This is a genomic window from Bacillus sp. B2-WWTP-C-10-Post-4 (genome assembly GCF_009183805.1).
GTDB classification, from domain to species: Bacteria; Bacillota; Bacilli; order Bacillales; family Bacillaceae_G; genus Bacillus_A; species Bacillus_A cereus.
The window spans coordinates 1-47,162 of record NZ_WEII01000036.1 but is presented as its reverse complement, the minus strand read 5'-3'; the positions used below and the strand labels follow the sequence as shown (position 1 = coordinate 47,162).

The window sequence follows — 47,162 nt, the reverse complement described above, 5'->3', positions numbered from 1 at the left end:
AATTATTACAGCCGTGAACCCTCATATCGGTTATGAAGCAGCAGCTCGCGTTGCGAAAGAAGCAATTGCAACAGGCCAATCCGTTCGAGAACTTTGTGTGAAAAATGGTGTATTGTCACAAGAAGACTTAGAGTTAATTCTAGATCCATTCGAAATGACACACCCAGGGATTGCAGGAGCAACTCTTTTAAAGAAAAATTAAAAGAAGAGGGGGACAATCCCCTCTTTTTTGTTTACAATATAGAAATGCTATATATGAATAGAGGTAGGGATGTTATGAGCAAGTTTACAGTAGCTTCTAATGGTGCATTAGAAACAACATTAAGAGGAGCAGAAGTATTATCAACACCACTTTTAAATAAAGGGGTAGCTTTCACACAAAATGAAAGAGAAGAGTTAGGTTTAAAAGGGTTATTACCGCCAGCGGTTTTAACGTTAGAAGAACAGGCACGCCGAGCATACGAACAATTTAGTTCTCAGCCGGATGATTTATTAAAGAATGTATACTTAACTGCGTTACATGATCGAAATGAAGTATTATTTTATCGTATATTAACAGATCATTTACGTGAAATGTTACCGATTGTATATACACCAACTGTCGGTGTAGCAATTCAAAGATATAGTCATGAATATCGTAAACCACGTGGTGTTTATTTATCAATTAACGATCCATCAGGTATTGAAGAAGCATTCACGAATATCGATGCAACAGCTGAGAACATTGATTTAGTCGTTGTAACAGATGGAGAAGGCATATTAGGAATTGGTGACTGGGGCGTTGGTGGTATTAACATCGCAATCGGAAAATTAGCTGTTTACACTGCTGCAGTTGGAATCGATCCTAGTCGTGTATTACCGGTAATTTTAGATGTAGGTACAAACCGTGAGGAGTTATTAAACAATCCATTTTATATTGGAAATCGTCACCCTCGTATAACAGGTGAAGCTTACGATGAATTTATTGATACGTTTGTACAAGCGGTAAACAAACAATTCCCGAAAGCACTTTTACATTGGGAAGACTTTAGCTCTCGTAACGCACGAAAAATTTTAGATAAATATCGTCATGATGTTTGTACGTTTAATGATGATATTCAAGGTACAGGTGCAGTTTCACTTGCGGCAGTATTATCGGCAGTGAAAGCTTCTGGTGTACCGCTAAGTGAACACCGCGTTGTTGTATTTGGTGCTGGTACGGCTGGAATCGGTATCGCAGATCAAGTTAGAGATGCGATGGTCCGCGTAGGCGTATCTGAAGAAGAATCATATAAGCGTTTCTGGTGTATTGATCGTAACGGGTTAGTTACAGATAATATGGAAGATCTTCTTGATTTCCAAATTCCGTACGCAAGAAAAGAAGCAGAAGTAAGTGAGTGGAAAGAAAATGATGTGATCGGACTTGCTGAAGTTGTGAAACATGTAAAACCGACAATTTTAATTGGTACATCTACTGTTGCAGGTGCATTTAAAGAAGAGATTATTAAAGAAATGGCTTCTCACGTAGAAAGACCAATTATTTTACCAATGTCGAATCCGACGCCACTTGCTGAAGCAAAACCAGCAGATTTAATCGAGTGGACAGAAGGAAGAGCGTTAGTTGCAACAGGAAGTCCATTTGAACCAGTTACATATAACGGTGTAACGTATGTGATTGGACAATCAAATAATGCACTTATTTTCCCAGGTCTTGGTCTTGGAACAATTGTAGTACGAGCAAGTGTCATGACGGATGGAATGTTCGCAGCAGCTGCTGAGGCAGTTGCAAGTATGGTAGATACAAGTCAGCCAGGAGCACCTATTTTACCAGAGGTCGAAGAATTACGTAATATCTCAGAAATGGTTGCAATTGAAGTAGCTAAAGTTGCAGTTGCAGAAGGTGTTGCAAGAGTGAACTTAAGTGATAACGATATCAAGATGGCAGTGAAAGAAGCAATGTGGAAGCCAGAGTATCGCCAAATAAAAGCGGTAGAAAAGGTTAGAATATAGAAAAAAAGCCCGTTTATAACAATAAGCGGGCTTTCGCTTTTACTACTGAAAAAAAGTATAGGAAGTGTCACCTTTGAATTGGAATCAATTATGGAAGAAAGATATGTCCCTTTTAATTATATTAATGGTCGTTGTTCCGATTGCTGGGGAGCTGAACTTTCATCCCTTTAATGATACGTTTCGAGTTAGCTTCGGTACACCGCTATTCTTCTTTTTATTATTATTTTTAAGAAGAGTACCAGCAGGAGTTGCAGGTATTCTTGTTGGTATATCTGTAGTCTTATTCCGAGTATGTCTTGACTGGATCATGCAAGGTTCATTTCATATGACAGAATCATTTTATTTGCGTTATCCTGTGTTCTTCTATTATTTTATTTATGGCAGTTTTTTTTCGCTTTGCAGGGTAAATAAGTTCCATCAGAAACCAATCATTATTGGATGCTTTGGGATTTCAATTGAAATTGTTGCAAGTATGTCAGAACTTGCGTTTTATCACATGTTAGTACTAGGTACAACAATAACGATTTCTGAAGTAAATAAACTCATCATTATTGCTATTTTTCGTAGTTTCTTTGCACTTGGTTTTTTAAATATGATGAATTTATATGAAACGAAATTAAAAGAATCGCAAGTTCGAAAAGAAAATGAAAATATGTTAATGCATCTTTCTAATTTATATGTGGAATCTGTTCATTTGAAAAAGACGTTACAAAATGCGGAGTTAATTACACAAGAAGCATATCAACTATATCGAAATTTACAAGTAAGCGCTGATTCAAGTAGTAAAACAGCATTGAAAATAGCGGGGGAAGTGCATGAAATAAAAAAGGATAATCAAAGGATATTTGCAGGATTATCTAAACTGTTATTAGATAAAAATGTGGCTGAATATGTAGAAGGACATGAGTTAGCAGAAATGATTGTTAGAATAAACGAGAAGTATGCTGAAATGCTAGAAAAGGATATACGTTTTTCTAAACATATAGAAGGTGAGCATGCTGCATACCACGTGTATACAGTTCTATCAATTTTTAATAACCTCGCTGCAAATGCAGTTGAAGCAATTGAAGATAAAGGTGTCATTATTATTAAGCTATATAAAAGAGATCAACATATATTTTTTGAAGTAATTGACGATGGACCTGGTAGTGCACAAAAATATAAGAAATTAGTATTTAAGCCAGGATTTACTTCTAAGTATGATCAAACGGGAACACCGTCAACTGGTATTGGGCTTTCTTACATAAATGAAATGGTAACAGAGCTAGGCGGAGAAGTGAGATTAGAAGGCCGAGAAAATAAAAGAGGATGTAAGTTTATCGTTTGTTTACCAGAGGGTAGTTTAAAGCGGGAAGGGGAATAGATTTGTTTTATTATATCGTAGACGATGATGAAGTTTTCCGTTCGATGCTTTCGCAAATTGTTGAAGATGGAGATCTTGGAGAAGTAATTGGTGAGGCGGATGACGGAGCTTTTATTGAGGCGGATCAACTAAATTTTAAAAAAGTAGATATTTTATTTATTGATTTGTTGATGCCGATGAGGGACGGAATTGAAACAGTTCGTCACATTGCGTCAACTTTCACGGGGAAAATCATTATGATTTCTCAAGTGGAATCGAAGCAGCTTATAGGTGAGGCATATACACTTGGTGTAGAATATTATATTACAAAACCATTAAATAAAATCGAAGTTGTATCTGTTGTACGCAAAGTGATGGAGCGTATTAGATTGGAGCGTTCTATACACGATATTCAAAAATCATTGAATAACGTGTTTCAGTGGGAAAAACCGCAATTGCGTACTGAACCAGTGCAAGAAGGAAAAAAGATAGGGGATTTAGGGCGCTTTTTACTATCAGAACTCGGTATTGCGGGAGAGAATGGAAGTAAAGATTTACTTAGTATGCTGGAATATTTATATGGTCAAGAAAAGGCACAGACATTTGAGTTTGGCTTTCCTGCGTTAAAAGAAATTTTCCATCATATTACGATAAGAAAATTAGGGGATTTAGCTTTAGAGGCGGATATTGATAAAGAGAAAAAAGCGTCTGAACAAAGAGTACGTCGAGCTATTTATCAGTCGTTAAATCATTTGGCTTCTTTAGGATTAACAGACTTTTCAAATCCAAAATTTGAAAGCTATGCTCCAAAATTTTTCGATTTTACCGTAGTTAGAAAACGGATGACAGAAATGACGAAAGATGAACTCGCATCTTCTGGTCATACGCGAATTAATACGAAAAAGTTTATTCAAGTGTTGTATTTTGAGGCGAAGAGGTTGATGGAGATAGAGTGAAGAAGATGCTTATAAATAAGCATCTTCTTTTGTTAAATCAACATTTTATATTTTCTCGTGGAGCATGTAAAATGTTAAGTAAGAGAAAATGGTTTTATATTAAGGAAGTGTCAAAGCAATGAGTTTCACATTGAATAAATCGATTATTAAAGAAGTGTGCGGAGAGACCTCATATAAAAGAGGTGAAGCCTATTATAAATCAAATAAAGTGATAATAGATCAGTACGATGAAAATAAAGAAATTTGTGAGGCGACAGTAAAAGGGAACGAGGATTTCCATGTTACAGTAGCAAAAGCCAAAAAGGGTGATGTTGTTGCAAAATGTAGTTGTCCTTCATTAGCGTCTTTTCAAACGTACTGTCAACATGTTGCAGCAGTATTAATACAAATAAACTATAATCAACAAACAGGTAGAATGAGCTCCACTAGTAGCAGAAATGATCAATTGACAAGTGGTATGTTTCAGCTGTTTGCAGACAAACCACTGAGGCCAAAAAGTAAACAACACCGTTTTGATACACGTGAAATATTAGATATTGAGTTTATATGTACACCAGTAGCTACGAGAAGTGGTGGGGCTCTTCTTGGAATTCAATTGAAACTTGCCAAAGTGTATTTCATAAATCATATTAGAGAATTTCTTTCTAAGGTGGAGAAAAGGGAATCTTTTCATTGTTCAAATGAATTTACATATACACCAGATGTACATAGTTTTAAACAAGAAACGGATGCGATTATTCAGCAGCTCATTAAAATGTATCATAACGAAAAAATGTATGAAGATACGCTAGAAGTACATGCGAAACAAGATGAAAGTATGATATTTATACCACCAGCTTCATGGAAAGATATGCTCTCTTCACTTTCTAAAGTTGAATATGTACAGCTGAAACAAAATGAACAACTGTTTCAGGGATTACAAGTTTCAAAAGGGTTGTTGCCGTTACACTTTGAATTTACGAAGGGAAATAATGGCGGATTTACACTTCATATAGATGGTTTAAATCGTGTACAAGTTATGGATATGTATAACAATGCACTTTACGATGGGAAATTATATCACTTACACATTGAAGATTGTATGCGACTTATTGAATTACAAAAGATGATGAGTCGCTCAAATAGTAATCAGTTTTATATTCCAGAAAGTAAGATGGAACATTTCGTCGCGAAAGTTGTACCAGGATTAATGAAGCTCGGAACTGTACACATTGATGAAGTAATATCGGATCGTGTTGAAACACCTTCGCTAAAAGCGAAATTGTATTTAGACCGCGTGAAAAGTCGCTTATTAGCAGGGCTTGAATTTCACTATGGGAACGTCATGATTAATCCGCTAGAAGAGGATGGACAGCCGTCTGTTTTTAATCGTGATGAGAAAAAGGAAAAAGAGATTTTAGACATTATGAGTGAAAGTGCCTTTGCAAAAACAGAAGGCGGTTACTTTATGCATAATGAAGAAGCTGAGTATAACTTTTTATATCACGTCGTGCCAACATTAAAAGGTTTAGTTGATATTTATGCGACGACAGCAATCAAATTGCGAATTAGTAAAGGGGATGCAGTTCCTCTTATTACAGTGAGAAGAAAAGAAAGAATTGATTGGTTGTCATTTCGTTTTGATATAAAAGGAATACCAGAAGCAGAAATTAAAGGTGTATTAGCGGCCCTTGAAGAGAAACGTAAATATTATCGATTGGCGAACGGTTCGTTTTTATCGCTAGAGAGTAAAGAGTTTAATGAAATTAATCAGTTTATAAAAGAATCAGGTATTCGGAAAGAATTTTTACATGGAGAAGAGGTAAATGTTCCACTTATTCGGAGTGTAAAATGGATGAACGGACTTCATGAAGGCAATGTTTTAAGTTTAGATGATTCTGTTCAAGAGTTAGTAGAAAACATTCAAAACCCGAAAAAATTAAAGTTTGCTGTGCCAAATACTTTAAATGCAGAAATGAGAAAGTATCAAGTATATGGGTTCGAATGGATGAAAACACTTGCTCATTACCGTTTTGGCGGTATTTTAGCAGATGATATGGGACTTGGAAAAACGTTGCAAAGCATTGCTTTTATAGATTCTGTTTTGCCTGAGATTCGAGAAAAGAAACTACCTATATTAGTCGTTTCACCATCATCTCTTGTTTATAATTGGTTTAGTGAATTGAAAAAATTCGCCCCGCATATTAGAGCAGTTATTGCAGATGGAAACCAAGCAGAGCGCCGGAAAATTTTGAAAGATATAACGGAATTTGATGTCGTAATTACGTCATATCCATTACTGAGAAGAGATATAAGATTATATGCAAGACCATTTCATACACTATTCCTTGATGAAGCGCAGGCGTTTAAAAACCCTACAACGCAAACGGCAAGAGCTGTGAAAACAATTCAAGCTGAATACCGTTTTGGGCTAACGGGTACACCTGTAGAAAATTCATTAGAAGAGCTATGGTCTATCTTCCATGTCGTCTTCCCAGAATTATTACCAGGAAGAAAAGAGTTCGGTGATTTAAGGCGTGAAGATATAGCGAAGCGAGTGAAACCATTCGTATTAAGACGATTAAAAGGGGACGTATTAAATGAGTTGCCAGAGAAAATAGAGCACTTACAATCATCGGAGTTATTACCCGATCAAAAGAGTCTCTATGCTGCTTATTTAGCGAAGCTAAGGGAAGAAACGTTAAAGCATTTAGACAAAGATACGTTACGTAAAAATAAAATTAGAATTTTAGCTGGTTTAACGAGATTGCGACAAATTTGTTGTCATCCTGCTTTATTTGTTGATGATTACAAAGGAAGTTCAGCTAAATTTGAACAACTGTTAGAGATTTTAGAGGAATGTAGAAGTACAGGGAAGAGAATATTAATTTTTTCTCAATTTACGAAGATGCTTTCCATTATTGGTCGTGAGTTAAATCGACAAGCAATTCCATACTTTTATTTAGACGGGAGTACACCAGCGCAGGAACGTGTAGAGCTGTGCGATCGGTTTAACGAAGGAGAAGGAGATCTATTTCTCATTTCTTTAAAAGCTGGTGGTACCGGACTTAATTTAACTGGTGCAGATACAGTAATATTATACGATTTATGGTGGAATCCAGCTGTTGAACAACAAGCGGCCGATAGAGCGTATCGAATGGGACAAAAAAATACAGTGCAAGTTATAAAGCTAGTAGCTCAGGGAACAATTGAGGAGAAAATGCATGAACTGCAAGAAAGTAAGAAAAATTTAATTGCTGAAGTGATTGAGCCGGGAGAAGAAAAATTAGCATCCATCACGGAGGAAGAAATACGAGATATTTTAATGATTTAATATGAAAAAGCTATGCTTTCACATGTGAAAGCATAGCTTTTTGTTGTAATAATTATATTTTGTTTTGTACAAAGTAAAGAAATCAAATGTTATTTAAATTACTTCTTTGTACCTTTACTTTTGTATGGCTTTGCAGCTGCCTTTTTCTTTGCACTTGATTGCCAACGGTTCCATCCTTTACTTCCTGTACCTTGTCCTACACCTTTTTTCGGTTTTGCCTTCGTTTTACTCATATGATCACTCCGTTATTTAAAAATCTTATTTGATAATAGTCAATGATTTAGAAAATACTCTTTATAAATGACTATGATTGCTTTAAGTAAAAATAAACTGCTTGAATGCTATAGTATATCATGAAATTGCAAGTAAACTGAAAGGAATTATAAAGAAAATGAAAATAATAAGAAATACTGCGGATTCTATATTCCGAACGATCACATTAATTATTGTGTATACGTTAGTTTCGGTCAGTGAAACATTTTTTGGATTGACGAGGCAGAAAAAGTAAAGATGTTAAATTAACAACAATCAATAAAGCCGTAAAATAAAGAATTGAAAAATATTTTAAAACTTTTTGTTGACTTTCTTTATTTTTTGTATAGAATAATCATTAATAAAATGTTTCAGAGATGTGACAACAAAACGACTATGAAAGGACGAGTAGTAGTAGGACGTAGTTTAAGCGAGTCAGGGGTGGTGTGAGCCTGATACGAAGCCTATTATGAAGAACCTCCTGGAGTTGCTAACCGAAATCCTTTATAGGAAAGTAGACTTAGCCGGGAACTTCGCCGTTACAAGAAGAACAGTATCGAGATATTTCATCTCCGTATTGTATAAGTGAGCAACCTCTGTTGCTAATTTGGGTGGTACCGCGGAACCAAAGCCTTTCGTCCCAGTTTTTTGGGAAAGAAGGGCTTTTTTTGTTGGCTTCTTTTCACAACATCCAAACATTTTAGGAGGAAACCACCATGTATCAATCATTAATGACAGTAAGAGAGACTCAAATTGCAATTAAGGAAGTTAAAACATTTTTCGAGGACCAATTAGCAAAACGCCTTGAACTATTCCGCGTATCTGCACCATTATTCGTAACGAAAAAATCAGGATTAAACGATCACCTAAACGGTGTAGAACGTCCAATTGAATTTGATATGTTACATTCAGGAGAAGAATTAGAAATTGTTCATTCACTAGCGAAATGGAAACGATTTGCATTACATGAATATGGATATGAAGCTGGTGAAGGTTTATATACAAACATGAACGCGATTCGTCGTGATGAAGAACTTGATGCAACGCATTCCATTTACGTTGACCAATGGGATTGGGAAAAAATCGTTCAAAAAGAATGGCGTACTGTCGATTACTTACAAAAAACAGTACAAACAATTTATGGAATATTCAAAGATTTAGAAGATCACTTATTTGAAAAATATCCGTTCCTTGGAAAGTATTTACCGGAAGAAATTGTTTTCGTTACTTCTCAAGAATTAGAAGATAAATATCCAGAATTAACACCGAAAGATCGTGAACATGCAATTGCGAAAGAACATGGTGCAGTCTTCATTATCGGAATTGGTGATGCACTTCGTTCAGGTGAAAAGCACGACGGACGCGCAGCTGATTATGACGATTGGAAATTAAACGGTGACATTTTATTCTGGCACCCAGTACTACAATCTTCATTTGAATTATCATCAATGGGAATTCGTGTTGATAGTAAATCACTTGATGAGCAGTTAACGAAAACTGGTGAAGACTTCAAACGTGAGTATGATTTCCATAAAGGTATACTAGAAGACGTACTACCATTAACAATCGGCGGTGGTATTGGACAATCAAGAATGTGCATGTACTTCTTACGTAAAGCTCATATCGGTGAAGTTCAATCTTCTGTATGGCCTGACGATTTACGTGCAGCTTGTAAAAAAGAAAACATTCATCTGTTTTAATAGAAGTGAGGGAATAGCTTAAATATAGAGCTATTCCCTCTTTTTTATAAAACATTACTTATTTATTACCGAGTTCTTCCGCTAAACCGATTAAAATTCCTTCGACTCCACGAATGTAGCAGAGACGATACGAGTTCTCATACTGAACTACTTCACCAACGAGCTCTGCACCATGCTTAGTGAGTCTCGATACCATTTCGTCAATGTCTTCAACGGTGAACATGACGCGTAGATAACCGAGGGCGTTTACAGGAGCATTTCGGTTATCTGATATAGTAGGTGGGGTGAGAAATCGCGAAAGTTCAATTCGGCTGTGGCCATCTGGAGTGACCATCATAGCGATCTCTACGCACTGAGAACCGAGTCCAGTTACGCGACCAGCCCATTCACCTTCGACATTGGCTCGACCTTCGAGATTCAAGCCAATCTCCTCAAAGAAAGAGATTGCGTTATCAAGGGATTCTACAACGATGCTGACATTGTCCATTCGTAGTAATTTGTTTTTTGCCATAGTCTTATCTCCTTATGTATAAAAGTCTATTATTTAATTATCCTCATAATTATACTACTAAGTAGTTACAAATTCCTTTCAGTCAAAAACACCTTGTCACAGTATAGGAAAATGTGACAAGGTGTTTTTTAATATGTCATATAGCATCGTGTTAACGAACAGCTTTTTATTTAATAGGAAGGTAATACATTAATATGATTTTTTTAGCATTACTAAATATATCAGATTAGCTCATTTGCACTAAAGGCTCAATTTTCGCCATAAATGATTGATGCAGCGCCTCAACGCCTGTTACTAAATGAAGGCGGTCAATAACGACAGACACTTTAATTTCTGATGTACTTACCATTTTAATATGAATATCTTCTTCTTTTAAAGTAGTGAACATATTTGCAGCGACACCTGGGTTAGATACCATGCCAGATCCTACGATTGATACTTTTGCTAAGTGATTTTCATGTTCTACAGATTCATAGTGAAGAGTTTCTTGATTTTGTTCCAAAACTTCTAAAGTTTCTCTTAAATCATTCGAATGAATGGAGAAGGAGAGGTGTACAGTTCCTTCATTTGTAATACTTTGAATGATGATATCTACATTAATGTGTGCTGCTGCTAATGTAGAGAAAACTGTTGAAAGCGAGCCTTGTTCTAATCCTTTAATTGTGACACGTGTAATGTTATCCTCAAATGCAATACCTTTAACGATTGATTGTTGTTCCATGTTACATTCTCCTTTTACAATTGTTCCGTTTTCTTGTTCCATACTTGAGCGAACTTCTAAAACTACATTATGATTTTTAGCAAACTCAACAGCGCGCGGGTGTAATACGCCAGCACCGAGATTAGCAAGCTCTAACATTTCGTCATAAGAAATTTCGTCTAATTTGTAAGCATCTTTTACAACTCGTGGGTCCGTCGTATATACACCTGTCACATCCGTATAAATATCACATTTTTTTGCTTTAAGTGCAGCAGCTAATGCGACAGCAGTCGTATCAGAGCCACCACGGCCAAGCGTTGTAATTTCATTTTCTACACTTATACCTTGGAAACCAGCTACGATAACAATCGTACCTTCAGCAAGATAAGATTGAATACGATCTGTATGAATGTCAGTAATCCGTGCACTACTATGTACAGATTCTGTCGTAATACCTGCTTGCCACCCTGTTAATGAAATTGCATGATAGCCTTTTGCTTGCAGTGCCATTGTTAATAATGAAATAGTTACTTGTTCTCCTGTAGATAGAAGCATATCCATTTCACGTTTACTTGGATTTTCTGTGATAGCGTTAGCGAGTGCGACAAGTTCATCTGTGCTTTTTCCCATTGCTGAAACGACAGAGACAATGCTATGACCTCGTTCATATTCTTCAATAATTAAATTTGCTACATGTTGAATGCGTTCGACGCTTCCGACAGAAGTGCCACCAAATTTTTGAACAATTGTTTCCATTACAAATTCCTTCTTTCGTCTATTTTTAAGAATAGATTAGGAAATATATAAATCCCCAATACTCCTGTAGTTACCAGAAAGACAAACAAAAAACACCATCTCAAATAAGTGAGGATGGTGCTGTTACAGGAAAAGGGAAACAGAAAACGGAGCTAATAAAAAAACCGCCAAAAAAGGAATATCATAAAAAAATGATATCTCTTTTTTGTAGATAGCTCTTCATACGTACACGTCTGTACATATGACAGTTCTGTTTCTATTCGAAAACAGCCCCAATTGATAAATGCAGAGAAATTTATCAATTTCGGCAATACTTCCTTTCATCTAAGTTCATAGACATCTCTGTGTCTCCATTAGAATACTCATAAGTATCGCAACCTCTATCTCACGTTTTAGGCGAGAGTGTTTGATTTATGAAGTTGTTGGTAACATTTGTTTTATAATAATTTAAATTTTTCGTGGAATCAAGTGTTTTATATATATTTTAAAAATTCTTTCTTTTTTCTGAGGAAGTTTGTGAAAAATGTAGCAAAATAAATTCATTGCATGTACATTAAAGTTATAGTGCATAGGAGGTGGGGAGAATGAAAAGGAAACAGCCTATTTATGTTGCGACAAAAATGAACACGACGATGGAAAAATTATGGGAATATACGCAAGAACCAGATATACATACAGAGTGGGATGCTCGCTTTACTGAAATTTCGTATTTAGAGAAAAAAGAAGGGGAACCACAGAAGTTTTTGTATAAAACAAAGATTGGATTTGGGCTTGAAATAGTTGGAGAAGGGGAATCAATAGGTGAAATAAGAAAAGAAACTGGTGAAAGAATTTCTTCTTTAAAATTTTGGACGGATAATACATTATCTCTTATTCAAATAGGACGTGGTTATTGGAAGTATACGCCCAATAAAGAATACATCCATTTTGAGACACAATATGATTATGATACAAGATTTGGTCGTATAGGAAATGTGATAGATTCCTATATTTTTCGTCCGTTATTAGGTTGGGCGACTGCTTGGAGTTTTGATGCCTTAAAATTATGGTTAGAAAAGGGGCTTCATCCTAGGTTACTAATTAGAAGAACAATGACGTATTGGCTCGTATGTTCTTTATTTGCTTTTGTATGGATATATCAAGGGATAGTGCCAAAACTACTGTTTACTCATTCAGAAGAAGTAAAGATGCTTTCTTTATTAATCGGTTCAAATGAAAGTAGTGTATGTATACTTAAAATAATTGGGGGGTTAGAAATAATTTTCGGTGTCGTATGGCTGTTGCCACTAACAAAACGAAAATTATTTATACTGCATATTATTGTATTACTAGTTTTAACGTTAGCGGCAGGATTTACGAATATCGCAAGCTTTACAGGACCGTTTAATCCGATTACATTAAATGTTCTTTTAATGGGGTTATCAATTGTCGGTTATATAAATAGTTTCGATTTACCAAGCGCGAAAAATTGCAAGAGGGCGAGAAAGGGATAAGTATATGGCTAATATGTATGAACGATTATTAGGGGATACCTATAAAAATCTTCATCCTGAATTGCAGAAGCGTTATGCGATTACAGAAGAGAATAGTTTTACAGGGGAAGGAAAGATGGATGAAATTTACGGTGGCTCTTTTTTCGTGAAATTTATATTGAAAATTGCATCGAAGTTTCGAATGTTTTTCTCGGAACGAGGAGAGGAAATTCCATTTACGATACAAAACATAGCTGAGCGAGATGAATATGGACAAGAATTAGTAAGGTGGAACCGTACTTTTTATTTTCATAATAAGAAAAGATATTTTAATGCAGTTATGCAGTTTGATGAAAACGAAAATGAAATTGTAGATTATTTTGGTGAACCACATTTACTCGTTTCTACACTGCATTTTCATATCGATGAGTTAGGGGCAATGCATATTTCTTCAAAGAAACAATGGTTTTATATGTTTGGAAGAAAAATGCCGTTACCAAAATTTTTGTATGGTGAGGCAAAAATTGTTGAAAGTTATGATGAAACACTACAATGTTTTCGAATTCATGTACAAGTACGAAACCCGTTAATTGGTTCGCTTTTTTCATATAAGGGAACATTTGTGGAAAGGGAATAGACGATATGAAAAATATAATATTTGGGCTTGCTTGCTATGTTGTTTTTCTAATATGTGAGTGGTCGAATATAAATCCTGTTGAAGCAATTATATTATTATCTGTTTTATTATTTATACCAATGTCATTTTGTATTATTGATAAAAGAAAAAGAGATGGATCGCAATTATTATTTTATAAATCCGTATCATTTTTATATCCAATCGCAGCAATTTGTGCAATGCTAGCTTTCGTCACAAATCACTATTTATTTGCGCTAGTTTGGTTTGTATATACAGGAATTGTTGCGTTATTTGGTGTAAGTAGATTGCTAGAAAGAGGATGGAAGCCGTTAGAAGAGATCGCCATAGATAGTGCGTTTATTTATTTGTTTTTAGGTGGTTTTTGGTTTTCTGCTTCAGTAGCAAAACTTTCAATTATGCATTTTAGCTCTGACATTGTTTTACTCACAGCTGCACATTTTCATTATTCGGCGTTTCTATTGCCATTATCAGCTGGTTTAATAGGGAGAAAAAGAGAAAAGAGAAGTAAAGTGTATGATGCTATTATGTTTATCATCATGATTTCACCTATGACAGTTGCAATAGGAATTACATACTCAAGAATATTTGAATTTTTTGCAGTGTTCCTATATTTATGTGCAATTTATGGGTATGGATTTTACGTTTGGAGAGCAAAATTTAATGCTATCAGTGCAAAGATTCTTCTAATCGTTTCGTCTATTACACTCATGGTTACAATTATGTTCTCACTTATATATTCATACGGGAATTTGAAGCATGTCTTGACGATTACAATTGCTCAAATGGTTTGGATTCATGGTGTTGTCAACGGAATTGGAGTAGCGTTACCGGCATTTATCGGCTGGTTGATTGAAAAGAGTGTTCCGAATTATAAATACTATGGGAAACCAATGAGTAAGTTAAGAGGAAATGTGGCAATTGGTGAGGCTTATTTATATAGCAGCAATTTAGTAGACAGTAAGGAATACAACGGTTTAGTTGATAAAGTAAATGACTTTCATAGTGAGGCATTTGATGTGACGAAGGTTCCTTTAAGTATTATTCATTTTTATGAAAATACAGCAGAGTATGAATTGCAATCGAATATTAAATGGGCTCGTTGGTTCCGTCCGTTCGCACTTTGCTATGAGAAAATGAGTAAGCGTGTAGAACAAATACATTTAGGAATGGGCGGCAATTGGGAAACGATGCATGGCTCTATCATTAGTGTCATAGATGAGAAAGATGGAAGAGAGAATGTAAGGGCTTGGCTAAGAAAAAATGAGGCAGGTAAATCTATTTTTGTAGCTCTTTATTCAAAGCATACAAATAAGAATGAGACATATATGAATATCGCCTTACCTTTACCTTATTCGAATATGACTGGTATTTTGAAACTATATAATGATAGTCATGATTTAATTATTACTAGTAAGTTAAGAGAAAATGGTCAGGGAGATGAGGGGATTTATTTACATACTCGGTTCTTGACAATCCGTTTACCGTTAGCAGAGACTTTTATTATAAAAGAGCGCACGGATCACATACTAGAAGCTAATCATAGAATGTGGATATTTGGAGTTAAGTTTTTAGAAATTGATTATAAGATTAAGAAAGTAGAGGAGAAGTAAGAAAAGCTTGGAGAGATTCCAAGCTTTTTTACGTATGTGTAATTGTTATAGCAACTTGTTTATCTAGCTCATTATCCCAAACACGTTGAATTTCAAAGGTGCCTTTTTCAAAAAATAATGGGAATCTTTCTTTAAACCAATCTTGCATAGGAAGCTTTAGTGCTGTATCGATTGGTATCCATAATAATTTGCCCTCAGGTGGGTTTAAAAGAAGTTCACCTTCAAATGAGTCTGTCCAGTAGTTAAATACCATGTACCGAACATTCCCTTTCGGATTTACATATTCATCTAATCCCTTAAAATTTAAATCCGAAACAAGTAATCCGGTTACTTCTTTTACTTCCCTTATAGCGGCTTGAACGATACTTTCGGGAAAATCTACTTTGCCGCCAGGAGCTATGTAGCCAGGGAAACCTCGATGATTGGGTCGTTTTACGAGTAAAACTTCATTGTTGCGCTGGATCATACACATTGTATAGATTTGGTGTTCGATGTTATGTGAATTTGGAGGCATAATGATGCATTCTCCTTTATATTTTTTTGATAATTTTACCATAACATAATGGTTTCTTATATAATTGGGAATATAATATTATGAATTTTCAGTCGTATATTATGTATTCTATAGTCATTTGAAAAGAGGAGAGAGACATGCAAGGGGAAATACAAAAGGAGAAAAGTTTAAGTTATATTGGAAAATTATTATTACCAGTTAAAGTATCAACGCACTTTAAGTTTTTATGGATTGGACAATTACTCTCGGCCTTAGGTAGTTCGATAACTATGGTCATACTTCCAGTTGTTGTGTATTCATTAACTGGCTCAACAGTTGTAATGGGGATGACGATGGCAATGTACATGCTACCTAATATTCTTGCTTTACCGTTTGCAGGTTTAGTTGTAGACCGAATTGATCGGGTTAAATTAATGTTATTTACGGATATAATCCGCTGTATATTAATGCTATTACTTGCATCGCTTATATTTATGGATTTATTAACAATTACGATTTTATATATTCTCGTTGCCATATACGGACTTATGGAAGGGATATTCCAACCAGCATATTCTGCTGTAAGGGCGAAAGTATTCGTTCCTGAAATTCGTAATGCAGCTAACGCACTCACTCAAATGAGTAATCAAGGTATACGATTGATTGGGCCAGCACTTGGTGGGTTAATCGTATCGGTTGCATCTGCAGGGATAGGTTTCGGACTAGATGCAGCAACGTACTTATTATCATTTTTATGTTTATTATTTTTAAAAGAAATTAAGTTTAAAAAAGTAAAACCCATTGAAAAGAGTAAGCTTACTTACAAACAAGAGTTTATGGAAGGTGTTTTAGTTTTAAAAAGTCATCCGTGGCTGTGGATTACAATTTTAGTTTTTTCTTTTATAAATATTTGTTATGCCGGCATTATCGTCGTATTAATTCCATGGTTATTTAATGTTCATCATCATTTTGAAGCTTACGTGTATGGGCTTGGCATGGCCTTTTCTGGTGGTGGGGCTATAATTGCCGCAGTAATATTTGGTGGGAAAGAGCGGTGGCATAAGAGAGGATTACTGGCTTATGGAGGTGTTTTAATGAGTGGCATTGCTTTATTAATTATGCCATTCATTTCTTGGGCACCCGCTTTAATATTCTTAATGGCAATTGAAGGATTTGGCATGATGATATTTGGACTCATTTGGGAAACGAGTTTACAGGAGCTTGTACCAGAAGAAGCATTCGGAAGAGTGGCAAGCCTTGATATGTTGGGTTCTTTTGCTTTATTGCCATTAGGGTATGTAGTTGTAGGCTGGTTAGCTACTGTCATAGGTGGCGAAATAACTATTATAACACTAGCTAGTTTAGTAATTTTAACAATTGGAATAGCATTGTCTGTACCGAGTATTCGTCGATTTAATTGATTATATGGGAAAAGAGGGCTAGACCTATATAGAAAATAACTTAGCATATAATCAACTAGTATTAATAAAACACCTTTGTAATGAAAAACTGTCCGTACATATTTGGCACAACAAAATTAGAAATCACAAAAGAAGTGACGGAAGCGATACAAGCAGGTTTCAAAAAAGAAGACTAAGCCCTAAAGAAATTAGGACTTAGTCTTCATTAAATACAAATGTTTGTTTCATTTTTTTACCTTCATTTACCGGATGGCCATTGTAAGAGAAATTCTTTTCTTCCCAAGTGATTACAACTTTAAAATTATGACTATTAAAGTCTAATGGGAATACCATGTAGTCAAAGCTTGTATGACTTTTAGAAATATTTTCATTAGGTGTAGTAGGTTTAAAGGTAGCTTTAGAGGTAGGGTTGTTATCAAGTATTTCCACAGATACGTTTGATACATCATGACCGATGTTTTTTACGAGTAAACTATACGTATCAAATACACCTTGCTTTGGCTGGATTGCTTGCTTGTTTGAGTTATGAGATTTATCAATTTCGACATACCATTGTTTAGACTTTGACGCAATCGGTAGTGACTGAAATGTGTAAGCACTAGCTTGTATTGGTAGTGCTAAGCATAAAAGTGTAAAGAGAGTTAATATTTTTCGTTTCATTTTTTTAGAGCTCCCATTCTTTAATGGATTTACTTGTTATTATCTTCTTTTTACGAGTAAATATACCATATAATGTAAAGTGGCTATAAGAGTAGTGAATCAATATCTTATTCAATACTCTTATAGCCGGCATAATTACGTATGTAGTAAAAAAGAATAAATTTGTTTTTCTATACTTAGATTGCTGCCCTTTTTAAAAGGACTATTTTTACGTTTTAATAAAAAGAATATACTAAGAGTTCAGTATAAATTATTTATTTTAATGTAGTTAAATGTGCTTATATATGTGAAATTAGAGAAGGAAGCTGTGTAGAGATGTTTCTACACAGTTTTTTTAGGATATGAAAAAATTACCAAAAATATGTTAAAATAACATTGTCATACAACAAGGGGGATTTGTTTTATGGAAAATGGACATCTTGCTAAAGTAGACTTAACGAAAAAAATTGAATCAAAATCTAAGTACAATAAGAAATTAGAAAAATATCAAAGGCGCTTATTAGCATTACAGCAAATTTTGAAAGAAGAAAAAATCGCGGTTATGCTTGTTATGGAAGGATGGGATGCGGCTGGTAAAGGTGGGGCAATTAAGCGGGTGACGGAACATCTTGACCCGCGTGGGTTCCAAGTAAATCCAATTGGAGCGCCTGCACCTCATGAGAAACGTTACCATTATTTGCAACGTTTCTGGCGCAAAATTCCACAGTACGGGCAAATCACCATTTTTGATCGCTCATGGTACGGTCGTGTGTTAGTTGAGCGTGTTGAAGGATTTGCTACAAAGGAAGAGTGGATGAGAGCATATGATGAGATTAATGATTTTGAAAAACTACTAACAGATGACCATTACATAATAGGGAAGTTCTTCTACCATATAAGTAAAGAGGAACAGTTAAAGAGATTTAAAGATAGAGAGAAAAATCCTTTGAAAAGATGGAAAATTACAGACGAAGATTGGCGTAATCGTGAAAAATGGGATGAGTATGTTGAAGCAATGGAAGACATGTTTGAAAAAACAAGTAAGCCAAATGCAAAGTGGCATATTATTGAAAGTAACGATAAATTGTATGCTCGTGTGAAAACGTTAAAAATTATTATTTCATTCATTGAGGATTATTTCTTAGAACATGGTATAGAATTGCCTTCTTATTATTATGAAATGAAAGAGGATATTGAAGTTTTGCAAGGTGTAGGTGTTAAAGAGTAAATAAGAAAATGGCCCTGTGAATTGGTGAAACCAAATTATGGGGCTTTTTTATTTAGAAACATTTTACAATTAACAGAATAAGGTATATAATCAATAATCATATTAACAATGTTAATATGATTATTGATTATATACTATGTGGGGGTTTTACTTTGAAGGGAAGAGATGTTGTTTTAGGTTTATTAATGGAAAAGGAATTGTCTGGTTACGATATTAAAATTGTGTTTGAAGACGTATTTACTCATTTTTTTGATGGAAGTTTTGGAATGATTTATCCAACATTACGGCAATTGGAGAATGAAGGGAAAATAAAAAAAGAGGTTGTCATGCAAGAGGGAAAACCGAATAAGAAAATGTACTTTATTACAGATGAGGGGCGTGAAGAATTTTATCAATACATGCAGACGCCTATAGAGAAGGATGTTTTACGTTCGGATTTTTTAATGAGAATGTATTTTGGCAACTATAGTGATGATGTAACAATAAAAAAATGGATTAAAGATGAAATTGAAAGAAAAGAAGCGTACATTGCAGATCTTCGATTGAAATATGAAAAGTGGAGAATAGGTATTACTTTCGTCGAAGAAATTTCACTAGATGTAGGTATTGCATCGTATAGTGCACAAGTGGAGACTTTGAAGAAAAAATTAGAAGAGTTAGAGGCGAAAGAAAACAATAAAACAGAAGAATGAAAAACGCATTCACAATAAATAAAGGGGTATATAAAGATGGAGCAATCAAAGGGTATTAAGATTGTCTTTTTAATGTGTCTAGGTATCTTTCTTTGTATGATTGATACGACAATTATGAATATAGCTTTACCGGCAATACAATCGAGTGTAAATACTTCATTAGAAAAGATGTCTTGGGTATTAAATGTTTATACAATGACGATTGCAGTACTTGCCATTCCGTTAGGGCGGATAGCTGATATCTTTGGAAAAGCAAAGATGTATATTCTTGGTCTGGTGATTTTTGGGGGTGGATCGGTACTTTGCGCTTTTGCTAATACAGGTGATTTTCTTATTTTTTCTCGTTTTATACAAAGTATTGGGGCAGCAATTTTATTTCCAACAAGTATGGTAATTGGTGTATCAGCTATGCCGTTAGCTAAAAGGCATGTTGCACTTGCAATTTTAGGAGTAACACAAGGATTGTCAGCTGCTATGGGGCCAGTAATAGGTGGAATTATTACGCAAAATTTAGGATGGAGATGGGTGTTCTTCGTTAATGTTCCGGTTTGTATAATAGGAATTGTGTTATGTTGCATCATGCTACAAATAAAAAATGAAGAACGTATTATCTCAAAAATAGATTGGATAGGACTACTATTAAGTAGCACAGCAATTTTTTCATTTACTCTCATATTAGTAAAAGGTAATACATGGGGATGGCAAAGTAATATTGCTTTGTCTTGTTATGCAATTAGCACTATTTCTCTTATTCTATTTATTTTAGTAGAACGAAAGATTCATAACCCAATGGTGAATTTAAAGTTATTTCAAGATCGAATGTTTGTCGGAGCGTCGATCGTTGTTATATTGAGTAATTTATTTTTAATTGGAGTTACTGTATTGCTTCCAACGTTCTTGACGAAACTACAAGGTCGAACGGAAATTGAAGCGGCTTTTTTAGTGACACCTATTTCAGCGATGATATTTTTTGTCTCACCAGTTGCAGCAACTTTAATTAAAAAACTCGGAAAAGTAACTATTATTTTGTCAGGATTTCTTGTTATGGGGCTTTCCTACTATTGGTTGCAAATGATTGATGTTCATTCAACAAATATAGAAATTATTATTCCATGTATGATATTAGGTGTCGGATATGGCTTAGTAGTGGGGCCAATTACAGTTTTAAGTGCGTCTTCGTTTGAAGGAGAATTATTAACTGCTTCTCAAAGTGTTGTATCAATGTTACGACAAGTTGGAATTGTATTGGCGGTCGCAATATTTGTCTCTAACTTAACTCACAATTTAACTGTAAATAAAGAAAAAGTATATCGTTATGCAGAAGAAAAGGTGCGGAATATTCATGTGAATAGTACTGAGCAAACTGAAATTTTACAAATGACTAAAGAAAAAATAGAGAATCAAAGTTTAGAGTCGAATATAAATAAGAAACAAAATGCAATGACAATGGGATTAAGTAAAGAGAAAAAGGAAGAATTGATTCGCGACAAGACGGATGAAATATTAAGAAAAGTTCCAGTAGAATATAGGGATGTAAAAAGAGAAGAAGTTATGAGGCAAGTGACAAAAGAAGTTGAAAAACAAGAGGAAAGTATAAAGAAAGAGGTACTCACATTTTCGAATGATGTGAATCATTATGCCAAGAATCAGATGGCAATGAGTTTCACAGATTTATATAAAGCAAGTGTGCCAATTATTTTAATTTGTGCTTTCGTAAGTTTGTTGTTTTGGGAAGGAAAAGCTTTAAGTAAAAAGAGAAGGGGAAGATTAGTAGAAGATGCGTAAAGAAAAACAGGCTGCTATTAGCCTGTTTTTTTCATTGTTTTCTCCTTGCATATTGTGAATAGTAGTGTTTTTAATATAGCATGGGATAAGTCGAGTATGATTAGAAAGTTTTTTAGAATGAAAGGGATGAATGGAAAATGCCATTGAATATGTAACGTTATACATAGTACATTAACAAGAGGGATTAATTTTAAAAGGAGGATGGGGAATTGCTAGATAAGGCAGGGGCTTTAATAGATAATCATGTGTACACAGAAGAAGAGCAACAAAAACTATACAAACGAACGTTAATAATCGTCAGCATTTCACAAATGTTTGGCGGTGCAGGACTAGCTGCTGGTATTACAGTGGGAGCACTTCTTGCGCAGCAAATGCTTGGAACAGATGCATTTGCAGGATTGCCAACTGCTATGTTTACATTGGGATCAGCATTAGCAGCTTTCATAGTAGGGAAGCTTTCGCAACGATATGGACGCCGGATAGGTCTTGCAACAGGGTTTATAGTAGGTGGATTTGGAGCAATTGGTGTTGTAATGGCAGCTTTAACGAATAGCATTATTCTTTTACTTATTTCTTTACTCATATATGGTGCCGGTACAGCCACGAATCTACAAGCTCGTTATGCAGGTACAGATTTAGCAGATAAGAAGCAGAGAGCAACGGCTGTTAGTATTACGATGGTAATGACGACTTTCGGTGCAGTTGCAGGACCAAATTTAGTAGGAGTAATGGGTAGTTTTGCGCATTCAATTGGAGTTCCTAAACTTGCAGGTCCGTTCATACTATCGGCAGCAGCATTTATACTGGCGGGTCTAGTTCTTTTTGTTATGCTTCGTCCAGATCCGTTAATTATTGCTAACATAATAGAAAGATATAAACAGGAACATACATATAAAGGGCAACCAATAACAGAAGAAGTGAAAGAAAATAAACGAGGTATTACAGTTGGAGCAATCGTAATGATACTTACGCAAATCGTGATGGTTGCGATTATGACGATGACGCCAGTTCATATGGGACACCACGGTCACGGTTTAAGTGCAGTAGGACTTGTGATAGGTTTTCATGTAGGTGCAATGTATCTTCCATCTCTCGTTACAGGAATGTTAATTGATAAAATTGGCCGAACTACAATGAGCATAGCTGGTGGAGTGATTTTACTTGCAGCGGGTGTCATAGCTGCGATAGCGCCAAGTGATTCTTTATTACTATTAATCGTTGCTTTGTCTTTACTTGGGCTAGGATGGAACCTCGGATTGATTAGTGGTACAGCACAAATCGTTGATTCCACAACACCGTCTACACGTGCTAAAACACAAGGGAAAATAGATGTTTTTATTGCGCTAGCTGGAGCTTCTGGTGGAGCGATGTCAGGTATGGTAGTAGCGAATTCAAGTTATGCGGCATTGTCATTGGCTGGAGGCGTGTTAGCGTTATTACTTATTCCTGTTGTGATATGGTCTCGAAAAGGGGCAAGAAATTAAATGAAAAAGAGGTTCTAGTTACTGACTAGAGCCTCTTTTATACACTTAAATTAAATTCCACTCTACAATAAGCCCTAAATGTGTAAGACCACCACCGAATCCGTATAGTAAAAGTGTGTCTCCATTATTTAACTTTCCTTCTTTTATAGCTAAATCTAGAGCGAGTGGAATGGTGACTGAAGAGGTATTCCCCATATATTCCACGCTCGTTAATGTTTTTTGTATTGGAAATTGAGATTTTTCGCAAATAGATTCAATCATTCGTAAGTTAGCGCTGTGGGGTATGAACCAGTCTATATCATCCCCTTGCATATTTGCGTTATGTAATAAATTTTTTATGCCTTTTGGCACTGTTCGTGTTGCCCATTTATATACTTCTCTTCCATTTTGAACGATTTTTTCATTTGTTTGCAGTGGTGTGCCATTCATAGTAGTAGATAAGTTTGTTCTATATAGATGAATGCCGCCATCACCGTTTGTTCCCATGTGAGCAGCGATAAAGCTTGGGGTGTCTTCATCTCTTTCTAATAAAATAGCTCCAGCACCATCACCGAATAAAATACAGGTCGTTCTATCGGTATAATCAGTAACTTTAGATAATGTCTCTGTCGCTACGACAAGTACTTTTTCATGTGATCCAGAAGTGATTAAGCTATTATCGACGTGTAGTCCATATGTAAAACCAGCACAAGTTGCATTTAAATCAAAAGCTAGTGTATGAGGTATGTTGAAGTATTGTTGTATTTGGCAAGCAACACTAGGGAAAACGTAATCAGCAGTAGTAGTAGTAGTAGCGACAATGATACAGTCGACATCTTCTAAGTTTTTCTTATATGTTGTACATAAATTTTTTATTGCTTTAATGGCTAAGTTTGAGGAATATTCTTCTTCGCTAGCGATTCTTCTTTCCTTCATTCCTGTTCTTTGTACAATCCATTCATCATTCGTATGGACCATCTTTTCTAAATCGTTATTAGACAATATTTGATCTGGAACATAAGTACCAATTGCAGTAATACGAGATTTAGAATGCATAGGAACATCTCCTAATTTTTATTTTTATAACCTGATACTAATATCAGACTATAGAAATTTCAATATAGATTTTTGTTGTATTAAAACGATAATACTTAACTTACAAGGAATTTGGCGAGTGCTGTAAAAATAATATACGAGAAGTTTCTAAAATTGATAATTGCTTTTGTTATTTTTATTGTGAGAAAAACTCGCAAAAAATGACGATTAAAGTAAAAAAATAACGATTTTCTTTAGTGTGATATAGGTTGTTAAACCTTGTGAAAGCGAATTACTTATGCTACACTTTATGTAACTTAAAATGAACGGAGGGGCTTCCTTTGATCTTAATCAGATTACGTCTCAATACTTTGTGCCAATAATTGAATAGCGCTCAAAGGCTCTGTCTGTGTACAGAGTGAACGGGATTGGTCTGCCTATTTTAAAGGAACCCTTTATTAAGCTTATATGTGAAAAAGAGGGAGGGACGAATACGCCCTCTTTTTGTTTTGCCTTTATAAATAGAATGGGATTGTATAGGTGAACGCTTATTGTGGATACGTATATGATCTTGGGACTTTTTGACTATAAAATAGGATGAAAGCATAGCTTTCTTCTATTTCTTTGGTGAACCCTTATCCGTTTACGAAAACACAGGCAGCGACCTGTGTTTTTTATTTTACGTAATCGAAATGGAGGAATAAATATATGGAAGAAGTATTACAAAGAGCAGTTTTAGTTGGAGTAAATGTAGGTAATGAAGATGATTTTGCATATTCGATGGAAGAGTTAACAAATCTTGCGGAAGCCTGTGATGTAGAGGTAATTGGGCAAGTAACGCAAAATTTACAACGAGTAAATCCATCGCATTATATCGGAAAAGGAAAGATTGAAGAAGTAGCAGCGTATGTACAAGAAATAGATGCGAATATGGTCATCTTTAATGATGAATTATCTCCTTCACAAATTCGAAATTTAGAAGAGGATTTAGATTGTAAGGTAATTGATCGTACCATTTTAATTTTAGATATTTTTGCGCAACGTGCGAAAACGAAAGAAGCACAGCTACAAGTAGAAGTAGCCCATCTTCAGTATATGATGCCTCGTTTAATCGGTCTTCGTGAATCGTTAGGAAGACAGAGCGGCGGCGTTGGTACGAAAAATAAAGGTGTCGGTGAGAAGAAGTTAGAGTTAGACCGTCGTAAAATTGAAGAACAAATTTCAGTTTTAAATAAAGATTTAGAAGCGCTCGTTGCCCAGCGTCAAACGCAGCGAAAGCAGCGTAAGAAAAATGAAATACCTGTTGTAGCATTAGTAGGTTATACGAATGCAGGAAAGTCCACGACGATGAATGCAATGCTTGAAATTTATAATGGTACAGAAGAAAAACAAGTATTTGAAAAAGATATGTTATTCGCGACGTTAGAAACATCTGTACGAAATATTGATTTGCCAGATAATAAATCATTTTTATTAACAGATACAGTTGGATTTGTAAGTAAATTACCACATCATCTTGTGAAGGCGTTCCGTTCAACGTTAGAAGAAGTAGCGGAAGCAGACCTACTTATTCACGTTGTAGATTACGCAAATCCAAATTATGAACAATTAATTGATATTACAAATGAAACGTTAAAGAAAATTGGAGTAGAAAATATTCCAACGATCTATGCTTATAATAAATCAGATATGGTGGATGTTGAAATTCCGAAAGTACAAGAAGACCGCGTGTATTTATCAGCGAAGAAACATGTTGGAATTGAAGAACTTGTAGAAATGATTCGCTCACACATCTATAAAGAATATACGAAGTGTGAAATGTTAATTCCATATGATCAAGGACAGGTAGTTTCGTATTTCAATAATCATGCACACGTTTTATCTACGAGTTACGAAAACGAGGGTACCAAATTAGAAATAGAATGTAAGACGAGTGATTACGAGAAGTATAAGCATTTTGCAATTTAATGTAAGAGGCAACCCAGTATGTGATTGGGTTGTCTTTTTTTTTGTACTGTTTTACCGCTGAAAGTTACAAGGATGCAAGCCAATGACGGGAGTTAAGTTATATTTCTGGAAAAAGAAATGAAAGCAGTATAGAATAGAAATGTTTCAAAAGTCAGAATTTATTACACCTACTGTAATAAATATATATTTTGTACAGAAAGGGGAGATTCACATATGCAGGCAGTTTCACACAAAAAAACTGTAGAAACACCGACAATATATCGAATTTTATTTGCGATTAGCTTTGGGCATTTTTTAAATGATTCGATGCAAGCAGTTGTGCCGGCGTTGTTTCCTATTTTGGAAAAAACGATGAATTTATCCTATATGCAAGTAGGGTGGATTGCGTTTGCATTAAATATGACGTCATCGATTATGCAACCGGTGTTTGGTATGTATTCAGATAAGAAGCCGTCACCATTTTTATTACCACTCGGCATGTTTTCAAGTATGCTTGGAATGATTGGACTCGCGTTTGCACCAAACTTTATTATTGTTATTATTTCTGTTTTATTTATTGGTGTAGGTTCCGCGGTCTTTCATCCAGAAGGCGCTCGTGTTGCGTATATGGCGGCAGGTGCAAAACGAGGGTTAGCGCAAGCAATTTATCAAGTTGGGGGAAACACGGGGAATTCTTTAGCTCCTATTTTTACAGCGCTAATTTTCGTTCCACTCGGTCAAATTGGTTCATTAGGTTTTACAGCATTTGCAGCAGTAGGAATTGTATTATTAATTTTCGTATCGAATTGGTACAAAAATGAATTAGCAACCGGTGCTGTAAGAAGGAAGAAGAGGGCTGCACTTGAGGCGGAAAATGCAATTGTAAGCACACACATTAAATTCGTTATTATACTTCTTGTTTTTCTTACTTTTGTACGCTCTTGGTACGGTGCTGGTATCGGGAATTTCTATCAATTTTACTTAATAGAGCATTACGGTTTATCTATAAAAAATGCCCAGTATTTCGTATTCGCATTTATGATTGCTGGTGTGTTAGGAACTTTCTTCGGAGGACCGTTAGCAGATCGATTTGGTAAGAAAAATATCATCGTATTTTCAATGTTAGGTTCAGCGCCACTTGCACTGTTATTACCACATGTCTCACTTGTGTGGGTCGTACCGTTATTTTTATGTATTGGTTTTATTAGTTCAAGTAGTTTTAGTGTAATTGTTGTATATGCACAAGAGCTTGTACCTGGAAAAGTGGGAATGGTGTCAGGATTAATCGTAGGTCTTGCGTTTGGACTTGGAGCATTAGGTGCAGTAGTTCTTGGGAAATTAGCAGATATATATAGCCTGCAATTTATTATGCTATTATGTAGTTGTCTACCATTAATTGGACTCACTTCATGGTTACTGCCAAGTGATAAGAAAACGATAGAATAGGGGATGCGCTATGAAATTGTGTGAAAACGTTACGGAATTAATAGGAGATACACCTGTCGTCCGATTATCTAAATTTATTCCGGAAGACGCAGCAGATGTGTATGTGAAACTAGAAATGTTTAATCCATCGCGCAGTGTGAAAGACCGTGCTGCTTATAATTTACTTCACGTTGCAGAAGAAAATGGTCTCATCAAACCAGGAGATACAATTATTGAACCGACAAGCGGGAATACAGGGATTGGTTTAGCGATGAATGCAGCAGCTAAAGGGTATAAAGCGATTTTAATTATGCCAGATAATATGTCAAAAGAGCGTATTAATTTATTGAAAGCATACGGAGCAGAAGTAGTTTTAACACCAGCAGAACAAAGAATGCCAGGAGCAATTGCGAAGGCGTTAGAACTGCAAAAACAAATACCGAATAGTTTTATCCCGCAACAATTTGAAAATCCAGCTAATCCGAATATTCACCGTTATACGACTGCGCTTGAAATTTACGAACAAATGGATGGAGAGCTGGACGCTTTTGTTGCAACGGCAGGAACAGGCGGAACGATTACAGGGACTGGTGAAACGTTAAAAGAGAAATTACCAAACTTATATATTGCAGTAGTGGAACCGAAAGGATCTCCCGTTTTATCAGGTGGTGTACCAGGTCCTCATAAACTAGTAGGAACAAGCCCAGGGTTTATCCCGAAAAACTTAAATACAGAAGTGTATAACGAAATTATTCAAATTGCAGACGAAGAGGCTTTAACGACAATGAGAAACTTAGCTAGACAAGAGGGATTATTAGTTGGGCCGTCTTCTGGAGCATCTGTTTACGCTGCAATCATGATAGCGAAACGTCTAGGCGTTGGTAAAAAAGTTTTATGTATTGCGCCTGATACAGGTGAACGTTATTTGAGCATGGGGTTATTTGAATAAAAAGGATAGAAACACCTTAATAGTGAATAGCTGCTATTAAGGTGTTTGTTTTATGGAATGAAGAGGGGGAGAAGAACAATGAAACTATTAAAACCAATACATGAATATAGTGAGCATATTACGGCGTATAGACAAGCGTTTTTACACTCAGGGGAACAACCACATGGAAGTAGTTCTTTACAAAACTTTGATTCTCTTGATGAATGGTTTGAAAAAGTGAGTAAACAAGCACTAGGAGAAAATTTACTAGCTAATCGAGTGCCATCTAGTCAGTTTTTAAGTTTTGAAAAAGGAGAACTTATAGGTTTTGTGAATATTAGACATAGATTAAATCCAGAATTATTACGGGAAAGCGGTCATATTGGATATAGTGTCCATCCAAATAAACGTCGCCACGGTTACGCTACGAAACAACTACAACTTGCATTAGCTGAAGCGCAAAAGTTAGGATTGCAGAAAGTATTAATAACTTGCGATAAATCCAATATCGGTTCTGCTAAAACGATTCAAAAGGTTGGCGGTGTGTTAGAAAATGAAGTAGTTTCTTCTCGTACTGATGAAGTTATTCAGCGCTATTGGATAGAAATATGATTAAGTAGGAATTTGACAAGGTAATGCAAGCTGTAATATTGAAATAGATAAATGAAATATAGGGGATTACTGCAATTTTAGGGGGAAATGAAATGGGATTAAAAGAGAAAGCGATAGAGATGTCAGAGATTTATAGGAAAAATCCGAAAGTAGAAGCCATTATTTTAGCGGGTTCAGTAGCTAGAAAGCTTGAAGATGAACATTCAGATATAGAATTACATATTTTATGGTCAACACCGCCGGAAGATGAGGATCGTAGGGCCCCTATTTATCATATTGATGGGAAAATATTATCGTATCATCCGTATGAGGAAGAAGAATGGTCGGAAACGTATTTAACGAAAGAGGGAATTAAATTAGAGATTAGTAACTTTTTAACAGAGACAGTAGAGAAAGTAATTTCGGATGTGGTGGATCAATATGATATAAATTATGAAAAACAATGTATTGTATCATCCATTCATGATGGTGTTAGTTTGTATGGAGAAGGGAAAGTGAATGAATTAAAAGAAAAAGTAGCGGCATATCCAGATGAACTAGTAAAACGGATGATTTCAGAAAATCTATGGTTAAGTAATCGTTGGCACAATCGAAAGGCGCTTTTAAAACGGAAAGATTGGCTTATGCTTTATGACGTTATTTGCGAAGTACAAAGGAACGTATTCGGTGTTTTATTTGGTTTGAATAAAATGTACGTACATCATCCAGCGTTTAAATGGATGCCTAATAATGTGGAACGAATGACTATTAAACCTGAAAAATTATATGAACGTATGGCGGACACATTAATAGGGAATCCAGAAAAAAGTGTGCAGGAGTTAGAGTTGCTAATAGAAGAAGTGTTGCAACAAGTCCATACATACGCGCCAGGAGTAAATGTGGATGAGCAAGAAAAATCTATTTTTTGTTTTGTGAAATAGAAAATAGTAATAAGGGGGAAGTTATGGGTTTTTTTAATAGGTTTTTTAAAAAAGTTGAAAAAGTAAATGAGCAAGAAGCTACTCTTCATGAATTAAGTGAAGAATTGTATGTTGAATCACCGGTAGAGGAAGCGACTAGTTACTGGGTATCAATGGCACAAAATATAATTGTTAATGCTGTAAAGGCGGCTGACAATGATGTGGAACGTGCCTTCGTGTTATTGAATTTGAAGAAAGGTGAGGCTTCATTTGATATTTTTTATCAAATAAATGGGCAATTGTATTTCTGGGATCAGCTAGAAAATGAGACGATAAGAAATAGAATTCAGAACGAGTTGTTACCGCAAGCTCCAGAAGTTTCCAATGCAGTAAATGAGCAATTTCGTGGAGCTGATCACCCTATAATTTCGTTCGCACAATTGCAGTTTGAATGGGAAACGAAAGCCTGGTTCTCACATATAATTTGGGAAGATAGCCTTGCTGCTCAATTGCCCAAAACTCAAATTCTAAATGAATGGTTTCGTGTAATTAAAGAAGAAACGAAAAATAGACCACTGGATAGTGATGCGAAATTTTCTTGGTATCCATCAAACTCTTAAAAAATGAATACAGAGAGACAGGTTATGTTTCTAGATGATTTGTATTATTGAATAAGTATCAATAATACGTAATTCTTTTTCTATTGCCTGTTAGAATTCGCTATGTACTAAGCTACTTGTTTTCTAAACTAAAACTTATATTTCGAATTTTTAAATAGATTGTAATACATAAAAATTCGAAATATAAGTTGACACTATTTTTAATGTGTGATAAAAATGATAGTAATCAATTCGGAAAATAATATTTGGGCAATGAAAGGGTATAGTAGTGAATATCTCCCTATTTCAGAGAGCTGATGGTTGGTGTGAATCAGTATATAGATTATTCATGAAGTTCGTCCTGGAGCATCTTTCATAAATCTCATATTTTGAGGAAATGAAAGACGGTAGTTTATACCGTTATCAAATAAAGTGGTGAAGATTTTTTCACAACTAGGGTGGTACCGCGATATTTATCGTCCCTACGTATTTACGTAGGGACGTTTTTTATTTAGGTCCTAACTTTGGTGTGGCTTCATAACTAGGGTGGTACCGCGATATTTTATCGTCCCTACGTATTTACGTAGGGGCGTTTTTATTTAGGTGGTTTCTTAGTGTTCTTCACAACTAGGGTGGTACCGCGATATTTTTGTCGTCCCTACGTATTTACGTAGGGGCGTTTTTTTATTATTAGGGAGGAAGTGAACGTATTAGAAAAGAGTATTGATAGAACAATATAAATACCGAATTGTAACAAAGAAAAAGAGACAGAGAGGAGATTAACAAATGAATTCACAGCAATGGACATCGAAATTAGGTTTCGTATTAGCTGCAGCAGGTTCAGCGATTGGTCTAGGGGCGATTTGGAAGTTCCCGTACATGGCCGGAATTGGAGGGGGCGGCGCGTTCTTCCTTATTTTCATCGGTTTCACATTATTAATTGGTTTACCACTATTATTAGCTGAATTCGTTATCGGAAGAAGTACACAAAAAGAGGCCGTTGATGCATATAGAGAAATCGCACCAAAAACATTATGGCCATGGTTAGGGAAATTAGGAATTGTAACTTGTTTCATACTACTTTCTTTCTACAGTGTTGTAGGAGGCTGGATTTTATTATACTTATGGAATGCAATTACAGGTAGACTATGGGAAGGAAATGGGGCATACGAAGCTACGTTTGGTGAAATCATTTCCAATCCATATTTAGCAGTTGGGTCACAGCTATTATTCATCCTAATTACTATTTTCATCGTAAGTAAAGGTGTACAAAATGGTGTTGAAAAAGTAAATAAATATTTCATGCCAGCATTATTCGTTTTATTCTTTGTTTTAATCGTTCGTGCACTTACGTTAGATGGTGCTGGAGAAGGAGTTCGTTTCTTCTTACAACCTGACTTCTCACATGTAACATCAGAAGTTATATTATACGCAATGGGGCAATCGTTCTTCTCATTATCTGTCGGGGTAGCCGTTATGGTAACGTATAGCTCATACTTACCGAAAGAAGAAAGCTTACCACGTTCAGCATTTTCTATCGTAGCCTTAACTCTTGTTATTACATTACTTGCAGGACTTGCAATTTTCCCAGTAGTGTTCGCATTTGGAATGGAACCATCTCAAGGACCTGGGCTATTATTTATCGTACTGCCAGCTATTTTCAGTAAAATGGCATTCGGAAAATTATTCTTCATCGTTTTCTTATTACTATTCTTCTTTGCTACTATTACATCAGCAATTTCGATGTTAGAAATTAGTGTTGCATCGTTAACATCAAAAGGTAAAGGGAAACGTGAAAAAATGGCCTTAATCGTAGGGTTATTAATCTTCGTTGTTGGGGTACCATCAGCATTATCATTCGGTATATTAAGTGATCTGAAGATTTTCGGGAAGACAGTCTTTGATTTAGCGGACTATGCAGTAAGTAACGTATTAATGCCACTTGGTGTATTATTAGTTTCTATCTTTGTTCCTTTAAAAATGAAGAAAGATGTATTAATGAAAGAGCTAGGTGTAAGTAAAAATAAAGGATACAAACTATTTGTGTTATGGTTATTCTTACTTCGCTTTATCGCACCAATTGCGATTATTATCGTATTCTTAAATGTACTTGGCATTATATAAATAGAAAGGTAGCGTATCATACAAAGATACGCTACCTTTTTATTTTGCTCTTTTTTGCAGTTCGTTTACCGTTACGAACTGATATCCCTTCTTAGATAAAGAATCTAAAATACCTTCAATCGTTTGTAAATTTTCATTAGACTCATCATACATAGAATGCAATAAAATGATAGAACCTGGTTTTACATTTTTATTAACGTATTTAATTTTATCAGCCGCAGATTTATAAAAAGTATCGGGCTCAAGATCCCATATAATCGTTTCGATATTATTTTTATTTAAATAATAGGGTAGTCCAATTAATTTTTTTCCGTTAGGGGGCCTAAAATCAATTGCGTCTGTAAATCCTGTTTGGCGGATTAATGAATTCGTTTTTTCTATTTCATCTTTAATAAAAGAAGGTGTTTTGAAAACCATTCTATTATGAGAATATGTATGGTTTCCAAGTTGGTGCCCAGATTGCGCGATAGCTTCTCCTAACGATAGATTTTTCTCTAATTCATTTCCAATTAAAAAGAAAGTAGCTTTAGCGTTGTATTTATCTAGTAGCGGTAATATTTGTTTTACATTGTTAGTAGGGCCATCATCAAAAGTTAAAGCGATCACTTTTTCATTTGTTTCTACGCGTTGTGTTAAATTTCCAAATAATTGAAAGCTTCTTGCGTTCATCAATTTGTATGTTCCGAATAATGCCGTGATAATAAAGAATAGTGTAACGATCGTAATGATAATTTTTTTCTTCATAACGTAACCTCACAATGATTTTTGATTCAATTAAAAAGTATTATATCAAACTAAGTAATTTCGTGCTTTAAGAAGGGTGTGGATGCAAGGAGAAGGAATTTATCATATAATAAAATGCAAAAGGTATATTAGGAGGTGTTTATATGGCGATTATAATTCAATTGCCAGACACTGCAACGTCTCATGCAAAGCCAAGTATGGAAATGGCGATACTTTGCGTGAGGTAGACAAGTAATATACAATCGCCTATATGAGCTCGTATCATTTTTTATATTTGGCTTTGCACCTTATTGAAATGAATCATAAAAAATAAGGGGCGAGCAGAAATGAAATACGTAAAAGCTAATGCTGTTTTACCAGAGAGTTTAATTACTGAAATTCAAAAGTATATACAAGGTGAAACAATTTATATTCCGAAACAAGAAACGAAACATTATAAATGGGGTACACGATCTGGCGGAAGAAAACAACTAGATGAAAGAAATAAAGCAATTAAAAAAGCGTTTAAAAGTGGGATTGCTATTCATCAACTTGCAGAAGAATATTTTCTTTCTGGGGAAACGATTAAAAAGATTGTGTATTCTAAATAAGAGGAAAAGAGTCTGATTCATATATTACTTTGAATCAGACTCTTTTTGTTTTATATGTATTGGATATATGAAGTGTGAACGGGCATGATAATAGAAAAAATGTGCCGTTTTTTATTAAATGCTATACAGAACATTTGAAGAGTAGAAAGGTGAACATATATGAATCATATTGGACAAATAACGATAGAGCTTTTAATTGGTTTTTTTGTTCTATTAATTGCTACAAAAATATTAGGGAAAACACAAATATCTCAGCTAACGCCCTTTGATTTTATTTCTGCAATCGTCCTAGGTGAGCTCGTTGGAAATTCAATATATGATCCTAAAATTAAAGTATGGTCTATTTTATATTCAGTATTTGTTTGGGTAATTTTAATTTATACTATTGAAGTGATAACACAAAAAGTAAGAGGGACAAGAAGGTTTTTTGAAGGATATCCTTCAATTATTATTCGTAATGGAAAGATTGATCGTGAACAATTAAGCGTAAATCATTTGGATATAAACCAATTACAACAAATGCTTAGGCAACAAAAAGATATATTTTCAATCCGAGAAGTTGAATATATGATATTGGAACCTAACGGAAACATAAGCGTTTTGAAAAAAAGTAAATACGAATCTCCTACTGTAAATGATTTAAGTTTAAAACATAAGCCTGTATACTTACCAATTTCATTAATTAGTGATGGAAAAGTAGTTAAGGATAATTTGAGGGAAGCGGGATTTGATGAAGGGTGGCTTTATAAACAAATAAAGCAAAAAGGAATTACTAAATTTGAAGACGTATTATATGCGGAATGGAAAACAGATGATGGCTTCTTTTGTCAGGAAATGCAGCGGTAGAGAATAAGTGATATATGTAATGTTTGTTTCTAAGTTATCTTTTACATATCAAAAAACGTAATCATTGTATACAATAAAACTAGATCAACAATTTGTATGGAGTGATAAAGATGGAAGCGTTTATTAGAAGTGATCAATATAATTTTATAAAATCACAAGCTTATATTTTAGCAAACGGGCATGCAACGGCAAATGATAGAGGTGTAATTCAAGCGTTAAAATCGCTTGCGATTGAAAAGATAATACATGTATTTGAGAATTTAACGGATGAACAGAAAGAGTTAATTGATACGGTATTAACAGTTCAAAATAGAGAAGATGCAGAATCATTTTTAATGAAAATAAATCCGTATGTAATTCCGTTTCAAGAAGTTACAGCACAAACATTAAAAAAGTTATTTCCTAAGGCGAAAAAGTTAAAACTTCCTGATATGGAAGAAATGGATATGAAAGAAATATCTTATTTAAGCTGGATTGATAAGGGATCAAGCAGGAAATTTATTATAGCGAAAAATGATAAAAATAAATTTGTTGGTCTGCAAGGAACGTTCCAAAGTTTAAATAAAAAAAGCATTTGTTCATTATGTCATGGGCATGAAGAAGTAGGAATGTTTTTAGTTGAAATTAAAGGCGATGTACCAGGAACTTTCGTTAAAAAGGGAAACTATATTTGCAAAGATGGTGTAGCTTGCAATCAGAATATGAAATCGCTAGATAAATTGAACGATTTTATTGACCGCTTGAAGAAATAAAGAGAAAACCTCTAGTATTTAAACTGGAGGTTTTTATTTTTTAAAGAAGTAAAATAAGCTTTCTTTGTAAATGTAGATTTATAATGAAATTTGATAAAAATATCTATTATGATACAGTTGCTTATATGCAAGGAGGTAAAACATGGATTACCTTTTATCGAAAGAAAAAGTGAAGCGATGGCCCAAAGATATGATAGCGGCGGGGCGTTGTCATACTGTTGGCCTTAAATTGGATGGCACGGTAGTCGCGGTAGGTAATAATGAATTTGGCCAATGCGATGTAGGTAGCTGGCGCGACATTCGGTTGCCTGGCAAATAGTCAATTTACAATAAATGATTAGTAATATTATTCTATTTTAGGAGTAATTATGGAATAGGATATGTAGAAAATAATTAAACTTAAATCTACTGAATAAGAATCTCTTTTGAAAAGGGTTTCTTATTATTTTTCATAAAATGAGGGTCTAAATGGAATTTTTGAACAAACTATATTTCAAAATTACAGTAGAAGATATAAATAAAGTATAGAGGAGATAAAGGAATGCTTAAAAGGTTTTTACTTTCTTTACCGGATGTTTTACTTATATGTATCGTTCTTTACATAACGTACACAAATTCTTTTAGCTTTGGACAAATGTTAGTAATTTCAATTGCAATCGGAATCATTGGTGGTCTTGTTATAAGGATTGGTAAGGATGTATTTATGTATATAAGGTGGACAATGAAACAGAGGAAATCTTGAATACGTTGTATTGCTATTAGGAGGAGATGAAATGACTAAGAAAAAGAGTAGAGTGAAAAATGAAGTAGCGCTTTGGGCATTAACAGCGGTTGTTCTCATCATTGTATGGTACTTTTATCAAAAATAAAAACGCATCGTATTAAAAAAACACGATGCGTTTTTATTATTTTTTTTGCCAATTTTCTTTAATAAAGTCTTCACGACCAGATTCCTTTTGCTCAGTAGCATATTTCTCTGGATTCTTTTTATAGAAATGTTGGTGGTATTCCTCTGCTGCGTAAAAAGGTGCAGCAGGACGAATTTCAGTCACGATTGGATCTTTAAACATACCGCTTTCTGTAAGAGCTTGTTTTGATTTTTCAGCAAGCCCTTTTTGTGTTTCGTTATGGTAAAAAATAGCGGTACGATAAGATGGACCACGGTCAAAAAATTGTCCGCCATCGTCAGTTGGATCGATTTGTGGCCAATATAAGTCTAGTAATTTCTGATAAGGAAAAATAGAAGGATCGAATGTAATTTGAACAACTTCTAAATGTCCAGATGTTCCAGCTTTTACTTGTTCATATGTTGGATTTTCTACATGACCTCCTGCATAGCCAGAAAGTACTTTATGAATACCAGGAAGTTCATCAAATGGTTTTACCATGCACCAAAAGCAACCGCCTGCGAAGGTTGCGAGTTCGTATGTTTTTTCGGACATTGCTGTAATCCTCCTAAATGTATATGTTTTATATAGTATTATATAAATTGTTTTATTGCGCAATAAAAAAGATTTGAAAATATATGTTTTTTATAAACAAGATCCTCCGCTCACATCAATTAATTGTCCAGTTACCCAGCGGCTGTCTGGAGAAGCAAGGAATGCAGCAGTATCGGCAATGTCTTCTACTTCACCTAAGCGATTGAAAGCGGAAATAGTAGTAGCGTACTGCTTCATCATCGGGTCGCTCAAGAGTTCTGCATTCATATCTGTTTTAATAAATCCTGGAAGTATTGCATTCACCGTTATTCCTCGTGCTCCAAGCTGTTTTGCTAGCGTAAAAGTCATTGTATTAATAGCGCCTTTCGTCATACTATATGCAACAAAATCAGGTAAAGAAATGCGGGTGGCAGCGGATGAAATATTAATAATTCGGCTATTGTCACGTAAACGTGGCAGTGCTTGTTGAATGATAAAGAATGGTGCTTTTGCATTTACTGAAAACATTCTATCAAAAAATTGTTCAGTCGTTTCTTCAATAAAAGCACCAGGACCAATGCCAGCATTGTTTATTAAAATATCAAATTGTGTTTCACCAGTGCGCTTTTGTAATTCAGTATCTAAAGCGTTATAAAGGTTTTCTACACCGTGTAAGGATTCTAAATTTGCGCCGATAGAAAAAGCTTGGCCACCATCTGATCGAATTTCATGAACAGTTTCTTCAGCGTCATCTTTTCGATTACCGTAATGAACAGCAACCAATGCACCGTCATTTGCTAAACGTTTAGCGATCGCTCGTCCAATTCCTCGGCTTGCTCCTGTAACTAACGCTACTTTCCCTTTTAACATAGTTTCCTCATCTCCTCATAAACTTTATAAGTTTTTCTTTATGTAGTAATGCAAACATACTTAAGTAATATATGAGTGTATGTAAGTAATGCATTCCAATTTTGATTTGAGAAAAAATAAATAGAATGAATTTTGATTTTTTTGAGAAAACATGTTGACAACGAAAAGAACAACGTCCTATAATACGTGTAACAAATAAAAGTTAATTAAGAATTTTCTAACTTTATATGTTGTATATGCAAAGAAGAGGAAAGTAGATGATTATGATCGTTTCAGAGAGCTACTCCAAGGCTGTGAGGGTAGTAACAATCGAATCATTGAAGATCACCTCGGAGCATCGCTTGCGAAAGGGAAACTGAGTAGAGGGCGGCGGCATCGTCTCCGGTAAAAGGACGGAGGTCTGATTGGACCTACAAAGCTTATATTTCGTGAGAAGTATAAGGAAGCTGAGTGGTAACGCGAAACTCTCGCCTCAGCAATCAAAGCTACTAAATTGTAGTAGTTGATTGCTGAGGCGAGAGTTTTTATTTTTAAAAATAGAAGAAGAGAATGCGTAGAAGAGGAGAGTAAATGATAAAGATTGTTTCAGAGAGCTGCCCCGAGGCTGTGAGGGTGGTAACAATTCACTCATTGAAAATCACCTTGGAGCACTACTTTTGAAAACTAGTAAAAAGTAGCGGGGTTGTTCCCGATAGAAAAACAAAAGTCTAATTGGACTTGCAGAGATTATATTTCGTGAGAAGTATAAGGAAGCTGAGTGGTACCACGATTCCCTCGTCTCAGCAATGGATTGCTACAAGTATGTAAGTAATCGATTGTTGAGACGAGTATATTTTTAAGGTTTATATACTGAATATTCTGTTAAAATTACTCATCTCAGCAATCGATGTAGAAATAGATTGCAAAAATAGAGAAAAAAGAGGAGCGATGTGAGATGGGAAACCAGTACATTTACATGAATGGGGAATTTGTAGAAAAAGAAAAGGCAGTTGTTTCAGTGTATGATCACGGTTTTTTATACGGAGACGGTGTATTTGAAGGGATTCGTAGTTACGGAGGAAATGTATTTTGTTTAAAAGAACATGTGAAACGATTGTATGAATCAGCGAAATCTATTTTACTAACAATTCCAATGACGGTAGAAGAAATGGAAGAAGCAGTTTTACATACACTCCAAAAAAATGAATACGCTGATGCTTATATTCGCTTAATTGTCTCAAGAGGAAAAGGTGACTTAGGACTCGATCCGAGAAGTTGTGTGAAGCCGAGCGTAATTATCATTGCAGAACAATTAAAGTTATTCCCACAAGAATTTTATGATAATGGGCTAAGCGTTGTATCTGTTGCATCAAGACGTAATACGCCAGACGCGTTAGATCCACGTATTAAGTCAATGAATTATTTAAATAACGTACTTGTAAAAATTGAGGCGGCACAAGCAGGAGTGTTAGAGGCTCTTATGTTAAATCAACAAGGATATGTTTGTGAAGGTTCTGGCGATAATGTTTTCGTTGTGAAAGATGGAAAAGTATTAACCCCGCCATCCTATTTAGGGGCATTAGAAGGTATTACGAGAAATAGTGTTATCGAGCTATGTGAACGACTGAGTATTCCGTGTGAGGAAAGACCATTCACTCGCCATGACGTATATGTAGCGGATGAAGTATTTTTAACAGGAACAGCAGCGGAGTTAATTCCAGTTGTAAAAGTTGATTCGAGAGAAATTGGAGATGGGAAACCAGGAAGTGTAACGAAACAATTGACCGAAGAATTTAAAAAATTAACGAGAGAAAGAGGAGTACGTGTTCCCGGGCTGACGGAAAGCTTAGCATAAATAAGGAGAGGAGTTAATTGAAATGAAGCAGCAGTATACAGCGTATGAGAAGTTACAGTGTGAAGAAATGACAGGCGCTGGGCACGTGATTCAAGGTTTGAAGAAATTGGGTGTAACGACCGTTTTCGGCTATCCAGGCGGAGCGATTTTACCAGTATACGATGCGTTATACGAAAGTGGTTTGAAACATGTTTTAACTCGTCATGAACAAGCTGCCATTCATGCGGCTGAAGGATATGCGAGAGCTTCTGGGAAGGTCGGGGTAGTCTTTGCTACCTCTGGCCCAGGGGCGACAAATTTAGTTACGGGCTTAGCAGACGCTTATATGGATTCGATTCCTTTAGTTGTCATTACCGGCCAAGTTGCAACGCCTTTAATTGGTAAAGAAGGATTTCAAGAAGCGGATGTTGTCGGAATTACAGTACCTGTTACGAAGCATAATTACCAAGTTCGTGATGTAAATCATGTATCACGAATTGTGCAAGAAGCTTTTTACATCGCCAAAAGCGGACGACCGGGACCAGTATTAATCGATATTCCAAAAGATGTTCAAAATGCAAAAGTCACCAGTTTCTTTAATGAAGAAGTTGATATTCCGGGGTACAAACCAGAACTTGTACCAGACAGCATGAAACTTAGAGAGGTGGCTAAAGCAATTTCAAAATCAAAGCGTCCACTTCTTTATATTGGAGGAGGTGTCATTCATTCAGGTGGATCCGATGAACTCTTCGAATTCGCAAGGGAGAACCGTATTCCAGTCGTTTCAACTTTAATGGGACTTGGTGCATATCCACCGGGAGATCCATTGTTTCTAGGGATGCTTGGTATGCATGGGACATACGCTGCTAATATGGCGGTAACAGAATGTGATTTACTACTTGCATTAGGTGTTCGCTTCGATGATCGTGTAACAGGAAAATTAGAACTTTTTTCTCCGCACTCGAAAAAAGTACATATTGATATTGATCCTTCTGAGTTTCATAAAAATGTAACTGTAGAGCATCCGATTGTTGGTGATGTGAAAAAAGCGTTACACATGTTGTTACATATGTCTATTTATACACAAACAGATGAATGGCTTCAGAAAGTAAAGGCATGGAAAGAAGAATATCCACTTTCTTATAAGCAAAAAGAATCTGAGTTAAAACCACAGCATGTGATCAACTTAGTAAGTGAATTAACGAATGGTGAAGCGATTGTCACAACAGAAGTAGGACAGCATCAAATGTGGGCTGCTCACTTCTATAAAGCAAGAAAACCTCGGACGTTCCTTACCTCTGGAGGATTAGGAACAATGGGGTTTGGGTTCCCAGCGGCAATTGGTGCTCAGCTTGCAAAAGAAGAAGAACTCGTCGTTTGTATTGCAGGTGATGCTTCTTTTCAAATGAACATTCAAGAACTACAAACAATTGCTGAAAATAACATCCCTGTAAAAGTATTTATTATAAATAACAGATTTTTAGGGATGGTAAGGCAATGGCAAGAAATGTTTTATGAAAATCGTTTATCAGAGTCAAAAATTGGCTCACCAGATTTTGTGAAAGTGGCAGAAGCTTATGGAGTGAAGGGATTAAGGGCGACAAATTCAACAGAGGCGAAACAAGTGGTGTTAGAAGCATTTGCTCACGAAGGTCCTGTCGTAGTTGATTTTTGTGTAGAAGAAGGTGAAAACGTATTTCCGATGGTTCCGCCAAACAAAGGGAATAACGAAATGATTATGAAGAGGTGGGAAGAATGAGTCATACTTTTTCACTCGTTATTCATAACGAGCCAAGTGTCTTATTACGTATAAGTGGAATTTTTGCTCGGCGTGGCTATTATATTTCTTCTTTACATTTAAACGAAAGAGATACGAGTGGCGTTTCTGAAATGAAACTCACAGCAGTTTGTACTGAAAATGAAGCGACATTACTTGTTAGTCAGTTGAAAAAATTAATTGATGTACTGCAAGTAAATAAATTATAAGGGGTGTATGGAGTATGAAAACGTATTATGAGAAAGATGCAAATGTAGAGTTATTACAAGGGAAAACAGTTGCGGTAATTGGTTATGGATCTCAAGGGCATGCGCAGGCACAAAATTTACGTGATTCAGGTGTGGAAGTTGTAGTTGGTGTTAGACCTGGTAAATCGTATGAAGTAGCAAAAGCAGATGGATTTGAAGTAATGTCTGTTTCAGAAGCGGTTCGAACCGCACAAGTTGTACAAATGTTATTGCCAGATGAACAGCAAGCACATGTATATAAATCAGAAGTAGAAGAGAATCTCCGTGAAGGACAAATGTTACTTTTCTCACATGGATTTAACATTCACTTCGGCCAAATTAATCCGCCAAGTTACGTAGATGTAGCAATGGTTGCGCCAAAAAGTCCAGGTCATCTCGTTCGCCGTGTATATCAAGAAGGAAATGGTGTTCCGGCATTAGTCGCAGTGCATCAAGATGCGACGGGAACAGCGCTACATGTAGCATTAGCGTATGCAAAAGGTGTAGGTTGTACACGTGCGGGTGTAATTGAAACGACATTCCAAGAAGAAACCGAAACGGATTTATTCGGTGAGCAAGCTGTACTTTGCGGCGGGGTAACTGCACTTGTGAAGGCCGGGTTCGAAACGTTAACGGAAGGTGGATATCGTCCTGAAATTGCATACTTTGAATGTTTGCATGAATTAAAGCTAATTGTTGACTTAATGTACGAAGGTGGATTAACGAATATGCGCCATTCTATTTCAGATACGGCAGAATTTGGAGATTATGTAACAGGATCGAGAATTGTTACAGATGAAACGAAGAAGGAAATGAAGCGTGTTCTGACAGAAATTCAGCAAGGTGAATTTGCGAAGAAATGGATTTTAGAAAATCAAGCAGGGCGTCCGACGTATAACGCAATGAAAAAAGCAGAACAAAATCATCAATTAGAAAAAGTGGGGGCAGAGCTTCGTGAAATGATGAGTTGGATTCATGCACTGAAAGAATTAGTAAAGAAATAGAGTGAGAGAGTATAAATGAAAAATATGTAAGAGGGGATTTGACAAGATGAGAAGTGACATGATTAAAAAAGGTTTTGATAAAGCGCCGCACCGTAGTTTATTAAAAGCAACTGGTTTGAAAGATGAAGATTTTGATAAACCTTTCATAGCGATTTGTAATTCTTTTATTGAAATTATTCCAGGGCATAAACACTTGAACGAGTTTGGGAAACTTGTAAAAGAGGCAGTTCGTGCGGCGGGTATGGTACCATTTGAATTCAATACAATTGGAGTTGACGATGGTATTGCGATGGGACATATCGGTATGCGTTATTCTCTTCCGAGTCGTGAAATAATTGCAGATTCAGTAGAAACGGTTGTAAATGCACACTGGTTTGACGGCATGATTTGTATTCCAAACTGTGACAAAATTACACCAGGTATGATGATGGCTGCACTACGTATTAATATTCCGACTGTGTTTGTTTCAGGCGGCCCAATGGCAGCAGGAAAAACATCTAAAGGAGAAGTTGTTGATCTGAGTTCCGTTTTTGAAGGAGTAGGAGCTTATCAATCTGGGAAAATTTCAGAAGAAGAATTAAAAGATATTGAAGATCATGGCTGTCCATCTTGTGGCTCTTGTTCGGGTATGTTTACCGCGAACTCTATGAATTGTTTATGTGAAGTGTTAGGTTTAGCTCTTCCTGGTAACGGGAGTATTTTAGCAATTGATCCAAGACGTGAAGAGTTAATTAAACAAGCAGCAGAGAAATTGAAAATTTTAATTGAAAGAGATATTAAACCAAGAGACATTGTAACGGAAGAAGCAATTGATGATGCGTTTGCGCTTGATATGGCGATGGGCGGTTCAACAAATACAGTGTTGCATACATTGGCGCTCGCGCAAGAGGCTGGATTAGATTACGATATGAACCGTATTGATGCCGTTTCAAGACGTGTACCACATTTATGTAAAGTAAGCCCTGCTTCCAATTGGCATATGGAAGATATTGATCGTGCGGGCGGGATTAGTGCAATTTTGAAAGAGATGAGCCGGAAAGAAGGAGTACTTCATCTTGATCGAATAACTGCTACGGGGCAAACATTAAGAGAAAATATTGCTGAGGCAGAGATTAAAGATAAGGAAGTTATTCACTCTCTTGAAAACCCTCATAGTGAGGAAGGAGGATTGCGTATATTAAAAGGCAACCTTGCGAAAGATGGAGCGGTTATTAAAAGCGGTGCAACAGAGGTAAAGCGTTTTGAAGGACCTTGCGTTATTTTTAATTCACAAGATGAGGCACTTGCTGGCATTATGCTTGGGAAAGTGAAAAAAGGAGATGTAGTTGTCATTCGTTATGAAGGACCAAGAGGTGGCCCTGGTATGCCAGAAATGTTAGCACCAACATCAGCAATTGCTGGAATGGGATTAGGTGCTGAGGTTGCATTATTAACGGATGGACGTTTCTCTGGAGCTTCACGTGGAATTTCAGTAGGACATATTTCACCAGAAGCAGCAGCTGGTGGAACGATCGCACTTCTTGAACAAGGGGATATTGTATGTATTGATGTTGAAGAACGCTTGCTAGAAGTAAGAGTGAGTGATGAGGAATTAGATAAGCGTAAAAAAGAATGGAAACGACCAGAACCGAAAGTGAAAACTGGCTGGCTTGGACGTTATGCACAAATGGTAACATCGGCGAATACAGGGGCTGTTCTGAAAATCCCACATTTTGATTGAGCCAATTTAAAAAAGATAAGGATGATATATAATGGTGCAAAAGGTAAAGGAGAGAGTGAAAATTGAAGATATCTTAATGGCTCATAATTGCATGAAAGATATCGTTATTAAAACACCGTTACAACGTGATACAGTTTTATCTGAGAAATATGATTGTGACGTTTATGTAAAACGAGAAGATTTACAATTAATTCGCTCTTTCAAAATTCGTGGTGCATACAATTTGATTCAAAGTTTACCGAAAGAAAAGTTACAAAACGGTGTTGTTTGTGCAAGTGCTGGTAATCATGCGCAAGGAGTTGCTTATACATGTAATTTATTGAAGATTCCGTCGAAAATATTTATGCCCACAACAACACCGAAACAAAAAGTATCACAAGTACAATTTTTCGGTGGTGATTTCGCAGAGATTGTATTAGTTGGTGATACATTCGATAGCTCTTTCCAAGAAGCACAGTGTTATTGTGAAGAAAATAGAATGACATTTGTTCATCCGTTTGATGATCCGTATGTAGTTGCTGGTCAAGGGACAGTGGCAGTTGAAATTATGCATGATATGGAGAAACCGGTTGATTATATCTTTGCGGCAATCGGCGGTGGTGGATTAGCATCAGGTGTTGGTACATATGTAAAAGGTGTTAGTCCTACTACAAAGGTTATTGGTGTAGAACCGATGGGAGCTGCATCTATGAAAGAGGCTTTTCTTCAAAATGATAATGTCGCATTAGAGAAAATAGATAGTTTTGTTGATGGGGCAGCGGTTAAAAAGGTAGGAAAGTTAACTTTTGAAACTTGTAAAGATGTAATTGATGACATCGTTTTAGTACCAGAGGGGAAAGTTTGTACGACGATTTTAGAACTGTATAAGAAAAATGCGATTGTAGCTGAACCGGCTGGTGCACTCTCTATTGCAGCACTTGATTTATACAGGGATGAAATTAAAGATAAAACAGTTGTATGCACATTAAGTGGTGGAAATAATGACATTGATAGAATGCAAGAAATGAAAGAACGATCTCTCATTTATGAAGGGTTAAAGCATTATTTCATCATTGAATTCCCACAGCGTTCAGGCGCGTTAAGAGAATTTCTTGATAAAGGATTAGGGCCAGAAGATGATATTACTCGTTTTGAGTATATTAAGAAACATAATAAGGAAAATGGTCCAGCATTAGTCGGAGTAGAATTAAAACATAAAGAAGATTATGAGCAATTAATTACTCGCTTTAAAGAAAATAATATTCAATTTATGGAGCTTAATAAAAACCCTGTTTTGTTTGATTTGCTTATTTAATAGAAGGGAAGAATAAGCATCTAAATAAAAAAGATAGATACAAGCGAGGAAATATAGTGCTTGTTCTATCTTTTTTATAGTTAAACTAGATACTCATTAAATTCAAGAAGAATAAAACTAGTTAACCAAAAAAATATCGCAATGCGAATAATTACATACATAGTAATTTCAAAGGTAGTAAGTTTTCGTTCGCGTTTTATTTTTTTTAGAAATCTAACAGAAAAAACTGAACATAAAAGTAGAACGGCTATAGACATTTTATAAATATTTTCTAACAAACTTACATTTTCTAATAAGTTTTTCAGCATGTTTATCACCTATTCTGTAAAGTAAATTACAGAGAAATAGATCTTGAGCTGTCTAGTTTCGTTTATTTTTTATTTTCCCTGTATCATCAATTTCTACATCAGTTGAAATTGTTTGTAAATATTGAAGAGCTTTTTTCTTTTCTTCCTCATTTACAGGGGAAACTTGGTTGTTGCGAATGATATAAGGATTGAATGACATTTGGACATCCTTTCCTTTAAAAGTTAAAGTTAATACGCCAGTTTCGGCGCTTTTTCCATTCACATAACTTGGGAATAAAAAGTTACCTAATGAGTAAGCGATAGGAACTTTATTATAATACTCAAACCCTTGTAACCAATGTGGATGGCTTCCGACAATCGCGTTAGCTCCTGCTTCAACCATTTTAGGTACATATTGCTTTTGGTATTCTACCGGACGGTTTGATTTTTCAACGCCCCAATGCATATAGACGATTAAATAGTCTGCATCTTGTTTTTGTTCTTTAATTATTTTTGTTACAAGATTTAAATCATAGCCATTCGCAACGCCAGGTTTATTCTCACCAGCTACCCAATTAGAATCAGGCATAAATCGAACGAAGGAAAGAAATTTAAACTTTTTCCCTTTTACGGTCATTTCTCGTGCAGTATATGCATCTTTTGCATTTTTTCCGGCTCCAATGTAAGGGAACTTTAATTTTTCTACGTGAGAAATCGTATCCAATAATCCATCTTGCCCATAATCAAGTGTGTGGTTATTCCCAATATTTACGATGTCATATCCAGTGTTTTTAATAGCTTGTAGTGTAGATGGGTCACTTTTAATCCAAAACAATTGCCCAGGTGCTTTCTTTTCTTTCGTTGTAAATGCCGATTCTAAATTCACAAAAGAAATATCAGCTTTTTTTATTTCTTCTTTTACATGTTGGAATGGGTAATCAGCCCCATTCTTTTCGATTATAGGACGTAATTGCCAATCAAACATTGTATCACCAGAGAAGGTGAGTGTGATTTCTTGGTCTTCTATTTTCTTTTCGCTTTTTGAAGCGGTTTTACTAGATTTGTTTTGCAAATCGGGTTTGTCTTTTGCTTTTGAAATAAAAGAGTAATTGATTAATAAAACAATCGGTGTAATGAAAAAGGCTATTAACAAAAATCGTTTTAGTAAAGTTTTCATATATACCTTCCCTTTTAATATTATCCCGCAATTAAATTAACACTGAATCTATTAAAGGTAATTAAAGTTACAAAAAAACAGCGGGTTATGT

Annotated in this window: 42 protein-coding genes, 1 pseudogene, 1 riboswitch and 3 other annotated features; of the genes and pseudogenes, 32 read left to right on the top strand and 11 right to left on the bottom strand. The window is 35.5% G+C overall.

The window, feature by feature from the left end; genetic code table 11:
• From GBN78_RS15830 to GBN78_RS15810, 5 genes are all read left to right on the top strand, one after another.
• The coding region (locus tag GBN78_RS15830) for an aspartate ammonia-lyase (RefSeq protein ID WP_098174179.1) at positions 1-202 on the top strand (202 nt) is incomplete at its 5' end.
• A gap of 74 nt (positions 203-276) precedes the next feature.
• On the top strand, positions 277-1,989 hold the full coding sequence (gene malS / locus GBN78_RS15825; protein ID WP_152127508.1) for an oxaloacetate-decarboxylating malate dehydrogenase: 1,713 nt from the start codon (positions 277-279) through the stop codon (positions 1,987-1,989).
• 64 nt (positions 1,990-2,053) lie between these two features.
• A complete protein-coding gene (locus tag GBN78_RS15820; RefSeq protein ID WP_152127507.1) occupies positions 2,054-3,352 on the top strand; it encodes a sensor histidine kinase in 1,299 nt (432 codons plus the stop codon).
• A gap of 2 nt (positions 3,353-3,354) precedes the next feature.
• Positions 3,355-4,287, top strand: coding sequence for a response regulator (locus tag GBN78_RS15815; RefSeq protein WP_152127506.1), 933 nt, complete (start codon positions 3,355-3,357; stop codon positions 4,285-4,287).
• A gap of 118 nt (positions 4,288-4,405) precedes the next feature.
• Positions 4,406-7,600: a DEAD/DEAH box helicase gene (locus tag GBN78_RS15810; protein WP_044584339.1), complete on the top strand. Its 3,195-nt coding sequence runs from the start codon at positions 4,406-4,408 to the stop codon at positions 7,598-7,600.
• A gap of 98 nt (positions 7,601-7,698) precedes the next feature.
• On the opposite strand, the gene GBN78_RS15805 is transcribed toward GBN78_RS15810, so the two are convergent.
• Positions 7,699-7,833: a DUF3934 domain-containing protein gene (locus GBN78_RS15805; protein ID WP_000047588.1), complete on the bottom strand. Its 135-nt coding sequence runs from the start codon at positions 7,831-7,833 to the stop codon at positions 7,699-7,701.
• 406 nt (positions 7,834-8,239) lie between these two features.
• Positions 8,240-8,498 (top strand) — a binding site (T-box leader).
• A 70-nt stretch (positions 8,499-8,568) separates the two neighbouring features.
• On the opposite strand from GBN78_RS15805, the gene asnA reads away from it, so the two are divergent.
• Positions 8,569-9,552 (top strand): aspartate--ammonia ligase, encoded by a 984-nt coding sequence (gene asnA / locus GBN78_RS15800; RefSeq protein WP_000284914.1) that lies wholly within the window; start codon positions 8,569-8,571, stop codon positions 9,550-9,552.
• Between the two features lie 58 nt (positions 9,553-9,610).
• Here asnA and GBN78_RS15795 read toward each other — a convergent pair whose 3' ends face one another.
• Both GBN78_RS15795 and GBN78_RS15790 read right to left on the bottom strand, forming a co-directional pair.
• Positions 9,611-10,063, bottom strand: a complete 453-nt coding sequence (locus GBN78_RS15795) for a VOC family protein (RefSeq protein WP_001107261.1) — start codon at positions 10,061-10,063, stop codon at positions 9,611-9,613.
• A 226-nt stretch (positions 10,064-10,289) separates the two neighbouring features.
• Positions 10,290-11,519 carry an aspartate kinase gene (locus GBN78_RS15790; RefSeq protein WP_000448032.1) on the bottom strand — a complete coding sequence of 410 codons (1,230 nt, stop codon included), beginning with the start codon at positions 11,517-11,519 and terminating at the stop codon, positions 10,290-10,292.
• A gap of 204 nt (positions 11,520-11,723) precedes the next feature.
• Positions 11,724-11,910: riboswitch (Lysine riboswitch) on the bottom strand.
• A gap of 193 nt (positions 11,911-12,103) precedes the next feature.
• On the opposite strand from GBN78_RS15790, the gene GBN78_RS15780 reads away from it, so the two are divergent.
• Genes GBN78_RS15780 through GBN78_RS15770 form a run of 3 tightly spaced genes read left to right on the top strand, consistent with a single transcriptional unit; the run spans position 12,104 to position 15,259 of the window.
• The gene (locus tag GBN78_RS15780) at positions 12,104-13,012 is read left to right on the top strand and encodes a DoxX-like family protein (RefSeq protein ID WP_000823948.1); all 909 of its coding nucleotides are present in this window, start codon (positions 12,104-12,106) and stop codon (positions 13,010-13,012) included.
• A gap of 4 nt (positions 13,013-13,016) precedes the next feature.
• A complete protein-coding gene (locus tag GBN78_RS15775) occupies positions 13,017-13,628 on the top strand; it encodes a DUF4166 domain-containing protein (RefSeq protein ID WP_000002647.1) in 612 nt (203 codons plus the stop codon).
• Between the two features lie 5 nt (positions 13,629-13,633).
• Entirely contained in the window at positions 13,634-15,259 is a 1,626-nt protein-coding gene (locus tag GBN78_RS15770; RefSeq protein ID WP_097855936.1) for a YndJ family protein, read from the top strand.
• 28 nt (positions 15,260-15,287) lie between these two features.
• On the opposite strand, the gene GBN78_RS15765 is transcribed toward GBN78_RS15770, so the two are convergent.
• Complete coding sequence (locus tag GBN78_RS15765; protein WP_097855935.1) at positions 15,288-15,773, bottom strand: 8-oxo-dGTP diphosphatase; 486 nt, start codon at positions 15,771-15,773, stop codon at positions 15,288-15,290.
• A 137-nt stretch (positions 15,774-15,910) separates the two neighbouring features.
• Between GBN78_RS15765 and GBN78_RS15760 the strand changes: the two genes are divergently transcribed.
• On the top strand, positions 15,911-17,173 hold the full coding sequence (locus tag GBN78_RS15760) for an MFS transporter (protein ID WP_001161173.1): 1,263 nt from the start codon (positions 15,911-15,913) through the stop codon (positions 17,171-17,173).
• A 195-nt stretch (positions 17,174-17,368) separates the two neighbouring features.
• Here the strand turns inward: GBN78_RS15760 and GBN78_RS15755 are convergent, their stop codons facing one another.
• A complete protein-coding gene (locus tag GBN78_RS15755) occupies positions 17,369-17,833 on the bottom strand; it encodes a hypothetical protein (protein WP_000823343.1) in 465 nt (154 codons plus the stop codon).
• A 403-nt stretch (positions 17,834-18,236) separates the two neighbouring features.
• Here GBN78_RS15755 and GBN78_RS15750 point away from each other — a divergent pair, with 403 nt between their 5' ends.
• The 4 genes from GBN78_RS15750 (at position 18,237) to GBN78_RS15735 (ending at position 23,001) form a co-directional block, all read left to right on the top strand.
• A complete protein-coding gene (locus tag GBN78_RS15750) occupies positions 18,237-19,040 on the top strand; it encodes a polyphosphate kinase 2 family protein (protein WP_000427320.1) in 804 nt (267 codons plus the stop codon).
• Positions 19,041-19,192: 152 nt separating this feature from the next.
• Positions 19,193-19,732 carry a PadR family transcriptional regulator gene (locus GBN78_RS15745; RefSeq protein ID WP_000678329.1) on the top strand — a complete coding sequence of 180 codons (540 nt, stop codon included), beginning with the start codon at positions 19,193-19,195 and terminating at the stop codon, positions 19,730-19,732.
• A gap of 36 nt (positions 19,733-19,768) precedes the next feature.
• Entirely contained in the window at positions 19,769-21,517 is a 1,749-nt protein-coding gene (locus GBN78_RS15740; protein WP_069604831.1) for an MDR family MFS transporter, read from the top strand.
• A gap of 209 nt (positions 21,518-21,726) precedes the next feature.
• Positions 21,727-23,001: an MFS transporter gene (locus tag GBN78_RS15735; RefSeq protein ID WP_000884517.1), complete on the top strand. Its 1,275-nt coding sequence runs from the start codon at positions 21,727-21,729 to the stop codon at positions 22,999-23,001.
• Between the two features lie 45 nt (positions 23,002-23,046).
• On the opposite strand, the gene GBN78_RS15730 is transcribed toward GBN78_RS15735, so the two are convergent.
• Complete coding sequence (locus GBN78_RS15730) at positions 23,047-24,036, bottom strand: ketoacyl-ACP synthase III (protein ID WP_152127505.1); 990 nt, start codon at positions 24,034-24,036, stop codon at positions 23,047-23,049.
• 687 nt (positions 24,037-24,723) lie between these two features.
• On the opposite strand from GBN78_RS15730, the gene hflX reads away from it, so the two are divergent.
• The 7 genes from hflX to GBN78_RS15695 all read left to right on the top strand — a co-directional run bounded on the left by hflX (position 24,724) and on the right by GBN78_RS15695 (position 32,549).
• Positions 24,724-25,983: a GTPase HflX gene (gene hflX, locus GBN78_RS15725; protein ID WP_000393281.1), complete on the top strand. Its 1,260-nt coding sequence runs from the start codon at positions 24,724-24,726 to the stop codon at positions 25,981-25,983.
• A 213-nt stretch (positions 25,984-26,196) separates the two neighbouring features.
• On the top strand, positions 26,197-27,408 hold the full coding sequence (locus GBN78_RS15720) for an MFS transporter (protein WP_152127504.1): 1,212 nt from the start codon (positions 26,197-26,199) through the stop codon (positions 27,406-27,408).
• Between the two features lie 10 nt (positions 27,409-27,418).
• Positions 27,419-28,336, top strand: coding sequence for a cysteine synthase A (gene cysK / locus GBN78_RS15715; protein ID WP_000762273.1), 918 nt, complete (start codon positions 27,419-27,421; stop codon positions 28,334-28,336).
• A gap of 78 nt (positions 28,337-28,414) precedes the next feature.
• A complete protein-coding gene (locus GBN78_RS15710) occupies positions 28,415-28,927 on the top strand; it encodes a GNAT family N-acetyltransferase (protein ID WP_025966205.1) in 513 nt (170 codons plus the stop codon).
• 92 nt (positions 28,928-29,019) lie between these two features.
• The gene (locus tag GBN78_RS15705) at positions 29,020-29,847 is read left to right on the top strand and encodes a DUF4037 domain-containing protein (protein ID WP_000523175.1); all 828 of its coding nucleotides are present in this window, start codon (positions 29,020-29,022) and stop codon (positions 29,845-29,847) included.
• Between the two features lie 23 nt (positions 29,848-29,870).
• Complete coding sequence (locus GBN78_RS15700; RefSeq protein ID WP_000505545.1) at positions 29,871-30,446, top strand: hypothetical protein; 576 nt, start codon at positions 29,871-29,873, stop codon at positions 30,444-30,446.
• A gap of 243 nt (positions 30,447-30,689) precedes the next feature.
• Positions 30,690-30,912, top strand: a binding site (T-box leader).
• 299 nt (positions 30,913-31,211) lie between these two features.
• On the top strand, positions 31,212-32,549 hold the full coding sequence (locus tag GBN78_RS15695; RefSeq protein ID WP_001088185.1) for a sodium-dependent transporter: 1,338 nt from the start codon (positions 31,212-31,214) through the stop codon (positions 32,547-32,549).
• A 39-nt stretch (positions 32,550-32,588) separates the two neighbouring features.
• Here GBN78_RS15695 and GBN78_RS15690 read toward each other — a convergent pair whose 3' ends face one another.
• Positions 32,589-33,293 carry a polysaccharide deacetylase family protein gene (locus GBN78_RS15690; RefSeq protein WP_000726865.1) on the bottom strand — a complete coding sequence of 235 codons (705 nt, stop codon included), beginning with the start codon at positions 33,291-33,293 and terminating at the stop codon, positions 32,589-32,591.
• Positions 33,294-33,619: 326 nt separating this feature from the next.
• On the opposite strand from GBN78_RS15690, the gene GBN78_RS15685 reads away from it, so the two are divergent.
• The 5 genes and pseudogenes from GBN78_RS15685 (at position 33,620) to GBN78_RS15665 (ending at position 36,223) form a co-directional block, all read left to right on the top strand.
• The gene (locus tag GBN78_RS15685; RefSeq protein ID WP_000878327.1) at positions 33,620-33,883 is read left to right on the top strand and encodes a CD3324 family protein; all 264 of its coding nucleotides are present in this window, start codon (positions 33,620-33,622) and stop codon (positions 33,881-33,883) included.
• A 159-nt stretch (positions 33,884-34,042) separates the two neighbouring features.
• Positions 34,043-34,729 (top strand): DUF421 domain-containing protein, encoded by a 687-nt coding sequence (locus GBN78_RS15680; protein ID WP_001015535.1) that lies wholly within the window; start codon positions 34,043-34,045, stop codon positions 34,727-34,729.
• A 110-nt stretch (positions 34,730-34,839) separates the two neighbouring features.
• Positions 34,840-35,481: a FusB/FusC family EF-G-binding protein gene (locus GBN78_RS15675; RefSeq protein WP_000387073.1), complete on the top strand. Its 642-nt coding sequence runs from the start codon at positions 34,840-34,842 to the stop codon at positions 35,479-35,481.
• Between the two features lie 142 nt (positions 35,482-35,623).
• Positions 35,624-35,782: pseudogene (locus tag GBN78_RS15670) on the top strand (RCC1-like domain-containing protein); the annotation flags it as partial.
• Between the two features lie 240 nt (positions 35,783-36,022).
• The gene (locus GBN78_RS15665; RefSeq protein ID WP_000919320.1) at positions 36,023-36,223 is read left to right on the top strand and encodes a hypothetical protein; all 201 of its coding nucleotides are present in this window, start codon (positions 36,023-36,025) and stop codon (positions 36,221-36,223) included.
• 163 nt (positions 36,224-36,386) lie between these two features.
• Here GBN78_RS15665 and msrA read toward each other — a convergent pair whose 3' ends face one another.
• A complete protein-coding gene (msrA, locus tag GBN78_RS15660) occupies positions 36,387-36,923 on the bottom strand; it encodes a peptide-methionine (S)-S-oxide reductase MsrA (protein ID WP_001291887.1) in 537 nt (178 codons plus the stop codon).
• A gap of 90 nt (positions 36,924-37,013) precedes the next feature.
• A complete protein-coding gene (locus GBN78_RS15655) occupies positions 37,014-37,772 on the bottom strand; it encodes an SDR family oxidoreductase (RefSeq protein WP_000911808.1) in 759 nt (252 codons plus the stop codon).
• 545 nt (positions 37,773-38,317) lie between these two features.
• Positions 38,318-38,557 (top strand) — a binding site (T-box leader).
• 149 nt (positions 38,558-38,706) lie between these two features.
• On the opposite strand from GBN78_RS15655, the gene ilvE reads away from it, so the two are divergent.
• Genes ilvE through ilvA form a run of 6 tightly spaced genes read left to right on the top strand, consistent with a single transcriptional unit; the run spans position 38,707 to position 45,607 of the window.
• A complete protein-coding gene (gene ilvE / locus GBN78_RS15650; RefSeq protein WP_000528156.1) occupies positions 38,707-39,606 on the top strand; it encodes a branched-chain-amino-acid transaminase in 900 nt (299 codons plus the stop codon).
• A gap of 22 nt (positions 39,607-39,628) precedes the next feature.
• Complete coding sequence (gene ilvB / locus GBN78_RS15645) at positions 39,629-41,344, top strand: acetolactate synthase large subunit (RefSeq protein ID WP_152127502.1); 1,716 nt, start codon at positions 39,629-39,631, stop codon at positions 41,342-41,344.
• Positions 41,341-41,571, top strand: coding sequence for an ACT domain-containing protein (locus tag GBN78_RS15640; protein WP_000019916.1), 231 nt, complete (start codon positions 41,341-41,343; stop codon positions 41,569-41,571). Before ilvB ends, GBN78_RS15640 begins: the two co-directional genes overlap by 4 nt.
• Positions 41,572-41,585: 14 nt before the next feature.
• Entirely contained in the window at positions 41,586-42,593 is a 1,008-nt protein-coding gene (ilvC, locus tag GBN78_RS15635; protein WP_152127501.1) for a ketol-acid reductoisomerase, read from the top strand.
• Between the two features lie 46 nt (positions 42,594-42,639).
• Complete coding sequence (ilvD, locus tag GBN78_RS15630) at positions 42,640-44,313, top strand: dihydroxy-acid dehydratase (protein ID WP_001255817.1); 1,674 nt, start codon at positions 42,640-42,642, stop codon at positions 44,311-44,313.
• Positions 44,314-44,344: 31 nt separating this feature from the next.
• The gene (gene ilvA / locus GBN78_RS15625; RefSeq protein ID WP_000250321.1) at positions 44,345-45,607 is read left to right on the top strand and encodes a threonine ammonia-lyase IlvA; all 1,263 of its coding nucleotides are present in this window, start codon (positions 44,345-44,347) and stop codon (positions 45,605-45,607) included.
• Positions 45,608-45,687: 80 nt separating this feature from the next.
• On the opposite strand, the gene GBN78_RS15620 is transcribed toward ilvA, so the two are convergent.
• Together GBN78_RS15620 and GBN78_RS15615 are read right to left on the bottom strand one after the other, a co-directional pair.
• Positions 45,688-45,915, bottom strand: a complete 228-nt coding sequence (locus GBN78_RS15620) for a hypothetical protein (RefSeq protein WP_152127500.1) — start codon at positions 45,913-45,915, stop codon at positions 45,688-45,690.
• Positions 45,916-45,967: 52 nt separating this feature from the next.
• Positions 45,968-47,071, bottom strand: a complete 1,104-nt coding sequence (locus GBN78_RS15615) for a CapA family protein (RefSeq protein ID WP_000854533.1) — start codon at positions 47,069-47,071, stop codon at positions 45,968-45,970.
• Between the last annotated feature and the right edge of the window lie 91 nt (positions 47,072-47,162).

Bases quoted from the DNA above. Each gene is read 5' to 3' on its own strand.
- GBN78_RS15750 (WP_000427320.1), top strand. From the start codon at position 18,237: ATGGAAAATGGACATCTTGCTAAAGTAGACTTAACGAAAAAAATTGAA.
- GBN78_RS15730 (WP_152127505.1), bottom strand. From the start codon at position 24,036: ATGCATTCTAAATCTCGTATTACTGCAATTGGTACTTATGTTCCAGAT.
- GBN78_RS15790 (WP_000448032.1), bottom strand. From the start codon at position 11,519: ATGGAAACAATTGTTCAAAAATTTGGTGGCACTTCTGTCGGAAGCGTC.
- GBN78_RS15615 (WP_000854533.1), bottom strand. From the start codon at position 47,071: ATGAAAACTTTACTAAAACGATTTTTGTTAATAGCCTTTTTCATTACA.
- asnA (WP_000284914.1), top strand. From the start codon at position 8,569: ATGTATCAATCATTAATGACAGTAAGAGAGACTCAAATTGCAATTAAG.
- GBN78_RS15770 (WP_097855936.1), top strand. From the start codon at position 13,634: ATGAAAAATATAATATTTGGGCTTGCTTGCTATGTTGTTTTTCTAATA.
- GBN78_RS15710 (WP_025966205.1), top strand. From the start codon at position 28,415: ATGAAACTATTAAAACCAATACATGAATATAGTGAGCATATTACGGCG.
- GBN78_RS15620 (WP_152127500.1), bottom strand. From the start codon at position 45,915: ATGCTGAAAAACTTATTAGAAAATGTAAGTTTGTTAGAAAATATTTAT.
- GBN78_RS15760 (WP_001161173.1), top strand. From the start codon at position 15,911: ATGCAAGGGGAAATACAAAAGGAGAAAAGTTTAAGTTATATTGGAAAA.
- GBN78_RS15810 (WP_044584339.1), top strand. From the start codon at position 4,406: ATGAGTTTCACATTGAATAAATCGATTATTAAAGAAGTGTGCGGAGAG.
- GBN78_RS15720 (WP_152127504.1), top strand. From the start codon at position 26,197: ATGCAGGCAGTTTCACACAAAAAAACTGTAGAAACACCGACAATATAT.
- cysK (WP_000762273.1), top strand. From the start codon at position 27,419: ATGAAATTGTGTGAAAACGTTACGGAATTAATAGGAGATACACCTGTC.
- ilvA (WP_000250321.1), top strand. From the start codon at position 44,345: ATGGTGCAAAAGGTAAAGGAGAGAGTGAAAATTGAAGATATCTTAATG.
- GBN78_RS15755 (WP_000823343.1), bottom strand. From the start codon at position 17,833: ATGAAACGAAAAATATTAACTCTCTTTACACTTTTATGCTTAGCACTA.
- ilvB (WP_152127502.1), top strand. From the start codon at position 39,629: ATGAAGCAGCAGTATACAGCGTATGAGAAGTTACAGTGTGAAGAAATG.
- GBN78_RS15675 (WP_000387073.1), top strand. From the start codon at position 34,840: ATGGAAGCGTTTATTAGAAGTGATCAATATAATTTTATAAAATCACAA.
- GBN78_RS15795 (WP_001107261.1), bottom strand. From the start codon at position 10,063: ATGGCAAAAAACAAATTACTACGAATGGACAATGTCAGCATCGTTGTA.
- GBN78_RS15655 (WP_000911808.1), bottom strand. From the start codon at position 37,772: ATGTTAAAAGGGAAAGTAGCGTTAGTTACAGGAGCAAGCCGAGGAATT.
- GBN78_RS15665 (WP_000919320.1), top strand. From the start codon at position 36,023: ATGCTTAAAAGGTTTTTACTTTCTTTACCGGATGTTTTACTTATATGT.
- GBN78_RS15690 (WP_000726865.1), bottom strand. From the start codon at position 33,293: ATGAAGAAAAAAATTATCATTACGATCGTTACACTATTCTTTATTATC.
- ilvE (WP_000528156.1), top strand. From the start codon at position 38,707: ATGGGAAACCAGTACATTTACATGAATGGGGAATTTGTAGAAAAAGAA.
- GBN78_RS15765 (WP_097855935.1), bottom strand. From the start codon at position 15,773: ATGCCTCCAAATTCACATAACATCGAACACCAAATCTATACAATGTGT.
- msrA (WP_001291887.1), bottom strand. From the start codon at position 36,923: ATGTCCGAAAAAACATACGAACTCGCAACCTTCGCAGGCGGTTGCTTT.
- GBN78_RS15700 (WP_000505545.1), top strand. From the start codon at position 29,871: ATGGGTTTTTTTAATAGGTTTTTTAAAAAAGTTGAAAAAGTAAATGAG.
- hflX (WP_000393281.1), top strand. From the start codon at position 24,724: ATGGAAGAAGTATTACAAAGAGCAGTTTTAGTTGGAGTAAATGTAGGT.
- ilvD (WP_001255817.1), top strand. From the start codon at position 42,640: ATGAGAAGTGACATGATTAAAAAAGGTTTTGATAAAGCGCCGCACCGT.
- GBN78_RS15705 (WP_000523175.1), top strand. From the start codon at position 29,020: ATGGGATTAAAAGAGAAAGCGATAGAGATGTCAGAGATTTATAGGAAA.
- GBN78_RS15775 (WP_000002647.1), top strand. From the start codon at position 13,017: ATGGCTAATATGTATGAACGATTATTAGGGGATACCTATAAAAATCTT.
- GBN78_RS15685 (WP_000878327.1), top strand. From the start codon at position 33,620: ATGAAATACGTAAAAGCTAATGCTGTTTTACCAGAGAGTTTAATTACT.
- GBN78_RS15640 (WP_000019916.1), top strand. From the start codon at position 41,341: ATGAGTCATACTTTTTCACTCGTTATTCATAACGAGCCAAGTGTCTTA.
- GBN78_RS15680 (WP_001015535.1), top strand. From the start codon at position 34,043: ATGAATCATATTGGACAAATAACGATAGAGCTTTTAATTGGTTTTTTT.
- GBN78_RS15805 (WP_000047588.1), bottom strand. From the start codon at position 7,833: ATGAGTAAAACGAAGGCAAAACCGAAAAAAGGTGTAGGACAAGGTACA.
- GBN78_RS15740 (WP_069604831.1), top strand. From the start codon at position 19,769: ATGGAGCAATCAAAGGGTATTAAGATTGTCTTTTTAATGTGTCTAGGT.
- GBN78_RS15780 (WP_000823948.1), top strand. From the start codon at position 12,104: ATGAAAAGGAAACAGCCTATTTATGTTGCGACAAAAATGAACACGACG.
- ilvC (WP_152127501.1), top strand. From the start codon at position 41,586: ATGAAAACGTATTATGAGAAAGATGCAAATGTAGAGTTATTACAAGGG.
- GBN78_RS15695 (WP_001088185.1), top strand. From the start codon at position 31,212: ATGAATTCACAGCAATGGACATCGAAATTAGGTTTCGTATTAGCTGCA.
- malS (WP_152127508.1), top strand. From the start codon at position 277: ATGAGCAAGTTTACAGTAGCTTCTAATGGTGCATTAGAAACAACATTA.